This is a genomic window from Candidatus Hydrogenedentota bacterium, from assembly GCA_013359265.1.
Taxonomy (GTDB): Bacteria; Hydrogenedentota; Hydrogenedentia; order Hydrogenedentales; family SLHB01; genus JABWCD01.
In genome coordinates this window covers 1-57225 of record JABWCD010000011.1, presented here as the reverse complement: position 1 = coordinate 57225, position 57225 = coordinate 1, and the positions used below count along the sequence as shown (strand labels likewise).

Below are 57225 nucleotides of genomic sequence, written 5' to 3'. Positions count from 1 at the left end.
CCGACTCGAACTGCGCGACAGTTCTTGATGGAAGGGCATATGTCTTCTTAACAACAGACACTTGGAATTCCTCGAGGTTCAGGCCATTGTCTACCGAACATTATGCCATAACTTTGGTTGGTATCTCAGATCATCGAAATGGCAGTTCAATCACCCCCGCGATTAGCTTCCAGCAGGGCGGCGATTTGGTTTCCTTCCAGCCGGGAGGTACCCAGGGCATGCTGAGACTTGCTGTGAGCAAACATGGGCCGGAGGGGGGATGTCCGGAATTCAACCTCTCGTGGTAGACCGGGTCCGTGATGCGCGGATTGATGGTGTTGTCGCCGGACTTGAGGATGCCGCTCCAATAGTTCTTTTCGATGACTTGCATGCGCTTAGCCGCAAACGACTCGACGTGAATCAATTGCAGCGTGGCGCGATCCTTGAACGGTTTCCGTTGCATGTCCTCGATGGTCACGTACCGCAGTTCGTTGTGAAGGATGACGCGCGGCGTCTCGGCAAAAACCATCAGATCGGCGACTGTCGCGCGGCCCAACAGTCGCCACTTTCCCGGCAGGATGCTGCGGTTCTCGCGCTCGAAGCCGAAGTCCGGACCGTCGTCGGCCAGTGGCACTTCGATGACATCCAGCAACAGCGGGAAATAGCCGTCCAACTGCATCGAGTCTTTTGGAATTCGCCCATCGTTCAGGCCGGAAACGGGCCGCACCCACTTGCCGGTCTCGGGGTTGATGCCGGCGATGCAATAGTCGTGGTGCTTCCACGAGTTGGCGAGCACGATGAGTGGCGTCATCATTACAAGTGGACGATCTCCACGCCGCCCCAGTGGGCGTGCAGGTGTTCGGCGACGAGGCGGCGGTGGCAGTGCTCCGGCGTGTCTTCGCTGCACAGGAGGCAGCCGCCGTCGAGCAATTCGCGGGAAACGGTCTCCGAAATGCGGCGCTCCTCGATGAGGCGGTTGAAGTCGCGCTCGTAATCCGCCCAATCGCCCTTGTTCTTTTTGAACGCATCGAGAATGTCCTGAGTCGGGCATAACTCCGGGACGTGGACGTAATCGATGTTCGCGACGGCTTTGAGGAAGTACTTCAGATCGTCGGCCTTGGCGAACCCCGCAAGCTGCGACGTATTGTTGAGCCGGATATCGACAATACGGCGCACACCCGCGTGTTGGAGCCGCGAGAAGAATTCTTCGGCTGATTTCTTCGTGAAACCGATGGTGAAGAGCTTCATGTTTCCACCGGCTCGCGCGTGTACGCGATGCGCTCCGCCTGCAAGTCCTGCGCGCGCTCGATCAATCCGTCGTGCGAACTCAACTCGCCGAACAGTTCGGGTTCGAGCTTGTGCAGCGCGACGAGACGTTCCAATGCATCTTCGTGCGTTTCGCCCGAGGCATCGGGAAGGATGTGCGTGATGGGCAGGGACGGGTGCAACTTTCGCAATGCGCGGCACACGAGAATGGTGCGATGGCATGTGAGCGGATCGGCCTCGGAACACATCAATGCAATTGACCGGTCTTGCGACTCCTCGATGACGCGGTCGAGTCCCGCGCGGAAGATGGGCAGTTCGGCGATGCGATCGTAGCGCGCTTGATCGCCGACGTAGCATGTTTCTTCATCACGCCGCGCGCCGAGTTCGCGCCCGAGAAAGCCGTACCCGATATCCGCCTCGCGCAGCATGTGTTGCAGGTTTTCCTTCGAGTACTGGGGAACGAATTTGCTGTAGGGGCTCGAGCGAACGTCGGCGATCGCCGATACGCCGTGCGCGGCGAGCAGGGAAAGGAACTGCGCGGGTTCGTAGTTCGAGTGGCCGATGGTGTAGAGGGTATTCATATGGGCGCGGCGGTGCACGGCGTGAATGCCGCAACCCTTTCAGGGTTGGTGCGGTATATGGGTGCGGCGGAACCCGGGGTAGCGTCGCGAAGCGCGCCGCAACCCCGGGCTGCGCGCTGGAACCCCGTTGGGGTAATGCGGAGCGTGCGCAGATCAAGCGGGCAGGGTCGATACGCTGCGGGGTGGAACCCCGTTGGGGTAATGCGAAACACGATTGGCCAGCTCATATGATGGGGCCGCCTAGTGTCGTGAGTTTGAAATCCGCACCATTTGTCGTGCGCGTGCTCGTAATCGTAATCGTAATCGAGCATTCGAACTCCTGCACAACCTCTACGGGCGTTCGACTTTTCGAACGAATTTGGGGTTCAAGACACTAGAAGACGGCGGCGAAGCGGCTGAGAATGCCCCGGAGGCCGCGGCGGTGGGCGTTGGGGCAGGCGCTTTCGGAACAGTTGCGGCAGATGTCCGGCATCTTCGAGGTGTCTTCTTCCGCGAGAGCGTCGCGCACCTGCGTCACGGGCGCGGCGCGCCACACGTCCTGCACGCTCTGCGTGTATACATTGCCGAGGATGTAGGTGCGGTGCCAATCGACGCAGCACAACGGCACGTCGCCGTTGAACAGGATCATCATGTCGCGGGAGGGGCGGATGCAGTTGCCCATCGAGCGCATCTCGCCGACGTTGAGTTGTTCGGCGTCGGCGATGTTACCGCCGCGGTTCTCAAGCGCGGACGTGACGAGCCGCACGCCGTGCTTCGCCCAGAACTTCCGGGTCTTGGGAATTTCGTCGACGTTCTTGTTGGTGACGACCATCGACACGCGGAAGTCGATTTTTGACTTTTTCTTTTTGATGAGCTTTTGAAACGTAATGCAGTTCTCGATCACCTTGCGGCTGTCATAGCCCATGATCTCCCGGTTCGTTTCCGGGTCGAGCGACTGCAGACTGCATTTGAGTTGCTTGAGACCCGCATCGAGCAATGCCTCGCCGACCTTCTCGGACAGGTACGTGCCGTTCGTGATGACCTGGGTCTTGGCGCCGGGGATGCGCTCGGTCACGTACTTCGTCAATTCCGGCAGGCGCTTGTCGAGCAGCGGCTCGTTCTGCATGTACATGCCGACGCGGCGCGGGGGGGTCTTCGCCAGGTCGTCCACAATCTTCTGGAACATCTCGAGCGGCATGCGGCCGTGCTCGAGGTCAGATTTCAATACCTGCTCGTTCGGACAAAACACACAACGGCCGTTGCATCCGGCCTGCGTTTGTATTTGGACCCGGGGCGGACCCGGCGTCAGCGGATGGCGCACGAAATCGCTCCTACGTGAACCGCTGGTTGGCTATCACCACCAAGGAGACAGATTTTAGCAGATACCCGCGCGAAGGAAAAATCGAACGGGCATTGCCGTTTCCTTCCATCGGCGGCGGTCGAGCCGGCCACGTCTTCTATTTCCTAGCCCAGTGTGTTGCACTCCGGAGTCGAAGGGCCGGTTGGGAGACGAGGGTTATACTTTTGCCGATATCGGCCTGCCGTGTACTTCTTCGTGCTGCGATACGATCTCTGTTTAATTGACAAATTTCGATTAGCAATGCGAATTCTTCGCGTTGCCGCCGAGCGTCAGCGCTTTGTAGGGGGTGAAGCAGGATCAGGTGTTACGTGCGTTGAGTAGATCGAGAGAGGTCAAAGCAGAGCTTTGCAAGAGGGCATTGCGAAATGGAAATTTCGCAACGAGGGAACGAAGAGGGCATTGGGAAATGGAAATTTCGCAACGAGGGGATAGGTCTGGCCTCGTGGGGCAGGAGGTCGCGTTATTGCGGCAGGGCGTGCTTTTTGAAGAATTGCCAGATGACTTCTGTCGCGTCGATGTCTTGCGACGTTTTCCCGATGAGGCCAGCGGGCAGGTATTGGATCGGGGCGCCGGGCCAGGTGTGGCCGCCGCCCTGGACGGCGTAGAAGACGACTTCTGCGCCGGGCGCGCCCGGGGTGTAGATGCTGCGCTCGATGCGCGTGCCGTCGCTTGGGTCGGTGTCGGGAAGCAGCGTGACGGTGGGTGTTGTGGCGCAGCCGTTTTTCGCGACCCAGAAGTCTACGGTTTGCAGCGCGGTGACGATGCTGACGCGGGAACGGCCGGTGGATGATCCGCCGAAGGGAACGAGGGGATCGTCCGTGCCGTTGATGAGCAAGATGGACATTGCGGATGCGCTTCTACTCTGGCGCTGGACGAGGTAGGGGATGCCTGCGATGACGGGCGCAATCGCGGCGAAACGGTTGCCGATGTCGCACGCGAGCCGGTTTGCCATCATGCCGCCGTTCGATGCGCCGGTGACGTAGACGCGCGCGGGATCGATGGTGTGCGTGGACGCGATGTAGTCCAACAGCGCGGAGATGAAGCCGACGTCGTCGGTGGAACCGGCTTTGTAGGAGCGGTCGTTCCATTTGCGGTCAAGGCCGTCGGGATATACGACGATGAAGTTTTCCTTCGCGGCGAGCTTTGTGAACTGCGTGTAGCGTTCCATGCCCTTGCCGTCGCCGCGAAGTCCGTGCAACACGAAGACAACGGGAAATGGGCCGTTGCCGGAGGGCGTGTATATACGGTAGGTGCGTTCGACGCCGCCGTGAACAATCGACCCCGGCGAACTCGATTCACGCGCTGCCGGGTCAATGGAGTGGGCTGCAATGACAGGTAAAGAGGAAGCCAAGGTGAACAACAGGACGTGAATACGGGTTCGCATCTTGCCAACTCCTCTGCCGGAGGTGTTTGCAGATAGGTCGAACACGGCGCCCCGAATTTTGTTCCGGGTGAAGGGAAGAACATCCCCCTGAATCCCCCTTCAAAAGGGGGACTTAAGACCAACGTCAAAGACATCCTCCTGCAATTCTTGAGGTCCCCCTTTTGAAGGGGGATTCAGGGGGATGTGGCTTTGTTCACACGACCTCGGGAATCCGGTATGGTTCGCGGCCTTCGCGTTTGAGGAGTGCGTTGGCTTCGTCGTCGTTGACGAAGGTCTCGGTCGCGGCGTCGATCATGAGTTTGCGGCCGACGCGGTACGACGCGTTGGCGTAGTGGCACAGGCTTGTCGAGAGGTGGCATTCGGCGATATCGCCGTTCGGCATGTTGCGCGAGCGGATGCAATCGATGAAGTTGCCCATGTGCTCGGGGTTCGCGAATCCGCCTTGCGTCGTGACATTCGGTTTGCCATCCGAATCGAAAGTCTGCCAGCCGCCGCCGTGCCGCTCGAAGAACATGAACTCTTTGCTGCCATAAACCTCGAAGCGGGTTCCGCTCCACGCCCATTCGGGAATGATATCGAGGACACGCTGCTCGACGGGCATCTTGCGCATATACGGCGTCCATAGCGTCTGCTCGTAGACCATCGTCACGCCGTCGAAGTCCCAGATGACGGAATGCGTGTCCGGCGTTTCCTGGTCATCTTTGAAGTACTGGATTCCGCCGCTTGAATAGACCGATTTCGGACAGGTCAGCCCGCAAATCCACCGCGCGATATCGACCTGGTGGCAGCCGTCGTTCGTGATGTCGCCCGCGCCAAAATCCCAGAACCAGTTCCACGCGTAGTGGAATCGGTTTTCGTTGAATGGACGGTTTGGCGCGGGGCCGAGCCACAAATCGTAATCGACGCCCTCGGGCGGGTTCGTGTCTTCGCGGTGGCCGACGGTGCCGCGCGGTTTGCTGTTCAGCACGCGCACGAAATGCACTTCGCCGAGTTTGCCGGACTTGATGTAGTCTGCGGCCTGGAAGCAATACTCCGCGCTTCGGTTCTGCATGCCGCACATGACGACGCGGTTGTACTTGCGCGCCGCCTCGATCATCTTGCGGCCTTCCCAAATGTTGTGACACGTGGGTTTCTCGACGTATACGTCCTTGCCCGCCTGGCAGGCCCACACGGTGCTCAACGCGTGCCAGTGGTTCGGCGTAGCGCTGACGAGGCCGTGGACTTCCGGGTCATCGAGCGCCTTGCGGAAGTCCTGCACGCAGGTTGGAGTGCCGCCGCCCACGTCCTCGATCGATTTCATCATGCCGGGGAAGAGTCGGCTGTCCGGATCGGCGAGGTACTTGACGTGGACGTCTTTGCGTTTCGCGAACTCTGCCGCGAGCCAACTGCCCCGCCCATGAATCCCCGCGACGCATAACACGACGCGCTCGTTCGCGCCGAGTACGTTAATGGAAAACGTCGATGCCGCGGCGGTCGCCAGCGCCGTCTTCGTGGTTTTGCCGATGAATTCCCGCCGGTTGATTGTGCGCATTTGAAGCCCACCTCCGTTTTTTCGAAAACAGGAAACGTTACCAAAACCGGGAAACGCCGTACGCGTCAAGCGCGGCGTCGGCGCTGACGATTGACAAGCCCTCGACAAGGCATTGCGCAACCAGCATCCGATCGAATGGATCGCGATGATAGAACGGCAACGATGTTGCGCGCGCTATATGCGCGATTTCGAGTCGAAGTAGCGCAATTCCGTTCCGGTCAAGCTCCCCAGGGAAAACTTCCTCGAATGGACTCTTCAATTCCAGCTTGGACGCACTCAGCTTAATTCCAACTTCCCATAGACTTACGATACTCACAAACGAATTGTTGTTCGGATCGCCAATGAATTGTCGCGCGGTCGGTCTAAGCTTGTCGTTGCCCTCAAGAAACCAGACCGCCGCGTGCGTGTCGAGCAGCAAATTCAATCTGTATATTCCCGAAAATCGTCCAGGGGGTCTTCAAAATTGTCGAACGTTTTGATCAATCCCTTGGCGCTGCCAAAGACGGGTCGTGGCTTTGGCCGGGAAATCGGGACTAATTCAGCTACGGGTACATCATCCCGCGTGATGACTACGTGTTCCCCCAGCGCCACTTCGTCAATGAGTTCCGAGAGACTTTTTTGGGCCTGTTCCAAAGTGATGGTAGTCATGGGCGAACCTTTGTTCCTGCGAAGTCAAACTCCATGTTGAAGTCTAGCCCAAAGGTACCGGATGCGCAAACCCGGCCGCATTTTGGTGCGTTCCATCAGGCGGGAGCAAACATTTTTCCTCTACGAAATGTTTCGACGTGCGGCAATGTTTCCGAATCTAACCCCAATCCATTAAGGAGTCTTTCCATGCCAGCTATGCGCGTAGCCCAAATCACACGTCCGGGCGGACCATTCGAGATAGTCGAGCGGGAGATTCCGGCGCCGGGCCCGGGGCAGGTCCGGGTCAAGGTCCAAGCTTGCGGCATTTGCCACAGCGATGCGATGGCAAAGGAAGGCCACTGGCCAGGAATCCAGTATCCGCGCGTTCCGGGGCACGAGGTGGTGGGTGTTATCGATGCTGTTGGAGCGGGCGTGGAGCGGTGGACCGTTGGCCAGCGTGTCGGCGTGGGGTGGCATGGATGGCACTGCGGCGTGTGCGACTGGTGCCGCCGTGGCGATTTCTTCACGTGCGCGGCGGTACCCAAGGTGACCGGGATTTCGTTTGACGGCGGTTACGGCGAATACTTGATCGCGTACGCCAATGGTGTCGCATTGGTGCCCGACGCGCTGTCGCCCGTGGAAGCGGCGCCGCTGATGTGCGCGGGCCTGACGACGTTCAATGCATTGCGCAACTCCGGGGCACGGCCGGGCGACACGGTGGCGGTACTTGGCATCGGTGGGCTGGGGCACCTTGGCGTGCAGTACGCGGCGAAGATGGGGTTCCGCACGGTGGCGGTTGCGCGCGGCGCGGATAAGGAACCGCTTGCGCTGAAGTTGGGCGCGCACCATTACATAGACAGCCAGGCCGGTGACCCTGCGGAAGCGCTGCAGAAACTGGGCGGCGCTCGCATCGTGTTGGCCACTGTGACCAACGCGGATGCGATGTCCGCCATGATCGGCGGGCTTGCGCCGCACGGTTCGATGATGGTCGTCGGCGCGCCACCCGAGCCCCTTCCCGTTTCGGCGCTTGCGTTGATCATGGGCAAACGGTCCGTTCAGGGCTGGTACTCGGGCACATCGATTGATGCACAAGACACGCTCGAGTTCAGCGCCCTCACCGGTGTCCACTCGATGAACGAGACGTATCCTTTGGAGAAGGTGAACGAGGCGTACGAGCGCATGATGAGCGGAAAGGCCCGTTTCCGGGTCGTGCTCACGATCGGCTGAAGGCCTGCCGGGAGTGCCATGCGAGATGGCTGCGCGCTAAGTCGCGATGTGCCTATGGCCTATCCAAGCAAGTGCCCCTGGTCCGAGTTTCGGCGTTCAGACTTGTCAATTGGCGAAACCTGCGATTTCGGCGAAACTCGCTGCGAATGAGGAAGTTACGATAGGTTGACCTCCTAAATTTCACTGGCGTAATCGGGTATGCTTGTGGCATAATATCGCCGATTGATCTTTCGTCGGCGGCTTGGGATGGCCGACAGATCGGTGTAGGTGTTTGGGTGGTCGTGGGAAGTCCCCGAGGGGACTTCGGGGGTATTTCCCGGCGCGTATAGCTGGCGCGCAAACCACGCAGTACGGACGCGGTGTGCTCGTGTTGTTCGGTACCGGCAAGCTTCCCCCCGCGCAGCCCGCCGTCTCAAGGAGCCAGGTAGCATCATGTCGTTTTTTTGGGGACGGGTTGGGAAGCTGTTTTGTCAGGGAGTCTTCAACGCGGTTGCCGCGGCGCCGTTGGGGGCGATAGCGACGCGGGGGCACGCGGGTACTGGGGGTAACGCCAGCAGCCGCTTCGCGATGGTGGTCGCCGCGCGGCTTTTCCATCGGGGAAGGAATCAGAGTCGCCTGGCGATCGGAGTTCTAAGCGTACTGCTGACGCTGTCTGCGGCCGCGCAAAGCGGCGATTCAAAAGCCGACACGATCATTCAACTGTCGGAGACGCCTGTCATGTCCAATGTGCGCAGGCTCGGCGTGAATCTGGGTGGACCCGAAAGCTACGCGGCGTCCCAGTACATGAAGAACATCATTCCGAACCCCGGTTTCGAGTCGGGTGAGTACGGGATGGTTTTTCACACCATGGTCCCGGCGAATAGCACCCAGGTGTTGCAGGATTTCTGGGACACGGCATGGAACAACGATTCGCTCAACATTGGCCAGCCCATCGGGTTTTGGGACGGCGCGGATTACGAAATCGTGTACGGCTCGGCCAAGGGGCGGCGGGGCACTGTTACCTCGTTCGGCCACGCATTTGGCCGCTATCTATACAATTTCGACTCCGCGGGCGCCGTGCCCGACCAGTGGAGCGTGGTCTTTGTGCGCCAACAATTCTCGAATAGCTTCGGCACGAAGACGCCCGCGTCGAACGCGGATTCGTCCACGAAACGCCCCGGGAGCCCGGGTGTGCAGTCGCTGCACGCGACGTGGCCGGGCGCGGACTGGATGTCCGTATCGAGCACGTACTTCGACAGTTACTGGCGCGATAGTCAGTTCGAGGCCGGCAAGCTGATGATTATCGAAGGCAATTGGCGCATCGAGTTTTGGGCCAAAGGCAAGAACAACGGCGATCAGATGCGCGTCCGGTTCAACCGCGAGGGCGAGGGAAGCTTTATCAACCGGGTCGTCACGCTGTCGAACCAATGGCAGAAATACACGTACGATTTCAGCGTGGCGCCTGGGGCGGACAAATTAGGGCCGTATCTCGCGACCGACTATCACCCGATTTTGGTGTTGAACGTCAACATTCTGACGCCGAATGCGGAAATCTGGCTTGACGATATGGCGCTCTACAAGTCCGACCACGCGAACCCGACGGAGTTCACGGATCGGTTCGTAAACCTGCTGAAGGGACTCAAGCCCGGCGTGCTGCGCGACTGGCGCACCCAGTTCGGCGCGTCGCTCGATAACGAACTGGCCGACCAGTTCGCGCGCAAGGTGACGGGGTGGCGTCCCCACGAGCGCAAGGCGACTTACTGGGGATACTCGCTGCACGATTTCCTCGAGTTGTGCCAGGAAGTCGACGCCGAGCCCTGGTACGTAATTCCGCCGACGTTTAGTCCGGAGGAATTGCAGAACCTTTCCGCGTATTTGTGCGCGCCGGTGTCTTCGGGGCATCCGTATGCGCTCGAGCGCGCGGCGTTGGGCCAGAACGAACCATGGACAACGGTCTTCTCCAAAATCCATCTGGAGTACGGGAACGAGTTGTGGGGCGCCGCATCGGGTTCAGACCCGTTCTTCGGCGCGTCGCTTCTGGGTGGTAAACGGCTGGGACAAATCGCGCACGACCGCTTCACGATTCTCCGGTCCGGTCCCTTCTTCGATGACTCGAAGTTCGACCTGATCATCGGCGGCCAAAATGGAGCGCCGGCCCGTCAAGGCGAGATCATGGACGAAAGCACGGCGCATGATTCGATCGCCCTGGCGCCGTATTTCGGCGCCCTCGGGACGTGGAACACGCAGGAAGAGATTTACTATCCGCTGTTCGCACGCGCCCTGGCGACGCCGTTGAGCAAGGCGTACACGAGCAAACAGATCGTCGATGCGTATGGCACGGACACCGAGATGAGCATCTACGAAATCAATTACCACACGACGGGCGGCAACATTCCCAGTTCCATCCGCGATCCCTTCACGGCGGGGGCTTCCGGCGCGCTGGCGCTGCCGCTATATATGATGTGTTTCCAGCGCGACCTCGGAATGAATTTGCAGTGTGCGTTCACTGCATCAGGATTCAGTTTCCGCGACGAAAACGGCGACTATGTCCGCGTATGGGGCATGCTGCGCGACATCGAAGGCACGCGCCGAAAACGCCCGACGTGGCTTGGCGTCGAGATGGTGAACAAGGCCATGTTTGGGAACCTGGTCGAGACGACGCATTCCGGGGCGATTCCGACACGAACGATCGGGGCCATTAACGGACTGCCGGAAGCGCAAACGTTCCCGGTCGTCAATTCGTTTGCATATCACGACGGGTTCGACCATTCGGTCGTTCTATACAACCTCGATTTGACGTTGTCGCATTCGATCGTGTTGCAGCACGCGAGGACCCCGCAAAGCGTCGCGACGATGTACCAGTTTGCGCCCGGCGACATCAACGCGACCAACGAAGACGCACAGTTGCTCGATTACACGACCGCGGCGATTACGGACTTCGGCAATCCGTATGCGATGACGCTGCCGTCCAAGTCGCTGACCGTGCTCACGTGGAGCACGAAGTCGGGGATCACGGCCGCGCCTCCGACGCTTGTGTTTCCGGACACGGAAGTCTCGCTGACCACGACCAGCAACATGACGGTCACGAACGAGGCGACAACGAGCGGCCCGCGCGATATCACGGGAATTACCGCCGTTGCCGGCGATCCGAGCGTGTTCCAATTGCTCACCGCGCTGCCGATCAACGGCGTCGCGCCCGGGTCGAGCGTGCAGTTCCAGTGGCGGTTCTCGCCGACCGCAAACGGCTCGAAGTCCGCGACGTATGAGATTGCGACTACCGATCCCGATAACCCGATCGTTACCATTCAACTGGTCGGAAATGGCGTCGGTGACGACGATGGCGACGGTGTACCGGCGTCGCTCGACGCGTTTCCGAATAATCCATTCGATTGGAACGATACCGATGGCGACGGTATGGGCGACAATTTCGAGCAAATGATTATCGACGCTGCGCAAAACGACAGCGACCCCACGAACGATTGGATTCAAACCTTCGACGACGTGTTACCATTCGACGATTTCGATAACGACGGGCACGAGAACATACAGGAATTCATCTTCCGAACGGACCCGACGGATGGCGTGAGCCTGCCCGTGGGGGGCGCGGCGGCGTTGACGACGGTGTTGACGGCATTGGGCGCTGCGATCATCCGCAAACGGCGGAATACGCGACCGGCATAGAGCGCGGGCTTTGGCCACCGCGCGAAGGACTACGGAAACCGACGGGCGCGCCGAAGCGGCGCGCGACAATGCTCGTTCGCATCGTGTTTAGGCGGGGGTTGAATGAATTCGTTTGATCGTACGCGCTTGCTCGTACACGCGGCGGCCTTCGTATGAATGCCGTCATGCGGCGATTGTACCCCTACCTGCGCGGACCAATTCGCCATGTTGCGCGCGCGCTCCTGGGCCGCGAGGCCGTCGCCCGGCTAAAATCCGCGTGGTTGCCGCGGGACTTTACGTACGACGCCGACTACTTCGCGCGGGACATCGATGGACCCGCATTGGAGAGCGCACCGGACATCACCGCGAGTATCATGGGCGATCTCGCTCCGCGGTCCGTCATCGACGTCGGGTGCGGCACGGGCGCGCTTCTCGCAACGCTGCGCGACGCCGGTTGTGTCGTATCGGGTCTCGAATTCGCGGAGGCCGCGAGGGAGATTTGCCGGAAGCGCGGCCTCGATGTGCGGCGGTTCGACATCGCAAACGACTCGTTCGACGCGGGACAGCCGTTCGATGTGGCCGTCAGCATGGAAGTTGCCGAACACATTCCCGAGCCTGCCGCGGAGCGCTACGTGGATTTGCTCGTGCAGCTCGGCAGGACGATCGTGTTTACGGCCGCGCCTCCCGGGCAGGGCGGCACCGACCACGTCAACGAACAACCGCACGAGTATTGGATTGAGAAGTTTGGCGCGCGCGATCGCGTGTTGGATTGGCCGCTTACCGCACGATGGCGCGCCGCGTGGAAGGAATCCGGCCACGTGCAATCGTGGTACTACAACAACCTGCTCGTCTTTCGTACACCGCGATCCGCCGTGTTCCCGTCCGCGCCCGCCGCGCGCGAAACGGTGACGCAAACGAGTAGTAGCGGCCAGACTGCCGATTCGAGCCTATCGACTCCGTCCCTCCATTAGCCCTCTTGTATACTCACCAACATGTCGCCCCAGTCATACAAAATCCTCGGCATGGATTGCGCCGAGGAGATTGCGGCATTGCGCCAGACCGTTGGCCCCTTGGTAGACGATGCGGACAGACTTCGTTTCGATTTGCTCAGCGCGAAGATGACGATCTGCGAAGGGGCCCCTGCGGTTGACGCTGACCAGGTGATCCGCGCTGTATCTGCCGCGGGACTCACGGCGATACCGTGGGACGAAGCAATCGCCGCGCGGGCGCGGGAAGACCACGAGACCTGGTGGACGCGATATGGCCGCGGTGCGACGTGCGCGATCAGTGGCGCCGCCGCGATAGCCGGATTAGCGCTCCATGCGCGCAGCACGGGCCTGCTCCCCGCGCTTGCGGATGCATCGGATATCGCTCCCGGATTCGACTCGATTGCGTTGTACGCAATTTCGATCCTCGGCGGTGGATGGTTTGTTTTCCCGCGCGCCTTCAGCGCGGCGCGGCGCATGCGCGCGGACATGAACTTACTGATGACGGTCGCGGTGATCGGCGCGGTGTTGCTTGGCCAATGGTTTGAAGCGGCAAGCGTCGCGTTTCTGTTTTCGCTCGCGTTACTCATGGAATCGTGGAGCGTAGGCCGTGCGCGCAACGCGATCCGCGCGCTGATGGAGCTGGCGCCGCAGACGGCGCGCGTCCGCTGTCCTCACGACGGATGCGAAGAGGAAAAGTCCATCGACAGCGTAGCAGTTGGTGCGGAAGTTATTGTGCGCCCGGGCGAGCGTATCCCGCTCGACGGCACGGTTGAAGCGGGCAGCACGTCGGTGAACCAAGCGCCGATCACCGGTGAATCGATGCCGGTTGCGAAGACCGTCGGCGACACGGTGTACGCGGGCACGATTAACAACGAAGGCGCGATCGCGCTGCGTGTCACGCGCGCGGCAACGGACACAACGCTTGCGCGGACGATTCATATGGTCGAGGAGGCGCAATCCCGGCGTGCGAAAAGCGAGCAGTGGGTAGAGACGTTTGCCCGCTACTACACCCCGGCCATGATGGCGCTCGCCTTGGGCATTGCGGTTGTGCCTCCGTCATTGGACGGCGATTGGCAGCGGTGGTTCTACGAGGCGCTGGTCGTGCTGGTGATTGCGTGCCCGTGCGCGCTGGTCATTTCGACGCCGGTAAGCAATGTCGCGGGTTTGGCGGCGGCCGCCCGCGCGGGCGTGCTGATCAAGGGGGGCGTGTATCTTGAGCAGGCGGGATTGATTGATGCGGCCGCCATCGACAAGACGGGAACGCTGACGCGCGGTGAAGTGGGCGTTCAGCGCATCGTGCCGATCAACGGTCACACAGAACGCGACGTACTCGCATTCGCCGCGGCGCTCGAATCCAACAGTGACCACCCCATTGCCCGCGCAATTGTCGCTCGCGCGCACGTGGACGGCGTACGGGTGCCGCCCGCAGGCGAGGTGAGAATGCTTGCGGGGCGCGGCATACAGGCGCGCATAGATGGGGAACTCTGTTGGGCCGGAAGCCATCGCATGCTCCACGAAGTCAGCGCGGACGAGTGTGCGTTTCACGAGACCGCGGTATTGCTTGAAGACGCGGGCCATTCCGTGGTCGCCGTGGGAATTGGCGCAAAGGTGGTCGGATTTATCGGCCTTGCGGACACGCTGCGCGAGAACGCGCGAGACAGCGTCCTCGCGATGAAACGGTTAGGCGTCGCGCACATCCAGATGCTGACCGGCGACAATTTTCGTACCGCGCACGACGTGGCCGACGCCGTGGGGGCGGACGATTTCGGAGCGGAACTGTTACCGGAGGACAAGGTCAACGCAGTGGAGGAACTTGCCAAGCGATACCGCACCGTTGCGATGATCGGGGACGGCGTCAACGACGCCCCGGCATTGGCCGCGGCACACGTCGGCATCGCCATGGCGGCCATCGGCTCCGACGCGGCGATCGAGACGGCCGACATTGCGCTCATGTCCGACGACCTGTCGCGCGTGCCGTGGCTGATCGGCCACGCGCGCAGGGCACGCGCCACCATTCGACAGAATATCGTGTTCGCGTTGGGCGTGAAAGCGGCCTTCCTCGCGCTCGCGCTTGCGGGCGTCGCGACGTTGTGGATGGCAATCGCAGCGGACATGGGCGCGTCGCTCGTCGTCATATTCAATTCGCTACGGTTACTTCGCGGTACGCCCTCGTCGGTCTAGCGAACGTCGAGATCGGATAGCACGAGAAAACGGACATCATTCTCGCTTCGTTTCGCATCGAGATGATGCTCCGCCTCATCGTCACTCGTAATCGAGCACTCGAATTCCCTCAAAGTGACCACTACGAAGTCGCAAACGTATGGCGCGTTGCCGGTCCCTGCTTGAATCGAGCCGGCAACGCGCCATTTCACCGTCGAATGCCCGGCTAACGCATCACTTCCACGTGTGGCAGAAGCGGCAATCCATATTGTTCTCCGCGACGTGCTCTTCGTGTACCTCGAAGAAGTACTCGTCCTCGTCCCAATCGTTCGATTGGTCCTGGTGGCATACCACGCACAACGGTTCGCCGAGATACTCCGTCTTTGGCGCGTACCCCAATTTGTCGAAGTCCATCCGCGAGCCGCCCGAATGGCAGTCCGCGCACCCCAGCGCATTTTCGGCCGGCGCCACCTCGTGGAACAGTCCCATATACCGCTGCGTTTCCACGAACTCGTAGCCCTGCGGCAACGCGATCCCGGATTGTGCTGCGCCCGTTGTTATCGCGCCGTCGATATTTGTCGTCTGGAAGTAGATCCCCATCTTCAACGGTATGAACTTGTTGGTTACGGGGTCGATTGGCTGGTAGCCGTAGTGAACTTTGAACGCGTTCAGTTTCGCATGCCGGGTGTCGATGTTTGCCACGGGCCGCGCCATCGAAAGGAAGCCGGTCTCGGGGTCCACCTCGGCGGCCTGCCCGGCGGAATAGACATACGATAGCCCGTCGAAGAAGCGATACTCCGGCAACACGTTTTGTTGCCGCGTCAGCGCGGGCTCATACAGTTGCCGCACCGTGTTGACTTCCTGGACGCTGAAGTCGCGGTACATTTCGGTCGAACTCCCGCGTGAGAATTCCGGGATATGGCAGACCGTGCACTCGAGCCGGCCCGTGTGGCGGTCGATTTGGTCGTTATTGTGCGGTTTCTCGTCGTGGCACGACGTGCAGTGCAGCGCGATTTCCGAATCTGTCGCGCGCAGGTCGACGCCGCGTCCGCGCACTTTGTGCTCATCGAAGACGTGGCAATCGATGCACAACAGTCCCGCGCCGCCGTTTTCGACGGACGCCATGTGTACGTCGAACTCGCGCGTTGCGTTGTAGTGCGCCGCTTCAATGTCGCCGCGCTTGTTGTTTTGTCCGCCGCCGGCGAAGGCGTGGCACTTGATGCACGTATCGTTCGGGCGCGGCTGAATCGTCGTGATGGCCTGCAGCATCGGTACCGGCATTGCCGCTTCGTCCACGGCGAACTTGAACACGCCGTTTTCCGACACGACTTTCCGCCGGTAATCGCGCGAGTGGCAAATGAGACAGTCAACGTTGTCGAGTTGCGCCTGCGTTAGATCGAGCGTCGGCTTGGAACCCATGCCGACGTGGCATTGCGCGCAGCCGCCGCTCACCTGTTGGCCCTGCAGGTTCGTCAGCAGTCCGATGAAATTGATGCCTGGCGACGTGCAAAAATCGTTCATGCCGGTCATCTTCCCGCCGCTGTCCGAACCGACGACATCGGGTGATGGGCCGTTCCACTGGTAGTGGACCGACGCATGAACCTCGCTGGCCTTACCGGGATGGCACGGCGCGCACGTCTTCGCGCCCTCGTATGCGGTGTATCGGCCGGCGTGCGAGACGATTGCGGGGCCGGAGACCGCAAACTCGATCGACCCCGCCATTCCGCTGTGCGAACCGGTCGCCATCACAATCGCGCCGCCGCCGCCGACCGCGGTCAGCGTGACCGAATCGCCCGCCTCGAGTTTCTCCGCCGAAAGCGCGCACACCGACGTATTGCTCACGCACCACGTAAACACCGTGTCGTCCTTGTCCGTCGACACGGCGCGAATTGTGACGGTCTGGCCCGGGTCCAAGTCCGTGACATCCGCTTCGAGCGTCAGGCTCGGCGCGGGGTCGGGATCGGGATCCGGATCGGGGTCCGGGTCAGGCGGCGAGTTCGTCGGACACCCTGCGCCGAGAATCAACAGCAGTACAGCAATTGAAACGAAAAGGGCGGGCTTTGGAACGGTGTGCTTGCTCATACGGTATTCCCCCAAAAAGTTGCCCCGCGTGGCGGCTCGGGCCGCTCCGCGGCGCGTTCCGGCGGGCCCTCCCCCGAGAACCCGGCGGTCATTTGAATAGTGTAGATACCGGCTGTTTGCGGGCCAATAGAGGAAACTACGAACTTCTGGACATTTCTACGATTTTCGCCGCGAAAACGCGGTGCGGCGCGAACGCCACAGTTGAAGTCCTATCCAAAACTATGCTAGAAAAATGTGGGGGATAGACATGAATACCGTGGAATTCGACCGCCTCGCCGGGGCGGTCCAGCGCGATCCGGTCATGCGCAAACTCTCGCGCATGGCCCGTGAAATCACCGGCAGCACGCTACTCATTCTCGGCCAACGCAACGGCGAAATCGTTCGCATCGGCCTCGACGGCCACGAATCGGACTTGCCGCCGTTTTGCCAGGCGATGCGGGCGACGGAAGAAGGGGCGCGGCGGTGCTCGGCGTGCCGATCCCTCGTGGCGATGCGCGCCTGCTACCACGGCGTGAGCGATTATTGCTGCCATGGCGGGATTTCGATCGTCGCGGCCCCGGCGGTTAAACCCGCGGAAGCAGGGGGTCAGTTCGTCGTAGTCAGTTCCTGCGCGTATGCGGCGCCGGACCGCAGGAGGGGCTGGCAAGCGGCGCGAAGACACATAAAAGACGTGCCCATCGACAAGACGAAATTGCGCAAGGTCTACCAGAGTCTCCCCGAACTCGAGACCGAGAAACAGGCCGTCGTCAAGGCGATTGTCGATTTGGCCGCGAGCGCGCTGGCGGAGTTGGCGCGGTCGATCTGCGCGCCAAACCGAACGCCGGCTACGAACGTTCCCGCGGCGGCATACTCCACGCGCGCGTTAGACCGCGATCTGCGCGAAGTGTTTTCCCAGGCATGCGAAGGATCGGTTACATCGCGCACTGTCGCGAACGGCACATCGTTATCCGAGATCGTTACGGCAATCGTCGCGCAGAATCCCGCGGCGCCGTTTACGGTCGCCAATGTCGCGCGCGCGGCGCGCATGACGCCAAACCACTTTTCGAGCCTGTTCCATCGCCAGACGGGGACGAAGTTCACCGCCTTTCTCACGGAGCAACGCATCGCCCTCGCGTGCAAGCTTTTGCGCGACGTGACCCTCGATATCGGCGAAGTCGCCGCACGAAGCGGGTTCCCGGACGGCAACTATTTTTCGCGCCGTTTCAAGACCATCACGGGCCACACGCCGAGCGAGTTTCGCGCGCACTGCCGGTAGCGCGTATCGCGTATTGCGCGGTTGCTTGTCGTGGTCGTGCTGTTTCGCAAACAAGAACGCGGGCAACCCATCGTGCTCGTGCTACTGCTCGTCACTCGTAATCGTTATCCGATGATCGAGAAACGAGCTACGAGTACGATGACGACACACGAGCACGAGCACGAGTATGAACACAAAGAGATCCTGGCTCGATGTCGCGCGCACTCCCGGCACGTGATTCCCTGAACTCTACCACCCCCGCGCCGCGCACGCTCACCCATCTATCCCCTTCGGCTCCGGCAGCACTTCGAGCCGAATCTTGTTGATGCTGCTTGGCGTTCCGTCGAGCACGGTCGCGCGCAGGCGCCCGCTGGCGACGACTTCGCCCTGGACGGGAATGCGGCCGGCAACGCGCATGAGCCAGCCGCCTATCGTCTCGACCTCCGGGTCCGCGATTTCGTAGTTGATCGCTTCCGAGACGTCGTCGAGATACGTGCGCGCGTCGATGACGTAGGCGCCGGGTCCGACGAGATGAATCTGACTTTCTTCGCGGTCGTGTTCGTCCTGGATGTCCCCGAAGATTTCTTCGAGGATGTCCTCGATCGTAACCAATCCGTCCGTGCCGCCGTATTCGTCGGTGACGATCGCCATGTGCTGTTTCTGTCGCTTCATCTCTTGGAAGAGATCGTCGACCTTCATCGTGTCGGGCACGTGCATGACCGGCCGCACGAACCGCGCGATGTCCCGCACCTCAGGCGTGCCGTCGATGAGCACGTCGTGGGCATTGACCACACCGGTAACGGAGTCGACGCTGTCGTGATAGATCGGCACGCGCGTGCGCCCGGACTCCACCAGCAGCGCGAGCAACTCCGCGCGCGTCGCCGTGTCCGGCAACGCCTGCATGTCGATGCGCGGTACCATTATTTCCTTTGCCTGCGTCGCTTGCAGGTTGATGACGCCGTGAATCATACGCTGCTCTTCCGGCGCGATGTTTCCGTGGTGGGCGCTTTCGTCCACGAGCACGCGAACGTCCTCGCGCGTCGTCATGAGCGGGCTGATGTGATGTCCCTTGCCGCGAAACATGGCGCGGGTGATCCACGAGATGGGCGCCGCAATGGGGGCGAGAACGACGTACCAGGTTTCAATGAGCGGAAGAAACCACAACGACAGCCGATTCGGATGCGCGCGGAAGATACTTTTCGGGACGATTTCGGAGAAGACGAGGAAGAGCGGCGTAGCGATGAGCAGCGCGGCCACTTCGGAAAACACGCGGGCAAGGGCTATCGAGGCGACGACCGTGGCAATGTTGGTGCCGATCAGCAGCATCGCGAGCATCTGATCCGGTTTACTCGCGTAGCGGAGCAGGCGTTTGGCGCGGTCGCGACCCTCCTCCTCCGCCAGGAAGCGAATCCGCAGCGGGTTCAACGATACAAAGCCGGTTTCGTATCCGGCGAAAAGGGCCTGAAACACGACGCACGCGAACAGGATCGTAAGTGCGATGGATACCGTCATGGCGCGGGAGCGCCTTCTACCGCCGGCACCGGCGCATCAACGTTCTTCAGCATTTGAACCAAGACGCTCGAAACACGCTTGCCGTCGCACTCCGCGACGGTAAAGCGGACACCGTCGGTTTCGAGCGTGTCGCCGGTCTCCAAGACCTTCTCGGAGTGGTGCATCAGGAATCCGGCGATGGTCTCGTGCGCCGCATCACGCAAGCTTGTACCCAGAAGACTATTCAGATCGTCGAGGGAGAAATCTCCTTCCAACGCGTATACGCCGCCCTCCATTTGCTTGAAGCCCGGCTCATCCTGTTCGCTCTCGTCCATGATGTCGCCGACGACCTGCTCCATCGCGTCTTCGAGCGTCACGATACCCGCGGTGCCGCCGTATTCGTCGACAACGACGGCGAGATGCGTGCGGTGGCGCTGTGCATCGCGCACGAACTGCTGCACGGTCATTGTCGCGGGGACGAAATGCGGAGGTCGAATCAGGCCCTGAATTTTTCGGTCCTGTTCGCCGTGAGCAATGAATGGAAGCAGGTCTTTGACTACGAGCGTGCCCACGATCTGGTCCAGGCTCTCGCGGAACACGGGCATTCGCGAGTAGTGGTGCTCGCGGTACAGCGCGTGCGCGTGAGCGACGGTCGAATCCTCCGAAAGCGATACGGCGTCCTGCCGGGGCACGAGAATCTCGCGCAATTGCGCGTCGCTGAACTCGAGAATGCCCTGGATCATCTGGCGCTCGTCTTCCTCGATCGCGCCTTGCACCTCGCCATCGGTGAGCGCGGACTTGAATTCTTCGTCGGTGATGAACGGCGCGGCACGCAATTCGTGAAAGCGCGTTATTTTGAAGAGGAGGTTTGTAATCCCCAGTAGTCCGTCGCGCATCGGCGCGAGGACACGGTCCGCCGCGAGGATTGGAAAGACCACCACGCGCGCGACCTGTTCACCGGCCTGCACGGCGAATACCTTCGGCGATATCTCGCCGATGAAGACAAGCAGGCCCGTCACAATCGACACGGCGATGATGTATGAGGCGACCGGATGAAGAGTGGGCACGAGTTCGCGAACGAATTCTTCCGCACGGCTTCCCAGAATAATGCCGGTAAGGGTGTTGACGATCATGTTGCCGATCAGGATCGTCGTAAGGAGCCGGCCCGGATGCTCCATCGTTTGCGCGATGAGCGTCCCGGTCACGGTCCCTTCCTCTTTCAGACTTCGCATGCGCAGACGGTTGATGGAGAAGAACGCTGTTTCCGAGCCGCTGAAGAAAGCCGAGCACAGGAGGAGGGCGCCCACGCCCAAGAGGACCGGCAATGGGAAATGTCTTGAGAACAGCGGTTCGGCCGCATCGGGAATGATGGCGATCGCGGCGCCCACGTTGGCGGCGGTTTCGTCCAGCGTGTTTGCGGGCGCCGGCAACGGGTCATCGCCTGAAGGCAGCGCCCATACGGCAAACGCTATGGTCAAGCCGCAGCACGCCAGCAGAAGCATTCGACGCGACATACCGCTACGCCGCCCAATGTCCGTGTTCAATCGCTGCGTCCCCTGCACCGCGGAGTTAATGGCCGCGAAACCACGCGTCGCCGCGCGAGCATCCCAAGTACTTCGCCTGCCGATCGATCATCGCCTGCCGGCCGCGCGCGTCGTTGTGGTCGAACCCTATCAAGTGAAGCAGGCCATGACAAAAGAGCAGTTTCACTTCGTCCCGCATGGCCTTGGCCTTTCCGCCGCACCGCGCGTGGACGGTGTCCAGCGATATTACAATATCGCCCAACGGACGCGGGCCGTCCTCGGGATGTATGCCGGATTGTTCGAAGGCCAGGACGTCGGTGGCCTCGTCTTTGCCTCCGTACCGCACGTTCAAATTGCGAATCGATGCGTCGGTGCAGAACAGCACGCTGATTTCCACGTCGCCCGGGACGCCTTCGCCCGCGCAGACCTTTTCGGCAATCGCCTTCAATGCGGGTTTCTCGTAGCACTTGGCGCGCGAAGTCGCGTTCCGGACGGCGAGCGTAACGCCCACTACTCCTGGCCTCCGGACAGCGGGATGACGTTCGCCGCGGGCGCTTCGGGCTTTTGTTCCGGATACGCGATGCGGCGGTGTTGCGTCGATGCGACACGCTTGGTGAGCACTTCCGCAATGGTGTCGAGGTCCTTCAACGTAAGTTGGCATTCGTCGAACTGGCGGTCGCTGGCACGGCTTGCAATGATACGGTCCACCATTTCGCGGACGCGCTCTTCGTTGGGGTTCTTCAGCGTGCGCACGGCGGACTCGACCGCGTCGCAAATCATCAGGATGGCCGTTTCGCGGTAGCGCGGGCGCGGCCCGGGATAGCGGAAGTCGGCCTCCGTGACGCCGCCATGCTTCGCCTGCGCGACGGCCTCCTTGTAGAAGAAACTGATAAGGCACGTGCCGTGGTGTTCGAGAATGCCGTCGATGATCGGTTTTGGCAGGTGCAGTTCGCGCGCCATCTCCGCGCCTTCGGACACGTGCGACGCGATCGCCCGCGCGCTCAAGCGCGGCGACAGCTCGTCGTGGATGTTCGCGCCGGTCTGGTTCTCGACGAAGTATTCGGGGCGTTTCATCTTGCCGATGTCGTGGTAGTACGCGCAGACGCGCGCCATAAGGCCGTTCGCGCCGATCGCGTCCGCCGCGGCCTCCGCGAGTTGCCCGATCATCAGGCTGTGTGCGTAAGTTGCGGGCACTTCCATTGCGAGGCGGCTCAATACCGGGTTGTTCAAATCCGAGTATTCGAGCAGTTGGATGTCGGTCGTAATGTCGAAAAGCTTTTCCAGGGAAGGCAGCAGGGCCGGCACCAGGCCAAGACAGAGTACGCCGTTTACGGCGACCATCATGAGCGAGTACGAAACCGTGGACAGCGCCGAGCTGGAGAGAATGGAATCCTGCCCAAGCGAGATTGCGAGCGTGACGATGACTCCCGCGAATGTCGCTTTTACGGCGGCGTTACCCATGTCGCTGCGTTTGCGCACCTTGTAGATGCTCATCACGCCGGTGAGCGACATCACCGCGGAAACGACGAGCAATTGCCAACTGTAGCCGAACTGAATCGAGAGCAGCAGCGATGTGACGATCGCGGTGAAGCCCGCAAGCCGTGCGTTCGTAAGAATTGCGAGGAGAATGGCGCCCGCCGCCGCCGGGACGACGAGGCCTTTATCGGCGAAATACGACACGATGCGGCCGGTCGCGGCCGTTGCGCACATCACCAACAAAGCGAGGCAGAGCATCTGAAAGCGCTGGTCGGGATTCCGTTCAAGCCAAGGCATCGCGCGGACGAACGCGAACAAGGCCAATCCCACTAAGAGCGTGTGGGCCAAAATCGCGCCCGTAATGCCGGCCGTCTGCCGGTCGGTGCGCGACTTAATCTCCATGTAGGTTTTCGCGTCCATGCGCGACTGCGCCGTCCAGCGCTGGCCTTTTCGCTGTATCTCTTCCTGCGCCATGATCTCGCGCATGACGGGTTCGGTCTCGCGTCGCGCGGCCTCGCGCATCACGTTCGTTCGATCGCTGTCAAAGTGGAGGGTGTCGACCAAGTACTGGCGCGCCACCTCGAACGCCGCGTCCTGCAACCGCACGCGATCAACGGGAAGCACGCCAGTGCTTGTGGCATCGAGCGTTGACTTCGCAATGCGCGACTTCAGTTCCGCCTGCACCGTTTCGAGCGTATACGCCTGCGCAAGCGGAATCTCGTCTTCGCCGTATTGTCCGGCGGCGGGGACGTCGCGCGTGATGTAGATGCGGCGGTCGGGGTCCTTCGAAAAATCGCTGCCGCGCTCGCCGGGCTTGAGGACGCCGTAGGCGAGCACGTACTCGAGGCCCGACCTCGCCGCGGCCGCCAACGCTTGCGCGTGCGCGAGCTCGATCGGCGCCTGTTGGGATGCGCCCTGCGCGTCGGTTGCTGTCTTCGTCTCCGTGGCGGGGTCTGGCTTGGGTTCGGCGGGGGCCGGCATGCGCGGTGTCAGCCACACGGCCAAGTGCTCCGGCTTTGTAGCGCGCAGCAATTCGTCGTTCGTGACGGCCGCGTCGGCGATTTCGCGGACGGCCTTGCTTATCGCGGCCGTTTCCGACGCGCCGGATTCGCCGCGCGCGCGCACCGCGAGAACGGCCTTTTCGACTTCGGGTTTGAGCGCATTGACTTTCGCGACGAACGTATCGAATTGACCCAGTTGGCGCTTAACCGACTCGGCGTCCACATGAAACGAATCGGGAACGCGCGCCGCGGACGCTTCGCGGGCCTCGCGCGTCTTTTCGACGTCTTCGCTCTCGAACCCAAACTCGGCAATGAGCGATTCCTTCGCGGGAAAGCGGCCGTCGTAATCCAGTTTGTCCGCGCTCGTTCCAAAGTTGAGCTGTTTCGTTACCGCAATCACGAGGAACACCAGCGCAACCGCGAGCAGCACGCGCCGCAACCTGGTTTCGCGGCTGCGCGTGTCGTCCTGTTGCTGGCCCCGGTAGATGCCCGGGCTCAACTGATGCCGTTTGCGAAACTGCCCGATCATGACTGTTTACCGTGTTCCGCGTGGTGTTCGGCGGCCTCGTACGCGTCGATGATGTTCTGCACGAGCGGGTGGCGCACGACGTCGCTTCGGTGCAGGTGTACGATGGCGATGCCTTCCGTGTTTTTCAGAATGCGCTGCGCTTCGACCAAGCCCGACTTCGTGCCGCGCGGCAAGTCGATTTGCGTTACGTCTCCGGTAATCACCGCGCGCGACCCTTCGCCGAGGCGCGTGAGGAACATCTTCATCTGCTCGGGCGTCGTGTTCTGCGCTTCGTCGAGAATCGCGAAGGCGCTATTCAGGGTGCGGCCACGCATAAACGCGAGCGGCGCGACCTCGATGACCTCGCGCTCGACCATGCGGCGCGCGCGCTCGACGTCCACCATCGCGTACAGCGCGTCGTATAGGGGGCGCAGATAGGGGTTCACCTTTTGCTGCAAATCGCCCGGCAGGAAGCCGAGGCTCTCGCCAGCCTCGACCGCGGGGCGCGTCAGAATCAGGCGATTCACTTCTTTGTTGAGCAACGCGGAGACGGCCGCGGCCATGGCGAGATAGGTCTTGCCCGTTCCCGCCGGCCCGATCACCAGGGTTACGCCGTGGCCCTTGATCGCGTCGAGGTAGTGCGCCTGGCCGCGCGTGCGCGGTTTGATGGCAAGTTCGGTGCGCAAACCGCGCGGCGACGAGACTGCCGCAATGGGCGATGCCGCGCGTCCTTCGCGGGCCTCGGATAGGGCGAACGGCACGTCCTGCGCCGAAACGGTGTCGCCGTTGCGTATGGCGGCAAGCATGTTGGAAAACATTCGATGGACGGCCGACGCATCCGCGTCGTCATCTGCGTGGATTCGCACGACCGTGCCGCGATCCACGATGTGTACTCCCGGCGCGGATTCTTGAATACGCTTCCGGATTTCACCGTTCTTGCCAAGAAGTTTTATCGCTTCGTCTTGGCTATTTAAGACCAGTTCGTGCGACAGACAAGCCGCTCCCTACGGAGAGGAGGGGGCCGGACCGGGCTCGATGCGGAACACCCGCTCGCCCGGACGCGCCAACTGGCGTTGATGGCGGATGTTCTCCTCCATCTCGATCGGGTCTCGTTCCAGCCCATCGACCCGATCGACCAGCCGCTGCTCCTCGGCCACGCGCGCGTCGTATTCGACACGCATGTTGGCCGTGTAATCCTCCGTCTTCTCGTAAAACCGGTACTGGGCCGGCAAATCGCGTTGCAGGGCATAGGCCGCCGCGAACGCGGCTGAAAGCGCCAACGCGAGAACGTACCCTTTGCTCGGAAGTATGCGCATGGCGTCCTTCGCTACTTACCGCCCCGTCCTTTTCCCAGTATATTATAGAAGGCGTCGCCACCCAAGAATTCCGCCTGGCTGCCCAGTTCTTCCTCGATTCGCAGGAGCTGATTGTACTTCGCGATGCGGTCGCTGCGGGAGGCGGAACCCGTCTTAATTTGGCCAGCGTTCGTCGCCACCACGAGGTCGGCGATGGTCGCGTCCTCGGTTTCGCCGCTACGGTGGGATATGACGGCGGTGTACTTGGCCCGTTGCGCCATCTGGACGGCGTCGAGCGTCTCGGTTAAGGTGCCGATCTGATTGACCTTAACGAGAATCGAGTTTGCGACACCCTCGCGAATGCCCTTGCTCAGGTATTCCGTGTTCGTGACGAACAGGTCGTCGCCGACAAGCTGGACGGAATCGCCGACCTTGTCAGTCAACTCTTTCCAACCGGCCCAGTCATTTTCGGCCATGCCGTCTTCAATCGAGATAATGGGATACTTCTCAGCAAGATCGGCTAGAAACGCCGCGTTCTCGCTCGAGGTGCGTTCCGGCTTTTTCTCCGCAGCCATCACGTACTTTTTGTTTTTGTAGTACTCGGACGAGGCGCAATCGAGCGCAAGCATGATGTCCTTGCCAGCCTTGTAACCCGCGTTCTTGATGGCGACGAGAATGACCTCGAGCGCCTCGGCATTGGACGAGAGGTTCGGCGCGAAGCCGCCTTCGTCGCCCACGGCCGTATTCAGGCCTTTGCTTTTCAATACGGCCTTGAGCGCGTGGAACACTTCCGTGCCCATGCGCAGGGCCTCTTTGAAAGTCTTTGCGCCGGTGGGCATCACCATGAATTCCTGAATATCGACGTTGTTGTCCGCGTGCGCGCCGCCGTTGAGGATGTTCATCATCGGCACGGGCAACACGTGCGCGTTCGGGCCGCCAACGTACTTGTACAGCGGCAGGTCGACGGCTTGCGCGGCGGCCTTCGCCGTGGCGAGCGACACGCCGAGAATCGCGTTCGCGCCGAGCTTGCCCTTGGTCGCCGTGCCGTCGAGCGCGCAGAGCGTGCGGTCAATCTCGCGCTGGTTCAGCGCGTCCATACCGAGAAGCTCCTCGGCGATGGCGCCGTTCACGTTGTTCACGGCCTTCTCGACGCCCTTGCCAAGGTAGCGCTTGGGGTTCTTGTCGCGCAGTTCGACGGCCTCGTGCTCGCCGGTCGATGCGCCGGAGGGTACGGCGGCGCGGCCCACCACGCCGCTCGATAGAAACACATCTACTTCAACGGTCGGGTTGCCGCGAGAATCGAGAATCTCGCGGCCAACGATACCAGTAATGCGAGTCATGGGTCAGATCTCCTTCAATTCCAGATAGTTTACCGAACAATGGGATTTTGGTTCAAATAGTTTTTTATTGTCAAAGTTGTCGATTAAATGATAAATATACTAATTAGTCGTATTATGATTGCCGCTAAAGCCATGCTCTGCTATAATTATGTCGCGTACGTTGGGGGTAGCCCATGATTGAACCCCGTCCGGCGATCTCACCCACAACCTTCAGGCGGTGGCTTTCATTAGGCCTGCCGGGGACGGTTTTATGGGGAATTGGGGGAGTTGGTGCGCTCCGGCTTCTCAACGGTCTGGTCAGCGGTGCGGTGACCCCCGGGGTGGGATCCACCACAACGGGGTTGTCGATCATGTGGGGCGCTGTAGTCGTCTGCGCGGTTGCCGGAGTCGTTCTCGGTTCGAGTTCGCTGATTCTCCGCATAAAGCGCGAATTACTGGCGACAAACGTACTTGCCGGTTTTGGCTCGCTGTTCTTCAGCGTCCTCACTTCTTCGTAGCGTTCGCTACGATTTCCACGGGAAGAATAGATCCCGCAACCCGCGATTGAGGTAGTCGTCATTGGCGCCGGGTGTGCTGCCGTCGTTCGCGGCGTATTTTCTCGAAAGCAGTTCATAGGCCGCGGATTGTATGCACAGGATCGCCGAGCCAAAGCCCGCGAAGAAGAGTGGCAACAGGCACGCCGTAACGATGGCCAACATTAGGCATTGGATCGCCATGCCGACAGCGAGTAGCGGGTTTGCGAGCACGAGCAGCGCCGCAAGCTTCATCGTTGCGAACACACCGGTCTTCCGTTGGGCGAGCGCGGGGAGCGCGAAGAGCGCGGTCAATCCGAGCATCGCGAGACACCACAGTGCCAATGCGCTGATTCCATAGCCGAGAATTGGCGCCGTCGATTGCAGTTTCGAGGCATAGAACCACGTGCTCGTTCCCAGCGCAACCACCGCGACGGCGTAGCAAGACCCAAGCAACGCCGCGCGCAACCCGTAGCGGCGGATGCCGTCAAGAAAGTCGGCCAGAGATCCATCGCGCGTGTCGATGAAGACTTTGATGAGTTGCACGATGCCGACGCCGACAACGGGATTAAGCAGGAACAATGCGATATAGAAGGCGGGAGCGCCGATAACCAGGGCCAACTCGAAATCACCCGAGTAGATTGGCGGCAGGGCGATCGCAATGGGCGCCGCCACAGCAACGGCCCAGATTAGATTGACGAGCAGCAGCAGGCCGAGGTGGTCGTGGAAAATCCAGAACGCCATCTTCAGGCTGCGGCCCAACATGGCGCACGCGCAACCGGGCTAGATGAAGACTTGCACGCTGCTGCGTTTGCGCAAGTCTTCCATCCACTTCTTGAACTTTTCGGCGGCGGCGGCGCTGCGCAGTTGCGGTTCTATGTCCTTGCGCACGTCGTCGAGGGTGGCCTGGCCCGCTGCTTCCTTCTTCTCGACCTTCACGAGATGGAAACCTTGATCGGTTTCGATGACGCCGCTGACCTCGCCTTCGCCGAGGGCGAATGCCGCCTCGTCGAGCCGGCCCACGAGGTCGCCGCGCTGCACCCAACCGATGATGCCGCCGTCTTCCGCACCGGGGGCCTTCGAGTGCTCGATGGCCAGTTCGGCGAAGTCCGCGCCGTTGGCGATTTCGTCTTTGAGTTGTTCCATCTGCGCGCGGACCTTGTCGCGCTCGGCGAGATCGTTACCCGCCGGCAAAAAGATTTGCGAGCAACGCGCGCGCTCCGCGTGCTGGAAACTGTTCTTGTTGTCCTGATAGAACTGCGCGATTTCCGATTCGGTGATCGTGATTCCTTTTTCCAGTTCCGTGGTTTTTCGCGCGGCCATTGTACGCGCAATCATCTGCTTCTTGAGGCGCTCCTTGATGTCCGTGACGGTCTGCCCCGATTTTTCGATGTCCGCCATGAACTCGTCGTTTGACGGATACAGGCGCTTGAACTCCTCGAAGCGTTGATCGACGGTCGCATCGTCTATCACGACCCCCGCGAGTTGGCCCTCGCGCAGAAGAATGCGGTTTTCGATCGCCTGGTCGAGGGTATCGCGCATCTTCCGGGCGAGCAGTTGATCGAGGTCGGCCTGGCTGGTGGCCTGGGCGCGCAGGTCGCGAAGTTGCGGCCCGATTTCCGCCATCAGGTCGCTCATCAAGATCGCTTCCTTGTCGACCGTTGCGACAACCTGATCGACAATGTCCGCGCGGGCGGCGAGCCCGGCAAACGCGAGAAGCGAGGTTGCTGCCAATACGTTTATCGTGCGCATAGCGTAGGGTGTCCGTTGTTGGTACTGGAATTGGCTGGCGCAATCCCACCATGTCCGGGCGCCAGAGAGATAGAGCATAACAAAAGCGCGCGATTCCGGCAAACGAAGCGTGAGTTTACCAACGAATAACGGCGGAGCCCCACGTTAGACCGGCGCCGAACGCCGCCAGCAGTACGAGTGAACCTTCGCGGATGCGGCCCTGTGAACAGGCCTGGTCGAGCGCAATCGGGATCGACGCGGCGCTGGTATTGGCGACCTGGTCGAGGTTGAGGAATATCTTTTCCTCCGGAAGGCCGATGCGCTCGCAGGCCGCGGCGATGATGCGGCGATTGGCCTGGTGCGGCACGAAGATGTCGATATCGTCCACGCTGACGTGGGCGCGGCGCAGGGCCTGTTCGACGGCGTCGCCGAACGCGTGGATCGCGCGTTTATACAGTTCCCGGCCGTTCATGAGGATACCGCGATTCAGCGCGTTGATGTTTTCCGGCGTGATGACTTGCGCCGAGCCGCCCGCCGGCACCATGAGGATATCGTAGCCACCGCCGTCGGACGCGGTGTAGGTCGACAGCACGCCGGAGTCGCCTTCGCGCGCCTGCACGACAACCGCACCCGCGCCGTCGCCGAACAAGACCGCCGTGTCGCGTTTGGTCCAATCGAGCCGTGCGGTCATGATCTCGCTGCCGGCGACGAGGACCGTGCGATGCACGCCCGCGCGGATCAGCGCGTCCGCGTGCTGCAATGCGTAGATGAAGCCGGAGCACGCGGCGTTAATGTCGCACGCGCCGGCGCGTTTCGCGCCGAGCTTGTGCTGCATGAGGCACGCGGAGGACGGCATGAAATAGTCCGGCGTGAGGGTGGCGCAAAAGATAAAGTCGATCTCGTCCGCGGACACGCCCGCGGCCTCAAGCGCGCGCGCGCCGGCGTGCATGGCGAGGTCGCTTGCCGCCTCGTCGTCCGCGGCAATGTGGCGCTGCAAGATTCCCGTGCGCTGGCGAATCCACTCGTCCGTGGTGTCCATGAAATGCTCGAGGTCCGTGTTGGTGAGCACGCGCTCGGGCAGGTAATGTCCGGTGCCGACGATTCGTGCCTTCATGCGAAAGCACCGGGTTCTTTGGCATCTGGATACAATCGTTTCTCCATGAGCGCCTGACGAAACACCGCGCCCCGATATTCCTTCACCATCTCGCCGACCACGACGAAACCCATTCGCGCGAAGAATGGCCGGCCCGTGATGCTCGCTTCAAGATACAACTTTTCGATGCCGGTGCGCGCGGCCTCGTCCTCGATGCATTGCATCAGCCGCCGTCCCACGCCTTGTCCCTGGTGTTCGTGGTGTACATAGAACGTATCGACGTGACCATCGGCGTGATATTCGGAGAACCCAACGATCTTGGTCCCGATTTCCGCGATGAACACCCTGTGCGCGCGTTGAAAACGCTCGCGCCAAAACGAGTCCGGCCATACGTCCGGCGACCACGCTTTGATCTGCTCGGGCGTGTAGTCGCGCGCGTTGACGTGGATCACCGTGTCGTAATACAAGCGCGCGATGATGGGGACATCGTCGTCTCGGTATTTGCGGACTGCGATCATGACTGCACGGAATCGAATGTAAAGGCCGCGCAGTATATGCCGGCGGATGGTAACGGCGCTACGCGATAGGGTTCTGCCAGCGCAACCCGCGAAACCGCGCAAGGTCGCCGTCGGTGGAGCAGAGGGTTAATCCATGTTCGATCGCCAGCGCGGCAAGGTGCGCATCGGAGACAAGATTAGCGGTGACGGTCGTCTCTTGGATTAGCTTCGCGAACGTAGCCGTATGGTGCTCCGTAGGTTCCGGCGTCCACACAACATCGGACGCGAGCCAGCCGAGCACCTGCGCCCAAGCGTCAGCCATTCCAATTGCCCGCGTCATTACGCGGGGATTGGTCACGATCCGCAGATAGGCCATCACACTCGCCCACGGGATGCCCACTCGAACGGGGCCACTTAACTGGCGATCAATCCACTCTCGGGCGGGTTCGTGCTGCGGGAAGTAACTGTTCGATGCAAAGATGAGCAAGTTTGCATCGACGAGGATCACTTATAGTCTTCGCCTTCTGCAATGGCCAGCACTTCGCCGATATTGTCAAGATTGCCTACAAGCGAGGGCCCCATATCAAAGACCCTGGTGCGAAACGGTTTGTTCTCTTTCCTGGGCTGTGTCAGTTCGTATAGTCCGTCTCGCAGCGTTTCGTTCACGACAGTCTTGAAGGTCGAGTTGCGTGACTTCCGCAATTGCAGTAGCGCCGCGGCCACATCATCGTCCAAGGTCAGGGTGGTTCTCATACACCTAATCATAGAGTTTATGATGCATTGATGTCAACGGCAAGAGTTGAATGGTCGTTGCAAAATACAGAAATTTCAGATATAATTGAAATACAAAGGAGATGTTCGGATGGTCCTTACACCTGTGATGCAGAAATTTGTCCTGCACTGGGGCGAAATGGGCGCGGCCTGGGGCATTAGCCGCAGCATCGCGCAGATTCACGCACTTTTATACGTCTGCGGCAAGCCGTTGCCAGCGGATGAAATCGCGGAAACGCTTTCCATCGCCCGATCCAATGTCAGCATGAGCCTCAAGGAATTGAACGGGTGGGGCATCGTCAGAACGGTGCACATCCTCGGCGACCGCCGCGACCATTTCGAGACGATGAAAAGCGTCTGGGAAATGTTCATGGTTGTGCTAGACGAACGCAAGCGACGCGAGGTCGATCCCACGGTCGATATGCTGCGCGAATGCGTAGCCGCCGCGGAAAGCGAAGGCGGCACGCTCGAGCGCGAGCGCCTCAAGGAACTGCTCGAATTCTTCGACACAATGTCGCACTGGTACAACCAGGTTCGACGTGTGCCGCTGCCGCTGCTCGTTCGTTTGGCGCGGATGGGGGACCGTGTGGCCCAGTTCGCGGAGAAGGCGTCGTGATGACCGGCTCGGCACGATACGAGGGAAACCAGCACCCAATCCGGACCGGTTTTTTTGCGCTACTTGCTTTCAAGGATTTCTGAAATATTCGTTAGTTTCGTAAGGAGACCGGCTTATGCATCCTTCAAACTCGCCCAACCCGACTCCAAGTCGCCGCAGGCTCATTACTTTTCCACGTCTACTCGCTGTGGTCATGTTTGTCTTCGTTTCCGTGCTGTTCATCCGAGTAAACGCGGAATGGATAGGCGTATACGGGTTCGCCACGTTTGTGGGAATTCCGATCGCTTGCGGCCTACTCGCCGCCTATATCGTTGGAGAGTCGGGCACCTTAATGGAGAATGTAATCCTGTTCGTCATCTCCGCCGTGCTGGGCGTCATGTTACTTGCGACGGTGGGAGCGGCGCTCTTGGTCTCGCTCGCGGAAGGCATGTTATGCATCGCCATGGCCATACCGATTGCGCTCCCGTTTCTGGCGGCGGGACTCGCCGTGGGCTGGATCGTCAAGAAGACAGTGACGTGGACCGCGAACAAGTTTTTGACGCTCGCCACCATCCTGTCGATTGCGCCGCTGATGATGGGTGTCGAGCTTGCGATAGAGCCGATAGCACCGGTGTACGAAGTGAAGTCGTTCATCGATGTCGCGGCTCCGCCGGAGACGGTGTGGCAGAACGTGGTGACGTTTCCGCCGTTGGACGAGCCGACCGAGTTCATGTTTCGCGCGGGCATCGCGTATCCGATGCACGCGACGATCGACAGAGAAGGCGCCGGGGCGATTCGGCGGTGCATCTTCAATACGGGCGACTTCGTCGAACCGATTGAGATTTGGGAGCCGCCTTGCCTGCTGCGGTTCGCGGTGATCGAAAACGCGTCGCCCATGATCGAGCGCGGGCTCTTTGGTCCCATCGACACGCCGCACCTGCACGGGTACATGGAGTCGAAGCGCGGACAGTTCAGATTGGTCCCGTTGGCGGATGGCGGAACAAGGATTGAAGGCACCACGTGGTACAGCCACGGCTTGTATCCCGCGTGGTATTGGCGGCTGTGGTCTGACCACATCATCCACGGCATTCACATGCGCGTGTTGAACCACATCAAGGAAGTTTCGGAAGCGGCGACCCGTTAGGCGGCATCATCTCGACGTCAGCGAACGCCAGCGGAACGGCGGCCACCACACGCGGGTGGCCGGGCCGATGAGGAGGTCGTGGGCGATGAAGCCGAGGGCGCGGCTGTCGGGAGCGGCGTTTTCGCTGCTGCTGAGGAGGAGGTAGCGGCCCTGGGGAACGGTCGCGGTCTTCTTAAGTCTGATTGGGCCGCTCTTGTCCTGGTTGTCGAAGCGGACGCCGGTGGACTGGCCGTTGACGGCGATGACTCCGTTCTCGACCGTCATCGAATCGCCCGGCAACCCCGCGACCTTGCCGAGCAGCGCCTCGCCGGAGTAGTCGATTCCGTCGCCGCTGGGCACGAAATACGCCACGAGTTCGCCGCGATTGACGTGCCGGCCGGCGGTGATGCGTTTGTCGGAGAATGGCCTGCGCAATCCAAACGCCAGGCGGTTGATCAGGACGCGGTCGCCGCGCAGCAGCACGCCGGCCATGCCCGCGCCGCGCACGCGCAACGACACCGCGCAGAACGGGCGAATGACGAATTCGTAGGCGAGGAGAATGCCGGGAATCCCGAAGAGGAGAATGAGGCCCCACGTCGTATCGGTAAAGCCGCTTAGGTCTTTGCGGTGCTTGATCGGCCACCATACACAAAACGCGCGGCCAAACAGATAGTCTTCCGGAACCCAGCCCCAACACCGGCTGTCGGCGCTATTCTCGCTGTTGTCGCCGAGCACAAGGTAATGCCCTTGGGGTACGACGGAGTATTTCTCGTCCGGAAGACAGGCATACTTCGTTGTCTGCGGATTGGATGTGAAGTTCTCATAGGCTTGGCGCAGGTCGGTCACGTCCTTCTCGCTGCCACCTTGTTCGCGGACTTGACGCACGATCTCCTCAATCGGAAGAGTCAAATAATCGGGGACCCTGCTCGTGTACCTTACCGGAATCGCTTTCATTTCCTCGGGCAAATCGAGAGGCTGGCCGTTGATATGAATGCGCCCGCTGTCATTGTCGATGTGGACGTGTTCGCCGGGAAGGCCAATCACGCGTTTGATTAGAACTTTCGGCAAAAAGAAGTTCATTGCACGCTGAAATGTGGTGTCGTTCGGCGAATCGTCCGCGACCGCGCGGAACACGACGACGTCGAAGCGGCGCGGCTCGCCCCATTTCCACAAACGAGTCGTCGTGAACGGGACACGCGGGCCGAACGCCAGTTTGTTCACGAACACGCGATCGCCGACGAAGAACCGCGGATCGCCGTTCAACGTCGGGAACATGGACTGGGACGGTATGCGGAACGGCTGGATGAGCAGCCACCACACCGTCAATACGAAGAAAATGAGCTTGATCCAGCTCATGCCATTTTCGCGCGTCCACGGGCCGGTGATGACCTGGATGGCGGACGCGATGGGCCTCAACACGCCCGCGGCCGCCGATTCGTCCCCGGTGCGTTTGGCCGCCATTTACTTCTCTCCCTCGTCGCCGACGCGGAGCAGCGCCATGAACGCTTCCTGCGGCACTTCGACCGAGCCGACCTGTTTCATGCGCTTCTTGCCTTCCTTCTGCTTTTCGAGCAGTTTGCGCTTGCGCGTAATATCGCCACCATAGCATTTCGCGGTGACGTTTTTGCGCAGCGCGGAAACGGTCTCGCGCACGAGGATGCGGCTGCCGATCGCCGCCTGGATGGCGACTTCGTATTGTTGGCGCGGAATGAGCTTGCGCAGTTTTGACGCGAGCTGACGGCCCATCCACTCCGCGCGGTCACGGTGTACGATCGAGGAGAGGGCGTCCACCGCTTCGCCGTTGAGCAGGATGTCGAGTTTCACCAAGTCGCCCGGGCGGAACCCGATCAGTTGGTATTCGAGCGAGCCGTAGCCGCGCGTATAGGACTTCAGCTTGTCGTAGAAGTCGAGCACGATCTCCGACAGCGGCATCTGGTAAATCGCGAGGCAGCGCTTCGCGTCGAGGTAATCGACCTTCACGTGGATGCCGCGTTTCTTCTTGCACAGTTCGATCACCGCGCTGAGGTACTCCGTCGGCGTGATAATCTCGGCCTCGATGTAGGGCTCTTCGATCGTCTGAATGTCGTTGGGTATCGGCATCTTCGACGCGTTTTCGATGACGAGCACGGCGCCGTCGTTCTTCGTGACGCGGTACGCCACGTTGGGCACCGTAGTCACCAGCGTCAGGTTGAACTCGCGCTCGAGGCGCTCCTGGATGATTTCCATGTGCAACAGGCCAAGGAACCCAAGGCGGAACCCGAAGCCGAGCGCGTCGGACATGTCGGCCTGGTACTTGAACGAGGCATCGTTAAGCTGCAACTTTTCGAGCGCGCCGCGCAGTTCCTCGAAGTCGTTCGCGACGGCGGGATACATGCCGCAGAACACAACCGACTGCGGTTCCTTGTATCCGGGCAGCGGCTCTTTCGCGGGGTTCAGCGCGTCGGTGACGGTATCGCCGATTTTGGTGCTTTGCAGTGTCTTGATATTGCAGATGAGGTATCCGGTTTCGCCGGCTTCGAGGTTGTCGGACGGCGTGATTTCCGGCGTGAAGAAGCCGAGTTCGACCACTTCGTACTTGATGCCGCTAGACATCATCATCACTTTTGTGCCGGGCGTGATGCGGCCTTCCATCATTCGAATGTAGATTACAACGCCACGGTACGCGTCGTACTTCGCGTCGAAGATCAGCGCGCGCAATGGCGCCTTGCGGTCGCCCTTCGGCGCGGGGACCCGCTTGATGACCGCTTCGAGCGCCTCGATGGCGCCCGTGCCCTCTTTTCCGCTGGCGAGGATTGCCTCGCTCGCGTCCAGCCCGATCACGTCTTCAATCTGGCGCCGGCACGATTCGACGTCCGCGCTCGGCAGATCGATCTTGTTGATCACCGGAATGATTTCGAGGTTCTGGTCGATGGCCTTGTAAGCGTTCGCAAGCGTCTGCGCTTCGACGCCCTGGGCCGCGTCCACGAGCAGCAACGCGCCCTCGCACGCGGCCAGGCTGCGCGACACCTCGTACGAGAAGTCCACATGGCCCGGCGTGTCGATCAGGTTCAGCACGTACGGTTCGCCGCTCGTGGACGTGTAGTTGAGCCGGACCGCGACGGACTTGATCGTGATGCCGCGCTCGCGCTCGATGTCCATCGTATCGAGCGTTTGCTCTTTCATCTTCCGCTCTTCGACCGCTTTGGTGACTTCGAGGAAACGGTCGGCCAGCGTCGATTTGCCATGATCGACGTGCGCAATGATGCAGAAGTTGCGGATTTTTTCTATCGGTGCTGCCATACTAATCTGGGTCTTTTGCGGTGCACGCGATCACGCGCACCGCAAGTTCGTGCTACTCTGCAAATCTCCATTTTCACGACTGTTCGTGCTCGTCATTCGTAATCGATTATCGAGGATCGAGCTACGAGTACGATGACGACTCACGAGCACGAGCACGTTACCTTTCTAATGCGCGTCGACTGCGGGAGAAGCTCCGCTTCATGACGACTCGTAATCGAGAACTCGAATTCCCTTGCATCAGCCGCGATCATTTCTGAAACATCTGCCCGATCACGCGCAGGCTGCGAAATTCCGAATCGACGTGCCGAACAACGTACCGCGCAATCGCGTCGAACGCTTCCGGTCTATCGTCGTACACCGAACAGGCGCCGCCCGCCGCAATCTCGCGCAAAGCGTTTAACGCGCGCGCATCGACGGGCGCCTCGAACGCGGCGGCGCTGCTCAAGTCCGGCTCGAAGCCCGCGGCGGTCAGCAGCCGGAGCGTTTGCCACGCGGCGTGCGTCCGTGCCGCGCCGGACCACGACTCCATATTATGGAGACCGGCCACCAGCGTCGCATATAACTCGTGCGACGGCTCGTTTTCCTGCGCGACTTTGTACGCGAACTCGAGCGGAAACGCGGCGAACACGTTCTTGGCCAGGTCCGATTTCAGGCCCGGAAAACTGTGCTGAACGGCCGCTTCGGCCAGTTTCTGCACGCTGCGCCCGTCCTTCCAGTAATACACGATCTCGAGCCGGTTGAACGTATCGAGCGCGCCGGCCAGAGGGCTTTTCGCGCGTTTCACGCCCGCGGCCATGCACGCGAGCTTACCGCGCGCCGGTGTTAAAAACGTTACGATGCGGCTGGTCTCGCTGAAATCCACGCCGCGCACGACGATCGCCTCGCTGCGTTCCCGGGCCATGGCTTATCCTCGCGGCGCGCGCAACGCACGCCTGACCGCGTTGATTTTACGCGGGGAAACGAGTTCAAACCACGGCGGGTACACAGGCTGAAAGCATACCAATGGGCCCGCGGGCAACGCAAACGGACGCGGCCCGCCGTGGTATAGTGGCGCGGGTTTTCCAACGTGGAGTATCGCGATGAATCGGGGATGTCTCATAGCGCTGGTCGTGTTCGCGGTGTGCATGGTGCTCTTGGTCGTGCTTGTCGTGGTGGTACCGCTGTATGTCTTTGACATTATCGACAGCGCCCCGCGGGTGCCTGTCGCGACGTTTCTGACCGAAGACTCGGTCGCCGCCATGGTAATCGACCCCAACCACCAGGAACTCATCAATCTCATCGATCAACAGGGGCAGCGGTGGAGCTGGTTTTTGCCGCACGAGCTGGGCGCCGTCGTGGACCTCGATGCCGCACGGAAAAAGCGCACAGTTACGTTTGCGGGCAGTCCGAAACATCTGGGCCCAGCCTTCATGCTCATGTTCGGCAATAAAGACGCACTGCCGCTTCAGGAACTCGAGCGGGAGGGCGGCATGAGGGGAATCGACACATTGCTTACGCCGGCGTTCACACGCGAGAAGGGCGCGATTATTCTGCGCGGGGAAGGCGCCGTCGAACCGGAGACGGAATCGATTGCGGCGGAACATTGGCCGGAGGCGGCGCCGCGGGTGCCGCCGAAGCTGACCGGCGGCCACGTGCTCGAGGTAGTGATTCGCAACGACGGCGGTGAAGCAATCCTCGCGCTTGAACCCTTTATCCGGGTCGAACCCGGAACGGCGGCAGAGAGTTCGACCGCCGCGGCCAACGCCGATGCTCAACCGGCAGCCGAAGCTGCCCCGGAAGCCGCTTCCGAGGGCGAAACAACCCAGGGCGAAGGTGAAGCGGAATCGACGGAACAGGCCGGGAACAATGACGCGTCCGCGTTGGGGCTGCTCCTGTACGCATCGGAGATAACCGCGCACGGAGATTTCACCGAGGGAGGCGATTTCAAAATCACGATCGTTGCGCGCGTGAAGGATGAGGCAAGTATCGAAGCCGCGACGGCGATCGTCGATGGCCTGCGCGATATCGCGAAATCGGAGAGCGAGAAGGACGAGATCACGGTGACCGGCGCCACGACGGCCGCGGACGGGGTTGTCACCGGGGAAATCGTCTACAGCGGGTACGAAGAGCAGTTCACAAAGTGGCTTGACCAGAAGCAACAATCGCGCTATTAGCAGCCGCTCGATGCCACACCCCGAGACCGACACCACGCCACAAATCCACGCCTCCGGTTTGATTGCCAAGCTGGGCCTGTTCACCGCGTGCATGATCATCATGGGAAACATGATCGGCTCGGGCGTATTCAAGAAGGCCGCGCCGATGGCCTCCGAAGTGCAATCGCCGGGACTGCTGATTGCGTGTTGGATCATCGCGGGCATCGTGACGTTGTTCGGTGCGTTGAGCAACGCGGAAGTCGCGGGAATCATCGCGGAGCCGGGTGGGTTCTATCAGTTCTTCAAAAAGATGTACGGGCGCGGCTTCGCGTTTTTGTACGGGTGGTCGTCGTTCACGATTATTCAGACCGCTTCGATCGCGTCGATTGCATATGTGTTCGGCGAATCCGCGAATTCGCTGTTCGCGTTTCCGCGCCTGCCGGAAACGTACGAGCAGTGGTCCGTGTTCGGACTGTTCCAACCGCTCGATAACATGGGCGTGAAGGCGTTCACCATTGTCACGATCGTCGCACTGACCGCGGCGAACTACATGGGAGTTGTGTTCGGCGGCATCATCGCCAATATTTCGACGTGCCTGAAACTTGCAGGGATCGCCTTGGTCGTTCTCCTCGGGTTCACGATGGGCAACGGAGGCGCGGCCAACCTCTCGCCGCTCGGGCCGAGCGACGCGGCGCAGTACAAGACCTCGCTCGGCCTGTTCGGCGCGATGTTCGCCGCGTTTCTCGGCGCGTTCTGGGCGTACGACGGATGGAACAACATCACGTCGCTGGGCGCAGAGGTGCGCGACGCGAAGCGCAACATCCCGCTCGCGTTGACGATTGCCACCGCGAGCGTGATGCTTGTGTATTGCCTGGTGAACGCCGCATATATCTGGGCTATTCCGGTCGACACGATGGCTGCGCTCGCGCAACAGCAAAACAGCATTGTCGCCGTCGAGGCTATGCGTTCGTTCATGGGCGATCGTGGGGCGACGTTTATCGCCGTGCTGATCCTGTTGTCGACCTTCGGCGCAACGAATTGCCAGCTCATGCCGCACTCGCGCGTGTACTTCGCGATGGCGCGCGACGGCCTGTTCTTTCGCACCGCTTCGAAGTGCCATCCGGCCCATCGCACACCGTCCAACTCGCTCATCATCCAAGGCGTGTGGGCGTCGCTGCTCGTGATCAGCGGCACCTTCGATCAACTCACCGACATGGTGATCTTCGCATCGTTCATCTTTTACGGCGCGACTGCGCTCGGCGTGTTCGTGCTGCGCCGCACGATGGCCGATGCCCCGCGGCCGTACAAAGTTCCGTTGTATCCGTTCGTGCCCGCGTTTTTCGTATTGTTCTGCGTCGCGCTCGTTGTCGTGACGATCATCCAAGCGCCGAGAAACGCGGGCATTGGCCTGGTGTTAATGCTATCGGCCGCGCCGTTTTATTGGATGTGGAAGAACCGCGCGGATTGACGGACTGAACACGTCGTGTTAGCCTGAAGCTGGAGGCTTTGTGGCGCAAATGAATTATCCTATCGAACGTCCGCCCGATAACTTGGGCGGGATTCCCGTATTCGCGGGAACGCGGGCGCCAGTCAAGAACCTCATTGACTACTTGGAGGGCGGAGACGGCCTAGATGAGTTCCTGGACGATTTCCCAACAGTGAGTGCGGAGCAGGCGCGAATGATAATGGAGTATGCACGATGACAACACTTTCGACAGACAAATTGCCACAGGATGTGCAAGAGGCCATTTCACTCGTGACTGAGGAACATGAACGGGTCATGATCACCGAAGGCGGGCATGAGATCGCGGCGATCGTCTCGGTCGAGGACCTTGAGTTAATCAGAAAGCTCGAAGACGAAGCCGATATCCGTGCAGTTCAAGAGGCTAGAGCAGAGGGTCTAGATCCTGTGCCTTACGAGGAATTCCGCAAAGAACTTGGACTGTAGTGTTGACGTATACAGTCCAAACCTCCAAAAGCGCGAGGCGTGACATGCGCAAATTGCCTCGTGATGTCGCGGCTAGACTCGATCCACATATACTGGCGCTTGCCAAGAACCCTCGTCCAGCAGGCAGCCAAAAGTTAACGGATATCGATGCGTACCGCATCCGGGTTGGGGACTATCGAATTATCTACGAAATCCATGACAACATTCTGACGGTACTTGTTGTTCAGGTAGGACATCGCCGGGAAGCTTACCGGCGTATATAAGTCTTCCCAATAACAGAGGGTTCGCTATGTTGTATCCGGCTCAGGAAGCTACACGCCGCACGTTTCTAAAAGTTGCCTCCTTGGGCGCAGCAACAACGATTGCCCCCTCCTCCGCGTTCGGCGCGAACGAGCGCATCAACTTCGGCGTCATCGGCTGCGGCGGCATGGGCACAGGGCACGTGGGCAGCCTGGTGAAGAAAAGCGAGCCGGACAACATCAAGGTTGCCGCCGTGTGCGACGTGTATACGCGGCGCATCAATCGCGCGAAGGACATCTGCCAGGGCGAGGGCTACAGCGATTACCGGAAGCTGCTCGAGCGAAACGACGTCGATGCCGTGCTCATCGCCACGCCCGATCATTGGCACGCAAAGATTGCGATGGACGCCATCGCCGCGGGCAAGCACGTGTACTGCGAAAAACCGATGACGCACACCGTCGAACAGGCCATCGAACTGCGCAACGTCGTGCGGAATTCCGATCGCGTGTTTCAGGTCGGCCCGCAGGGAACCGGCAACGACTCGTTCTGGAAGGGCGGCGACGCGATCCGCGCGGGGCGCATCGGCAAGGTGACGTGGGCGCACGGCAGCTACAATCGCAACGCGCGCATCTGCCTGTTCAATGAACACCAGAAGATTGACCCGACGGCGGGCCCCGACAAGTCCGGCGACGATTACATTGATTGGGACATGTGGCTCGGCTGGAAGTGGGGTCTCGCGCCGCGCATCCCGTGGACGCCCGAGCATTTCTTCCGCTTCCGCAAGTATTGGCCGTACAACGGCGGCGTCGCCACCGACCTGCTGTATCACAAACTCGCGCCGTTCCTGCTCGCCATCGCCGGTCCCAACGGCGAATACCCGAAACGCGTGAGCGCTACGGGCGGCCTGTATATCGAGAAAGACGGGCGCGACATTCCCGACACCTTCCTGATGACGGCCGACTATCCGAGCGAATGGTCCATGTTCCTCGTCAGTACGCTCACAAACGACGCAGGCATTTCCGATCGTGTCTACGGCAAGTTCGGCACAATGGAACTCGGCGGCGAACCGTTCCTCCAGGGCAACGGCGATTTCAAAGAAGAGTTCCGCGCGGCGAACGAAGGCAAGGACGAAGCGCGCATTCCCCTCGAAGAGCGCCGCGACATGGAAGGCAATTTCATCGACGCCATCCGCGGCCTCGGCCCGACCTTCTGCAACGCCGAACTCGGCGCGGCGACCATGGTCGCCATCAAAATGGCCGTGGAATCCTACCGACAAAGCAAGACCATGCTCTGGAACGCCGAGGAGGAGCGGGTTTACAGCGCGTAGACCCGCCCGGTCACGAACTGCACAGTTGGACTACGCTGTCATACATTATCCTCGCCGACTTCATCGGCGGCATATTCCACAGTTCCTGATCGAACATTTCTATCGAAAAATATCCTCTGTATCCGTGTTGCTCGATGCGTCCAAATAGCTCGCGCAATGGCAGGCACCCCTTTCCCGGTAATGCGCGATCGGCGTTGCAGTCAGACAACTCACCGGGCTTGTTGCGCATGTCGTTTACGTGTACGTATCTGATGAACGGAACACTTGCGCCGTCGATGTGCTCCATCTTCGTCGGTGTGCAGTGGTAGTGGGCGGGGTCGAAGAGCACGCCCACGTTTTTGCGGCGCGACAAGCGCGCGATTTCACAGGCGGTGCGTAGCGATTTCACGTACGGCGACCAGTTGAATTCGATGCACAGCGTAACGCCCGTCCGCTCGATAGACCGCGCGACATCGTTGAACGCCTGTGCCATTGCCTTGATGGGATCGCCCGCTTTACGTTGTGCCGGGTTCGGGCCGTCGGTGCCGACGACGAGAATCGAGCCGCCCAGTTCCTTCAACAGTTCCGCGTTCTGCCGCACCGTCGCGTGGTTCTTGCGCCGCACGTCATCGGGTGCAAAGCATTTGACGATGGTCTCGAATCCTCCGATGCACTTCAGTCCGCGCGCGTCGAGCATCGCGCGGACGTCTTTGGGCGAATGGCCCTTCTTGATGTAATCCCATACGTGCTTGAGATAGAACTCGACGTTCTTGAATCCCGCCGCCGCGTAGGCATCGAGGTTTGCTTCAAGTCCATGCGGCAGGTTTGACACGCTGTTAATCGCCAACTGCTCAATTTTCATTGTCCCCCCAACTTCTGAATGTAGTCTTCCGCGATGCGGAGGTCTTCGATAGCCTCCGTGGCCTCGCACAGCCGCGTTTGCGCTCCACGAATGTACTGCACGAAGAATTCCGCCTGTTGTCGCATAGCATGGACCCACGGCAACTGCGGCGTGATCGACACAGGCGTGCTGCCGCCGGGATCGCGAAAGACCGTCACTGCGCCGGGCCGGTTGCGCGCGAGCGGCGCGGGCAACCGCAGCGTAATCGTGCCGCGCTCGAAAGCAACCAACGCCTCTTCATGCCAATCCACGGTGGTTCGGTACGGGGTCATCTCCAGAGTAACTGTCACGCCGGACGCGCTGTGTCCGACCATGAGAATTCCGGCTGGGTCGGCGTAATCAACGCTGAAGGTTTCGCCGAGCAGATGCCGAATGAGATTGATCTGGTGGATGTAGTAGTTGATGAACAGGTCGAACCGTTCCTGCGTCGCTTCATCCATATGCGCGGGCGGCGGATCGACGGGCATATCTGCGGCGGTTTGGCCGCTGGCAAGCATGTGGCTAAACCCGCCCGCAATCCAATCGCCCTCCGGCATCAACACGCGAACGTATCGAAGCGGCCCGAGTTCCCCACTCGCTTTCAACGACGAAATCTGGTCTATCGCATACAGTGTTGCGGGATCGCTGCGCTTGTGATATCCGACAACGTGCTTGGCACGGGAACGGCGCAATGATTCGAGCAGCTTTTCGCCGACGGCAACGGACCTGGCGAGAGGCTTCTCGGTAAAGACGGGGACGCCATAGTCGTACAATTCCGGCACCACCTGGCCGTGACATTCGAACGGCAAGGTTACAACGATACCATCGAGCGCCGCCGCCGCGAGCATCTCGCGTCCCGTTCGAAACACGTGAGGTACGCCGTATCGTGTTGCGACCTTCTGGGCCAAATCGCCCCGAATATCCGCAATTGCCGCGATCTCGCACCCCGGAATTGTCGCGTAGTTGTCGAGGTGGGCGCACTGTCCCATCGCGCCGACGCCCACAAATCCCAGTCGAATCGGTTTCATCGTTGGTATCGCGTCCCGCGCGTCATTCAATCACGTGAATCGCCGGAAGTTCGCGGTGGCGCTCGTCGTGATCGAGGCCGTAGCCGACGACGAAATGATCGTCTATCGCGAAACCGACATAGTCGGCCTGGATCGGCGTCGTGCGGTGCGACGGCTTATCGAGCAGCACGCAAAGGGCGACGCTTGCTGCGCCGCCTCGGCGGGCGACATCGAGTACGGCGGCCGTCGTGCGGCCGGTATCGAGGATGTCCTCGACAACGAGCACGTGCTTGCCGTCGAGCGGTTGTTCCGGCAGCACTTTCAATTCGACGTATCCCGTCGAATGGTCGCCGTTGTAACTCTTCGCGCGGATGTATTCGAGCGAAAGCGGCACGTGAATCGCTCGTAACAGGTCGGCGGCGAACAGCAAGCCGCCTTTGAGCACAACGATCACCATTAATTCCTTGCCCGCGTAATCGGCGGTGATGCGATTGCCCAATTCGCGCACGCGCGCTTGGATCGCGTCCGCGGAAATCAATGGCTCGTTACTCAATCGCATCTTCGACCTCGATTAGCAGAAAGCGCGACGTCGCGTCGGTAACCGCGACATTCGCGTCGATGGTATGCCCCACGACCCACGCGATCCGCTCCCCGGCGCAGACCAGCGGGACGGCGTCCCGCAACGGTTGGTCTACTTTGCAGTCCACGAAGTAATCCTGCAACTTTTTCGGGTGTTCCATGCCGAAAGGGACAAACCGGTCGCCGTCGCGGCGCGCGCGTACGGTCACGCGTTCGCCAACCCGTTCGGCGTCGAACACTTGGCGCGCCGCGTTGCAGAGTTCCTTCACGGGGACCGCGGGTGGCAATTCGAGCAGGCGGCAATGGAATACCTTTCCCAACGCAAGCGTCGATCCGGGTACTTCGAGCTCCGTCTCGCTGCCATCCGGACCCGGTTGCCGTCGAAGAATATAGGTCGTGCCGCGTTCGTTCCGCAGCAGGATGCCGCCGCCAAAATCGAAGCAGCGATGTTGGGGTCCTTCGAGAATGAACCGGCGCGCGCGCTCGATGCGATCGAATTCGACCTCGATCCCGTTGCGTTCCGCGCAATCCGCGAGCAGTTCGCGCTGGCACGCGACGGGTCCGCGCGCGAACTCGACGAGATCGATCGCGTCATTGTGAAAGCATGCGAGCGTCAGTTCGCCCGTCCGTTGGCGAATGACCTCGCTCGCGTCATGCTGCATTTCCGCGAGCCGGCACAGCGCGTCGCGCAGTCGAGGGTTGTAAGCTTCGGCGAGCCGCGGCAGCAGTTCGTTGCGCACGCGGTTCCGCGTGTAGTCCGTGCCGTTATTTGTTTCATCGATGCGAAACGCGATGTGCCGTTCCGTAAGATACCCGGTAATTTCATCGCGCGAACAGTCAATGAGCGGACGCACGACCCGGCGGCCGTCGCCATTGTCGCGCACGGGCGGAATCGCACCGAGCCCGCCGGGCCACGTGCCGCGCAACAATCGCATCATTACAGTCTCGGCGCGATCGTCGGCGTGATGCCCCGTGGCGGTCGCCGTGCAGCCAATCGCGTCCGCGACGCGCCGGAAAAACGAGTACCGCGCCGCCCGCGCGTACGCCTCAAACGAGGCTCCGGCGTCCTTCGCCTCCTTTTCGATGTGGCGGCTTTCGAGATGAAATGGGACCCCGAACGAGATGGCAACGTCCCGGGCGAATTCCGCGTCCTCCGCGCTGCGCCGCCCCCGGGTTTGGTGGTCGAAATGGGCGACGTGGACGCGGTAGCCTAGTTCCACAAGGACGTGCAGCAGACACATGGAATCCGGCCCGCCCGACACGGCTGCGAGCACAGTCTCGCCGGGCGCAAGCATGTGGTGTTTCGCGATGGTCGCCCGGACCCGATCGAGCACCTGCTGTGCGGCGTCGCCCACGGCGCGGCCTCCAGGAAGGAAGATGGAAATGGTGCCGGTGCACGGACTCGAACCGCGGACACGTGGATTATGATTCCACTGCTCTAACCAACTGAGCTACACCGGCACAGCGATAAATCTTAACAAATGGCGGAGGGGGGAGTCTACTTCGGAGTCGGGCGACGCGATTGGCGCGCCGGCTTGGGGCGGAAAATTTTGGATTTTGGATTTTGAATTCTGGATCATTGCCGCTCCACCCGGGAGCTTCCTCGTGATTGCAGGATTGCAGACAGCCGATTTCGTGGTACTCATGGTCTACCTCATAGGCACGACGGCTCTCGGCATTTGGGCGGGGCGCGGCGCGAAGAGCATCGCCGAATTCTTCATGCCGCGCCGGTTCGGCATTACGATGATGATCATGAGCGCGTTCGGCGCGGGCACTGCGTCGGACCAGGCGGTGACAGTCGCGTCCGGCACATTTCGCAACGGCATTTCCGGCATCTGGTACCAGTGGTCGTGGCTCGTGGCGACGCCGTTCTACTGGCTCATTGCGCCAATCTTCCGCAGGCTCCGGGCGGTGACCACCGCCGACGTCTACGAACTCCGGTTCGATCGAAGTGTCGCCATACTGTTTTCGATCGTCGGCATCGTGAACATGACCATTAAGATCGGGCTCATGCTAAAGGGCACCGGCGCATTGGTCGAATCCGGCACGGGCACCCAAGTGAACGAAGACCTCGCAATCGCCGTCACCGCCGGACTGTTCGTGCTGTACGGCGTTGCGGGCGGGCTTGCGGCGGCGATCGTCACGGATTTTGTCCAGGGTATCTTGACCGTTGTCTTCTCCGTGATTCTTCTGCCTTTCGTGTTGACGGCAGTCGGTGGCATTGATGGCATTAAAGAAACCATCACCGATCCCAAGATGCTCTCGCTTGTGGCGCCCGGAGAGATTAGTCTGTTCTTCATTATCATGTTCGGCACGCAAGCGCTGGTCGGCATTGTCGCGCAACCGTACATCATGGGCGTCTGCGCGGCGGGAAAGACCGAATTCGAAGGCCGCGTCGGGTTCATGTGCGGCAATTTTATCAAGCGATTCTGCACGATCGCGTGGTCGCTCACGGCAATCGCCGCCGTTGCGTGGTACATTCAGCAGGGCCGCGACCTCAGCACGATCAAGCCCGACAATGTTTATGGCGACATGGCGCAGGCCTTTCTGCCCAACGCGATGCCGGGCCTCCTGGGACTGTTTATGGCATCGATGCTTGCGGGCGTCATGAGTTCCTGCGACTGCTTTATGATTTCCGCCGCGGGCCTGTTTACGCAGAACGTGTACAAGCACATGGTCACTGGGCGGCCCGAATCGCACTACCTGTGGGTCGGCCGTCTCGTCTCGGTCCTCGTGGTTGCGGGCGGGATTGGGTTCGCGCTGTGGGTGCCAACCGTAATCGAGGCGCTCGAGATATGGTTTAAGGTTGCCCCGATGATCGGCATCGCATTTTGGCTGGCGCTGTTCTGGCGGCCGATGAACGTTGCCGGCGCATGGGCCAGCGCGATGGTCGTGCTGGGGATGTGGGCGCTCACGGAATGGCCGCCGTTTATCGAGTGGGTTGCGTCGCTTCCAAATGCCGATGCGTGGCGGCTCGTTTGGGTCAAAAAAGGCGTGAAAGAAATCTACGAGCCTTGGGCGATTGTGTCGTACATGGGGGCGGCGGCGATTACCGGCATCGTTGTGAGTCTGTTCACAAAGCCCGTGGCCCGCGAGAAATTGGATTTGTTCTACGCGCTTACGCGCACACCCATCTATCCCGGCGAAAAAGTGCTCGCGCCGTGCACACTGCCGATCGGCGTCACCCCGCCGGATCGCCCCATGCTCGTTACGGCGTTCGGACTTGAAGTCCCGATGCCGTCGCGCATATCCGTCATCGGTTTTACGGCCGGTTGGGCTCTTACGACTGCGCTCGTTGCCGGTTTCGTGTTGCTTTTCAGATAGTAAGGAAGCGATACCTGCCTGACAGCGAAATCACAGTTGCAGTCTATGCGACCGCGTAATCCGGCGCATCGCGAAGTGTAATCAGGTTGTCGCTCCGTAGCGAAGCGATCGCGAATGCGCGCCCATCACGATCGGAAAACTCGACCTCAACCATGCCGTCTGGGTATATCATCACAACGGTCCCGATTTGGCCACGGCGAAGTATCAGCGGGCGCCCGCTCTCAAAATGCTTCGTTGGAATATCCTCGAGCAACGCGACCGTATCGTGATTATGCATGCCAACATCCATGCCTAAAGTATATAACAAGTTACCAGCCGTGGAAAATCCTCGCGGTAGAGCACAATCCACGCCGTAAGTACGCTTGCGCTGCCACGGTCGGTCTTTAACAAAAACCGCAACACATATACGTCGCCATGGCCGTTGTCCCCTCGATGTTCGACGTCTTCATTGGTCCTGGCGGCGGTCAGGATGGCATCCTGAAGTACCTGACGATTGTCGAGAGTAATTTCAAGAACTGATTCAAAGACCCGCGCTTTGTGCTTGCCATCCCTGTGCATTGGGTTCAACACATAGGATTCGAGCTTGTCGCCAATCTCCGCACGCTCGAAATTCGGAAGCCTCATTGGTCGCCTGCTCCGCCCGCCGGAACACACGCGCTCGATGGCAAGCGCGCTATGGTAGACTGAATTGTGGAACAGTTCGGAATTCCGGAGCAAGCACAATGAATTGGAAAGACGACCCCTGGAAAGGCGTATTCGCCGCGACGTTGTGCGCGTTCAACGCCGATGAATCGATCGACGAAGAGGGCTTGCGCGACTACTTCGCGGAAATAGCCTCAGTAGACGGTATCAAGGGCCTGACGTGCAACGGACACACCGGCGAAATCATGTCGCTGCGGCCGGAAGAGCGCGCGCGGGTGACGCGCATCGCGGCAGAGACCGTGCGCGACGCGTTTCCCGACGTGAAAGTAATCAGCGGCGTATCCGCGGAGGGTAGCCTCGAGGCGATCGATCACGCGCTTGCCGCGAAGGAAGCCGGCGCCGACGCAATCCTCCTCATGCCGCCGCACCACTGGCTGCGCTTCGGGCGAACATCCACCACCGCTATCGGCTTCATGCAGGACGTCGCCGAGGGCGCGAACGTCCCCATCGTGATTCACCAATATCCCGCGTGGACAAAAGCGGGTTATTCGCTCGCCGAAATGCTCGAAATGGTGAAACTGCCGCAGATCGTTACCATCAAGATGGGCACGCGCGACATGGCCCGTTGGCTATACGACTACGAAAAACTGAAAGCCGCCGCGCCGCACGTGTCCATCGTCACATGCCACGACGAATTCCTGTTGCCGACCCTGCTCGAGGGCGCGGATGGCGCGCTCATCGGCTTTGCGGGATTTGCGCCGGAGTTGATGGTCGAGGTCGTGCACGCTGCGCTCGAAGGCGATCTGGCCCGCGCGAAGATCGCGCAGCAAACCGTCGCGCCGCTCGCGCGCATCATTTACAATTTCGGCGAACCGGGCTGCGGCGCGCACCAGCGCATGAAGGTTGCGCGCTGGCTCATGGGCCGGTTCCCGAGCCCGCACTTTCGCCGCCCGGTGCGGCCGCTCGCGCCCGAACAGATCGATCAAATCCGCAAGGACCTTGAAGCGATCGGGTTCGAGTGTCCTCGCGCGGCGGCGTTGGGCGCGCGCAATTAGTCGCGAATGGATACGGCGGCAATAGACGTCTTCTGCCATGTATTGCCACCGGCGTATTGCGAGGCGGTGCGTGGCGCGTGCGCCAAAGTCCCATTTATGTTAGATCGCGCGGCGAGCATTCCGACGATGGTCGATCTCGAAGCGCGCTTCAAGTTGATGGATCGATTTCCCGGCTATCGTCAGATTATCAGTCTTGGCTCGCCGCCCGTCGAGTCGCTGGGCCACGCCGCGCGCGTGGCCCGTCTCGCCAAGATCGCGAACGACACCATGGCGGAATGGGTCGCAAAGCATCCCGATCGGTTCGCGGGCTTTGTCGCCTCGCTGCCGTGGTGCGACGCCGGCGAATCGGCGCAAGAAGCGGAACGCGCGTGCGCGCAACTTGGCGCGTTGGGCGCGCAGATTTTTTCGAGCATCAACTCGCACCCGATCGATTCGCCGGAGACCATCGCACTCGTCGAGCGTATCCATCACATGAAGCGCGCGATCTGGCTGCACCCCGTGCGTCCGATGGCCCGTCCCGACTATCCGGTCGAAAGTGTGTCGATGTTCGACAGTTGGTGGGCCTTCGGTTGGCCGTATGAAACAAGTCTTGCCATGGCGCGGCTCGTTTTTGCGGGCGTGTTTGACAGGCACCCGGACCTCGTCGTCGTCACGCATCACGCCGGCGGAATCGTTCCCATGCTCGAGGGCCGCCTTGCCGCGGGCCTAGACCAACTCGGCTCGCGGACACCTCCCGGACTCGAAGCCGCAACGGCGACGAAACTCCGCGAGCGGCCCGTCGACGCATTTCGCCGATTTCACGCGGACACCGCGTCGTTCGGTTCGAAGTTGACGATTGCTTGCGGCATCGAATTCTTCGGCCCGTCGCGGATGATGTTCGCGAGCGACCTTCCGTTCGGGCCAGAGCAGGGCGGCGCCATTCTGCGGGAAACGCTTGCAGCGGTGAATGACTTGGACATATCGAGCGACACGCGCCGCGCCATTCTTCGCGAAAACGCGGAGCGGGTGTTCCGTCTGAAGAGCGCCCTCGCATGAAAGGCGCGCGCTTCGCCTCCGAGTCGACATGGTGCGCCGACGACCGCACCGGGGCGCGCGTGCGCCAGATTACGTCGCATCCCTCCATTCATCATCATCCGTTCTACTACATTCCCGCGTACGACGATGCGATGGACCGGCTTTATTTCGTGTCCCACCGCGTGGGCGCACCGCAGGTGTTCTTCGAGGACCGCGCCACCGGCGCGCTCGTGCAAATGACCGACCGCGACGACGTAAACGAATGGTCGATTCATCCCTCCGGCGACGGTCGTTACGTCTACTTCACCGCCGGCGCGAGCGCGTGGCGCATCGATTGCGAATCGCTGAAGGAGGAGTGCCTTGCCGACTTTGGCAACGTGCCCATGCGCGAACAGGGCATGGTCGGCGCGGCAATGGGCACGACTACGTTAAGCCGCGACGGCCGCTGGTGGGCGGTGCCAGTGAAGATCGGGAACGTTTCGCAATTCCATATCATTGACACCAGTTCGGGCAAAGACGACGTCATTCTCGAACGCGACACAATCGGTCATCCCGAATTCCATCCGGACAATCCCAACATTATCCGCTATGCAGGCCCCTACAACCGGCGAATCTGGGTGATAAACCGCGACGGCACGAACAATCGCCTGGTCTACAAACGCGATGAAGCAAAAAAAGAATGGATCGTCCATGAGACATGGCGGCCGGGCACGATGGAAATCCTCACGACAAACTGGCCGCACGGCGTGATGGGTATCGACATCGAATCCGGCGTGACTCGATGGGCAACGCGCTTCAATGCGTGGCACCCGATGCTCAATCGCGACGGCACGTTGATGGTCGCCGACACCAAGAATCCGGATATCGGCCTGCAACTGTTCGATCCGAACGACGGTATCGGCAGGCCCCGTACGTTGTGTTTTCCACATTCGTCAAACGCGGGTGACCATTGGAATACCGACCATTGCCCGTACGACGATGGTCCCGTAAAGGTATACGCGCCGCAGCACACGCACCCGCACCCGAATTTTTCGCCGGACTCGAAGCGCGTTGTCTTCACATCCGACCGGACGGGACATAGTCAGGTGTACGAAGTTGAAGTGCATGCGTTGTAATAGACAGTCTGGACGTGGGTTCTTGGTTTTCAAATTTCAAATCTCAGATTTGAGATTCTATGTAGCGCGTCGGGAATACGAGACGATCGGAAGAATTTCTCTTGCCGCCTGATGCGCGTCAAACCGGGGGTAACGGTGTTGAAAACAGCATTCGTCATTTCGGCTGCGCTGAGTGTTCTGGCGGCAGCCGCGTATGCGGACTCCGCACTGCGCGTATGGCCCGTCGATCCGCTCGAAAAAGTGTTTCGCGACGCCAAACCGGGACGCGCACGAAATGCCTCGATGGACGCGGCGCGCGGTGAATACGCGTCGTTTCAGATCGTCGTGCGATCGGACGTGCCGCTACAAGACCTCCGCGCGTCGGTTACGCCGTTCGCGTTCGGCGATCACTCGTTCTCTGCAAAACTCCCGCGTTTTGTCGGATATGTACCAGTCGATCGGCCCACCCAAAAACCCGCAAGCGACCAATTGCGTCCTGTTCCCGCGGACTATCCCGATCCCCTGCTTGAGGTGGGCAGGATTGATGTCGCGGCGGGGCAGGCCCAGCCGGTTTGGATCACCGTCAAAGTTCCGGAGGACACAGCGCCGGGCACTTACCGGGCGACCGCCGGACTCATCGCCGAGATGAACGGCAAGCCGGTGAAGGCCACGCAATCGCTGTCGCTGCGTGTGTACGGCGCGACTATCGCCAATACGCGGCTATGGGTCACCGAGTGGTTCGGAATGAACACAAAACATATGAAAATCCAGCCGGAGAAGAATTCCGACGCCTACTACGAACTCCTGCGCAAGTTCGCGCGCAACATGGCCGAGCACCGGCACAACGTGGCGATCATCTCGCCAATGGGCCATGCGGAATTCGCCGCCGATGCGAACGGCGAATTGACCGTCGATTTCAGCGAGTTCGACAAATGGGTACATGTCTTCACTGAAGAGGGCGTCATCGGTTTGATCGAAGGCGGTCACATCGGCTGGAGGTCTGGCGGATGGACGTCGCCGTTTCACGTCGAAATCTATCGAGCCAAAGATGGGAAAGCCGTTTCGTCCATGGCCGATCCCGCGAGCGCGGAAGCGGACGCCTTCTACAAATGGTATTTCCCAAAGTTGATCGAGCACCTGCGCGAGAAGGGCTGGCTCGATCGCTACGTGCAACATCTCGGCGACGAACCGATCCCCACAAACATCGAATCGTACAAGGCGATGGCCGCGCTGGTGCGCAAGCATGCGCCGGGCCTGCGCATCGTCGAGGCGTGCCACGCGAAGGACCTTGTGGGCTCGATGGATATTTGGGTCCCGCAACTGAACTATCTGCAAACCGATCTCGCGCACTATCAGGAGCGCCAAAAAGCGGGGGAGGAGGTGTGGTTTTACACCTGTGTGTATCCCCAGGGCGAATACGCGAACCGGTTCATCGAATTGCCGTTGGTGAAAACGCGCCTCCTCCACTGGATCAACTTCAAATACGGAATCACCGGATATCTGCACTGGGGCTACAACCAATGGACGAACGACAGCCCGTTCACCCACACGACAAGGCCGCACGGCGGCCCGCCCTATCTTCCCGCGGGCGATCCGTGGATTGTGTATCCCGGCGACGATGGCCCGCTCGATTCGATTCGGTTCGAGGCCATGCGCGACGGAATCGACGATCACGAATTGTTATGTCAACTCGCGGAACATGACGCGGACGCGGCACAACAGATCGCGGAAAAACATATCGTCGATCTTGAAACATGCAAGACCGATCTGCGCGCATTTCGCAAGTCCCGCAGCGAATTGTTGCGCAGGCTCAGTCAAATAGCACAGCCGAAATAGCGCAATCGCTTTCGTAACGAATCTCCATTCGCCCGGTAACATCCCCGGGGCCGATACAGCGGCGGCGTTCCCACGCCGCTACAGGATGGGGAAGATGGAAAAGTTGCGAATACTTGCGGTCCTGCTCGTGTGCCTCGTTGCGTCTCCGTTTGCGCTTGCGAAAATCGAATACATGGACGACGCCATCGCGAAATATCCAAACATAAGTGACACGGTCCTGGACAGTTGCTCCTTGTGCCATACGATCGTGCCCGAACTAAATCTGTACGGCGACGCGTTCAAGGATGCCAACCGCAGTTTCACCGCTATCGAAAACGACGACTCCGACCACGACGGAACAAAAAACATCGATGAGATTAATGCATTGACATTCCCCGGCGACGATTCGAGCTTTCCTGTTCCCCAGGCATCGATCAAGGTTAAGAAGCCCAACGGCGGCGAAACATGGACAATCGGCACGAAGGTGCAGGTGACGTGGAACTCGACCGGCGACGTTGGACCCGATGTGTCCATCGAACTGTGGCAAAACGGACAAAAGGTCAAGACGCTCAAGGGATCGACCCCGAACGATGGAAAGCAGCGGGTTATGCTTAAAGAAACCTTGCCCACGGGCGCCGGCTTCTCGGTGCGAGTGAAGTCGGTTTCCAATCCGTCCATTTCAGACCATTGCGACGCGACTTTTGACATTGTTGCGCCGACACCGTAAGTCCGTCATTCCGGCAAATATTTGCCCGCCACACGCCGATTCTGCCGCCCCGGTGGTTGTCGTTTGGCCCGCAACTCCACAGACTGACCTTGGTAAGGGCTTGTGCTGGCCGCTACTTGCGCCTGCCGCGAACCAGGCAGCGCGCACGCGGGCGCTTGGCATTGCTCGTGCTTGGGCAATTGCGGATCGATCTGCCGGAGATACGAATGCCTCATGTCCGCACATGGTTGCTGGTTGCCCTTGCGCTGTGCTTGGCATCGTCTGCATTGGCAAAGAACCAGTATCTCTTTGCGGCGGGCCTCAACTATCCCGAGATAACGACCACGAGACTCTACGACTGCTCCCTGTGCCACGCCTCCGGCGACAACCGCAACCCATACGGGATGGCGTTCGAAGCAAGCGGCCACAATTTTCAGGCCATCGAAGACGACGATTCGGACAGCGACGGATTCTCCAACATCACCGAAATCGAGGCCATCACATTTCCCGGGAACCCGCTGAGTTTTCCATTCTTCTTCGGTTCGGTAAAGGTGTTAAAACCCAAGGGCGGCGAGACCTGGGTCCACGGGACAAAAGCGACCGTGACGTGGACCTCCACCGGCGACGTGGGAGACGAGGTCTCCATCGAACTGTGGCGTGACGGCGAGAAAGTCGCGACGTTGAAGAACGCGGTGATCAACGACGGCAAGCAAAAAGTGAAAGTCAAACCGTCGCTGCCGGCGGGCTCCGGCTATACGGTCAAGGTCCGATCCAAGCTCGATCTGTCAATTGTCGGCGAATGCGATTCCGAGTTCTCGATCGTCGCGCCCGGGTAGCCCAGGCTACGTTCCGCTCAATTCCTCGGCCTGACGTTCCCACTCCGCGTACATCTCGCCGAGGTCCTTCTTCAAACCCTCGTACTCTTCGCCCAATTGCCTCGTCTTCTCAAAGTCGGACGAATCGACGGACGCAAACTTGCCCTCAATCTGCGCAATCATTTCCTCCATCTCGGCGATATCGCGTTCGAGGCCTTCGAGTTGGTTGCGCCGCTTGCGCTGGACCTTTTGTTCCTCCTTCGATTTGGGCGCCTTCTTGTCGCGCCGAATCTTCAGCACATCCGCCGTAGACTTCGGCGCGGCCTCCATCGCCACGTCCGCCACCTTCCAGCGATAGTGCGTATAGTTGCCGAGGTGGACCGTCGCGCGCCCGCGCTCGATGATAATGAGCTTTTCCACGAGCTTGTCGATAAGCGTCCGGTCGTGCGAAACCATGACAATGCTGCCCGGGAACGACGACAGCGCGTCTTCGAGCGCTTCGCGCGACGCGATATCGAGATGGTTCGTCGGCTCGTCGAGCAGAATAAGGTTCGCCCCCGCGAGAATGAGTTTGGCCAGCGCCACGCGGCTGAGTTCCCCGCCGCTCAGCGATGCGATCGGCTTGAACACGTCTTCGCCGGTGAACAGAAAGCGTCCCATAAACGTGCGCACCTGCTCGGGGCGCATGTCCGGCCGGCTCCGGCTGATCTCGGTGAAGATGTCGCTGCCGGGATTGACCCCTTCATGATGCTGATCGTAGTACCCAAGCGAGACCTTATGCCCCAGCGACACCGACCCGCTCCCGCCGTTCAAACGCCCCGCGATATGGCGCAAGAGCGTCGTCTTTCCCGTGCCGTTTGGGCCTATGATTCCGATGCGCTCGCCCCGTTCCACCGTAAAGCTGAGGTCGTCGTAGAGTTGCAGGTCGCCATAGGCCATCGACAGCGACTTCGCCTCGAGCACCAATGCGCCGCTTCGCACGACCTCGCCGAGATTAAACTTCGCCGTTGCCTGGTCGGATACCGGCGCGTCGATTCGTTCGAGTTTATCGAGCCGCTTGATCCGGCTTTGCACCGCGGCGGCCTTGGTGGCTTTGTAGCGGAAGCGATCGATCCAGGCTTCCTCCTTGGCGATCTGTTCCTGCTGCCGCTCGAATGCCGCCTGCTGTTGTTCCTTTTCGACCGCCTTGTTCTTCGCGAACGTCTCGTAGTTCCCGCTGTGCGACCGCACCCCGCCGCGCTCGACCTCGATGATGCGGTTCGTCACCGCGGTCAGCATGCGCCGGTCGTGCGAAATGATTACGAAGGCGTGTTTACAGTCTTTCAGGAATTGTTCGAGCCACTCGCGCGCTTCGAGATCGAGATGGTTCTCCGGTTCGTCGAGCAGGAGCAGGTCCGCGTCCTGTAACAGGACCAGCGCAAGCATCAGGCGCGTGCGCTGGCCGCCGCTCAGTGCGCCAACGTGCAGGTTGAAGTCGTCCAGCGAAAAGCCAAGCCCGTGCAGCACTTTCTTCGCGTGCACGCGGAACTCGTAACCGCCGCGGCGCTGGAACTCTTCCTGCACGGCGCTGTATTCGCTCAACGCCGATTCGTCGCCCCCGCCCATGCGGTCCTCGAGTTCCGCCAGACGCCTCTCGAGATCGAGGAGGTCGGCAAACGAATGCATGACGACATCGAACAACGTGTCTGTCTTTCTCAAATCCGGCAGTTGCGCGAGGCATGCCACTCGCGCGCGCCGCATGCGCTCGATCGCGCCGGAGTCCGGCTCGAGGTCCCCCAGCATCAACTTGAACAAGGTGCTCTTGCCCGCGCCGTTGCGTCCAATCAGGCCCACCTTGTCCCCCTCTTCGATGCGAAGGTTTACACCCTGCACGATGGGACGTCCGGCAAACCGCTTCTCAACGTTGTCCAGTCGAATGTAACTCATAAGGGCCCTGTACGAAGCGCACAAATCAACAATAGGCGACGAAACGAAACGTAATAGTGTATCAAATTGAGAAGCGGATATCCGGCAGTGCTGACGTTATCGGCAGGGCAATCGCACTTAAATTGCCAATGATTTGGGGTTTTTGAGAATTCTCGTCGAATTTTAGGTGCGCATTTGTCGCATTATGGACACTATCTCCAGAAATAAAGGCCTTTTTGCGGGGAACTTTAATGCGATTGCCCTGGCGTTATCGGCGCTCCAACGATGACGGCTGCACAATTCGTGGCGGTAGGTTGGACAATGGAGGAGTTATGAGTAAGAACTTCTAACAATAATGACGTCTTTGCGTTTACCCCGAAGGGGTTTCGGCGTGGGCGGCCCCCGTTTTGTAGACCAAGTGAAATGTTAGGGAACCGGGGTTGGTTGATTGCATGTTAGCCGATTCCTGGTGCGTGTGCTACTGTAGGTT

54 protein-coding genes and 1 tRNA gene (1 of these 55 only partly in view) are annotated in these 57225 nt (G+C 60.4%); 21 read left to right on the top strand and 34 right to left on the bottom strand.

From position 1 onward, the window contains the following. The 9 genes from HUU46_11610 to HUU46_11570 all read right to left on the bottom strand — a co-directional run. Positions 1–61 carry the 5' end (the start) of a hypothetical protein gene (locus HUU46_11610; protein ID NUM54282.1) on the bottom strand. It extends 275 nt beyond the left edge of the window, so 61 of the gene's 336 nt are visible here — the first part of the coding sequence; it begins with the start codon at positions 59–61; its stop codon lies beyond the left edge, outside the window. Between the two features lie 69 nt (positions 62–130). Beyond that, a complete protein-coding gene (locus HUU46_11605) occupies positions 131–793 on the bottom strand; it encodes a hypothetical protein (protein ID NUM54281.1) in 663 nt (220 codons plus the stop codon). Beyond that, positions 793–1227: a DUF488 domain-containing protein gene (locus tag HUU46_11600; GenBank protein ID NUM54280.1), complete on the bottom strand. Its 435-nt coding sequence runs from the start codon at positions 1225–1227 to the stop codon at positions 793–795. Before HUU46_11600 ends, HUU46_11605 begins: the two co-directional genes overlap by 1 nt. Then, positions 1224–1826 (bottom strand): DUF488 domain-containing protein, encoded by a 603-nt coding sequence (locus HUU46_11595; protein ID NUM54279.1) that lies wholly within the window; start codon positions 1824–1826, stop codon positions 1224–1226. Before HUU46_11595 ends, HUU46_11600 begins: the two co-directional genes overlap by 4 nt. 373 nt (positions 1827–2199) lie before the next feature. Next, positions 2200–3126 (bottom strand): radical SAM protein, encoded by a 927-nt coding sequence (locus tag HUU46_11590; protein ID NUM54278.1) that lies wholly within the window; start codon positions 3124–3126, stop codon positions 2200–2202. Between the two features lie 499 nt (positions 3127–3625). Then, the gene (locus tag HUU46_11585; GenBank protein NUM54277.1) at positions 3626–4549 is read right to left on the bottom strand and encodes a prolyl oligopeptidase family serine peptidase; all 924 of its coding nucleotides are present in this window, start codon (positions 4547–4549) and stop codon (positions 3626–3628) included. A gap of 193 nt (positions 4550–4742) precedes the next feature. Beyond that, positions 4743–6080: a Gfo/Idh/MocA family oxidoreductase gene (locus HUU46_11580; protein ID NUM54276.1), complete on the bottom strand. Its 1338-nt coding sequence runs from the start codon at positions 6078–6080 to the stop codon at positions 4743–4745. Between the two features lie 37 nt (positions 6081–6117). Next, positions 6118–6504, bottom strand: a complete 387-nt coding sequence (locus HUU46_11575) for a type II toxin-antitoxin system VapC family toxin (GenBank protein ID NUM54275.1) — start codon at positions 6502–6504, stop codon at positions 6118–6120. Next, positions 6501–6728 (bottom strand): type II toxin-antitoxin system Phd/YefM family antitoxin, encoded by a 228-nt coding sequence (locus HUU46_11570; GenBank protein NUM54274.1) that lies wholly within the window; start codon positions 6726–6728, stop codon positions 6501–6503. The genes HUU46_11575 and HUU46_11570 overlap by 4 nt, the downstream gene beginning before the upstream one ends. Positions 6729–6914: 186 nt before the next feature. Between HUU46_11570 and HUU46_11565 the strand changes: the two genes are divergently transcribed. From HUU46_11565 to HUU46_11550, 4 genes are all read left to right on the top strand, one after another. Beyond that, complete coding sequence (locus tag HUU46_11565) at positions 6915–7934, top strand: alcohol dehydrogenase catalytic domain-containing protein (GenBank protein NUM54273.1); 1020 nt, start codon at positions 6915–6917, stop codon at positions 7932–7934. A gap of 432 nt (positions 7935–8366) precedes the next feature. Beyond that, positions 8367–11594, top strand: a complete 3228-nt coding sequence (locus HUU46_11560) for a choice-of-anchor D domain-containing protein (protein ID NUM54272.1) — start codon at positions 8367–8369, stop codon at positions 11592–11594. A gap of 164 nt (positions 11595–11758) precedes the next feature. After that, positions 11759–12544, top strand: a complete 786-nt coding sequence (locus tag HUU46_11555) for a methyltransferase domain-containing protein (GenBank protein NUM54271.1) — start codon at positions 11759–11761, stop codon at positions 12542–12544. A gap of 21 nt (positions 12545–12565) precedes the next feature. Continuing rightward, the gene (locus HUU46_11550) at positions 12566–14743 is read left to right on the top strand and encodes a heavy metal translocating P-type ATPase (protein NUM54270.1); all 2178 of its coding nucleotides are present in this window, start codon (positions 12566–12568) and stop codon (positions 14741–14743) included. Between the two features lie 213 nt (positions 14744–14956). Here HUU46_11550 and HUU46_11545 read toward each other — a convergent pair whose 3' ends face one another. Then, entirely contained in the window at positions 14957–16804 is a 1848-nt protein-coding gene (locus tag HUU46_11545; GenBank protein ID NUM54269.1) for a hypothetical protein, read from the bottom strand. A gap of 247 nt (positions 16805–17051) precedes the next feature. On the opposite strand from HUU46_11545, the gene HUU46_11540 reads away from it, so the two are divergent. Further along, a complete protein-coding gene (locus HUU46_11540; protein NUM54268.1) occupies positions 17052–18059 on the top strand; it encodes a helix-turn-helix domain-containing protein in 1008 nt (335 codons plus the stop codon). 252 nt (positions 18060–18311) lie between these two features. Here the strand turns inward: HUU46_11540 and HUU46_11535 are convergent, their stop codons facing one another. From HUU46_11535 to eno, 7 genes are read right to left on the bottom strand one after another with little or no spacing between them, the layout of a single operon-like run. Beyond that, entirely contained in the window at positions 18312–19550 is a 1239-nt protein-coding gene (locus HUU46_11535) for an HlyC/CorC family transporter (GenBank protein NUM54267.1), read from the bottom strand. Then, the gene (locus HUU46_11530) at positions 19547–21043 is read right to left on the bottom strand and encodes an HlyC/CorC family transporter (protein ID NUM54266.1); all 1497 of its coding nucleotides are present in this window, start codon (positions 21041–21043) and stop codon (positions 19547–19549) included. The genes HUU46_11535 and HUU46_11530 overlap by 4 nt, the downstream gene beginning before the upstream one ends. Before the next feature lie 55 nt (positions 21044–21098). Next, positions 21099–21563, bottom strand: a complete 465-nt coding sequence (gene ybeY, locus HUU46_11525) for an rRNA maturation RNase YbeY (GenBank protein ID NUM54265.1) — start codon at positions 21561–21563, stop codon at positions 21099–21101. After that, positions 21563–24058 carry an HDIG domain-containing protein gene (locus HUU46_11520; protein NUM54264.1) on the bottom strand — a complete coding sequence of 832 codons (2496 nt, stop codon included), beginning with the start codon at positions 24056–24058 and terminating at the stop codon, positions 21563–21565. The genes ybeY and HUU46_11520 overlap by 1 nt, the downstream gene beginning before the upstream one ends. Further along, on the bottom strand, positions 24055–25029 hold the full coding sequence (locus HUU46_11515; GenBank protein ID NUM54263.1) for a PhoH family protein: 975 nt from the start codon (positions 25027–25029) through the stop codon (positions 24055–24057). Before HUU46_11515 ends, HUU46_11520 begins: the two co-directional genes overlap by 4 nt. Positions 25030–25041: 12 nt before the next feature. Then, positions 25042–25353, bottom strand: a complete 312-nt coding sequence (locus tag HUU46_11510; protein ID NUM54262.1) for a hypothetical protein — start codon at positions 25351–25353, stop codon at positions 25042–25044. 11 nt (positions 25354–25364) lie between these two features. Next, complete coding sequence (gene eno / locus HUU46_11505; GenBank protein NUM54261.1) at positions 25365–26672, bottom strand: phosphopyruvate hydratase; 1308 nt, start codon at positions 26670–26672, stop codon at positions 25365–25367. A 350-nt stretch (positions 26673–27022) separates the two neighbouring features. On the opposite strand from eno, the gene HUU46_11500 reads away from it, so the two are divergent. Next, positions 27023–27169 carry a hypothetical protein gene (locus HUU46_11500; GenBank protein ID NUM54260.1) on the top strand — a complete coding sequence of 49 codons (147 nt, stop codon included), beginning with the start codon at positions 27023–27025 and terminating at the stop codon, positions 27167–27169. A 6-nt stretch (positions 27170–27175) separates the two neighbouring features. Here the strand turns inward: HUU46_11500 and HUU46_11495 are convergent, their stop codons facing one another. From HUU46_11495 to HUU46_11470, 6 genes are all read right to left on the bottom strand, one after another. After that, positions 27176–27949 (bottom strand): hypothetical protein, encoded by a 774-nt coding sequence (locus HUU46_11495; GenBank protein ID NUM54259.1) that lies wholly within the window; start codon positions 27947–27949, stop codon positions 27176–27178. Positions 27950–27967: 18 nt separating this feature from the next. Then, positions 27968–28936 (bottom strand): peptidyl-prolyl cis-trans isomerase, encoded by a 969-nt coding sequence (locus HUU46_11490; protein ID NUM54258.1) that lies wholly within the window; start codon positions 28934–28936, stop codon positions 27968–27970. Between the two features lie 115 nt (positions 28937–29051). Then, positions 29052–30029 (bottom strand): ketoacyl-ACP synthase III, encoded by a 978-nt coding sequence (locus HUU46_11485; protein NUM54257.1) that lies wholly within the window; start codon positions 30027–30029, stop codon positions 29052–29054. After that, the gene (locus tag HUU46_11480) at positions 30026–30526 is read right to left on the bottom strand and encodes a GNAT family N-acetyltransferase (protein ID NUM54256.1); all 501 of its coding nucleotides are present in this window, start codon (positions 30524–30526) and stop codon (positions 30026–30028) included. Before HUU46_11480 ends, HUU46_11485 begins: the two co-directional genes overlap by 4 nt. Positions 30527–30584: 58 nt before the next feature. Then, positions 30585–31013, bottom strand: coding sequence for a PIN domain-containing protein (locus HUU46_11475; GenBank protein ID NUM54255.1), 429 nt, complete (start codon positions 31011–31013; stop codon positions 30585–30587). Further along, positions 31010–31258 carry a DUF2191 domain-containing protein gene (locus tag HUU46_11470; protein ID NUM54254.1) on the bottom strand — a complete coding sequence of 83 codons (249 nt, stop codon included), beginning with the start codon at positions 31256–31258 and terminating at the stop codon, positions 31010–31012. The genes HUU46_11475 and HUU46_11470 overlap by 4 nt, the downstream gene beginning before the upstream one ends. A 109-nt stretch (positions 31259–31367) precedes the next feature. On the opposite strand from HUU46_11470, the gene HUU46_11465 reads away from it, so the two are divergent. Then, positions 31368–31892: a MarR family transcriptional regulator gene (locus tag HUU46_11465; protein ID NUM54253.1), complete on the top strand. Its 525-nt coding sequence runs from the start codon at positions 31368–31370 to the stop codon at positions 31890–31892. A gap of 115 nt (positions 31893–32007) precedes the next feature. After that, entirely contained in the window at positions 32008–33015 is a 1008-nt protein-coding gene (locus HUU46_11460; protein ID NUM54252.1) for a hypothetical protein, read from the top strand. A 6-nt stretch (positions 33016–33021) separates the two neighbouring features. Here HUU46_11460 and lepB read toward each other — a convergent pair whose 3' ends face one another. From lepB to recO, 3 genes are all read right to left on the bottom strand, one after another. After that, positions 33022–34455: a signal peptidase I gene (gene lepB / locus HUU46_11455; protein NUM54251.1), complete on the bottom strand. Its 1434-nt coding sequence runs from the start codon at positions 34453–34455 to the stop codon at positions 33022–33024. Beyond that, a complete protein-coding gene (gene lepA / locus HUU46_11450; protein ID NUM54250.1) occupies positions 34456–36273 on the bottom strand; it encodes an elongation factor 4 in 1818 nt (605 codons plus the stop codon). A 247-nt stretch (positions 36274–36520) separates the two neighbouring features. Continuing rightward, the gene (gene recO / locus HUU46_11445) at positions 36521–37174 is read right to left on the bottom strand and encodes a DNA repair protein RecO (GenBank protein NUM54249.1); all 654 of its coding nucleotides are present in this window, start codon (positions 37172–37174) and stop codon (positions 36521–36523) included. Between the two features lie 178 nt (positions 37175–37352). Here recO and HUU46_11440 point away from each other — a divergent pair, with 178 nt between their 5' ends. The 6 genes from HUU46_11440 to HUU46_11415 are packed head-to-tail and all read left to right on the top strand — an operon-like array spanning position 37353 to position 41920. Next, positions 37353–38426 (top strand): hypothetical protein, encoded by a 1074-nt coding sequence (locus HUU46_11440; GenBank protein ID NUM54248.1) that lies wholly within the window; start codon positions 37353–37355, stop codon positions 38424–38426. Positions 38427–38436: 10 nt separating this feature from the next. Further along, positions 38437–39873, top strand: coding sequence for an amino acid permease (locus HUU46_11435; protein NUM54247.1), 1437 nt, complete (start codon positions 38437–38439; stop codon positions 39871–39873). Positions 39874–39922: 49 nt separating this feature from the next. Then, complete coding sequence (locus HUU46_11430; GenBank protein NUM54246.1) at positions 39923–40108, top strand: DUF433 domain-containing protein; 186 nt, start codon at positions 39923–39925, stop codon at positions 40106–40108. Further along, the gene (locus tag HUU46_11425) at positions 40105–40353 is read left to right on the top strand and encodes a type II toxin-antitoxin system Phd/YefM family antitoxin (GenBank protein NUM54245.1); all 249 of its coding nucleotides are present in this window, start codon (positions 40105–40107) and stop codon (positions 40351–40353) included. Before HUU46_11430 ends, HUU46_11425 begins: the two co-directional genes overlap by 4 nt. A gap of 2 nt (positions 40354–40355) precedes the next feature. Next, positions 40356–40616 (top strand): type II toxin-antitoxin system RelE/ParE family toxin, encoded by a 261-nt coding sequence (locus HUU46_11420; protein NUM54244.1) that lies wholly within the window; start codon positions 40356–40358, stop codon positions 40614–40616. Positions 40617–40642: 26 nt separating this feature from the next. Continuing rightward, on the top strand, positions 40643–41920 hold the full coding sequence (locus tag HUU46_11415) for a Gfo/Idh/MocA family oxidoreductase (protein ID NUM54243.1): 1278 nt from the start codon (positions 40643–40645) through the stop codon (positions 41918–41920). 10 nt (positions 41921–41930) lie between these two features. Here the strand turns inward: HUU46_11415 and HUU46_11410 are convergent, their stop codons facing one another. The 5 genes from HUU46_11410 to HUU46_11390 form a co-directional block, all read right to left on the bottom strand. Continuing rightward, a complete protein-coding gene (locus HUU46_11410) occupies positions 41931–42761 on the bottom strand; it encodes a sugar phosphate isomerase/epimerase (protein ID NUM54242.1) in 831 nt (276 codons plus the stop codon). Further along, on the bottom strand, positions 42758–43807 hold the full coding sequence (locus HUU46_11405) for a Gfo/Idh/MocA family oxidoreductase (protein ID NUM54241.1): 1050 nt from the start codon (positions 43805–43807) through the stop codon (positions 42758–42760). Before HUU46_11405 ends, HUU46_11410 begins: the two co-directional genes overlap by 4 nt. 22 nt (positions 43808–43829) lie before the next feature. Continuing rightward, positions 43830–44345, bottom strand: a complete 516-nt coding sequence (gene hpt, locus HUU46_11400; protein NUM54240.1) for a hypoxanthine phosphoribosyltransferase — start codon at positions 44343–44345, stop codon at positions 43830–43832. Continuing rightward, a complete protein-coding gene (gene tilS, locus HUU46_11395) occupies positions 44332–45720 on the bottom strand; it encodes a tRNA lysidine(34) synthetase TilS (GenBank protein ID NUM54239.1) in 1389 nt (462 codons plus the stop codon). Before tilS ends, hpt begins: the two co-directional genes overlap by 14 nt. A 29-nt stretch (positions 45721–45749) precedes the next feature. After that, a tRNA-Met gene (locus HUU46_11390) sits at positions 45750–45826 on the bottom strand. Positions 45827–46009: 183 nt separating this feature from the next. Here HUU46_11390 and HUU46_11385 point away from each other — a divergent pair. Beyond that, on the top strand, positions 46010–47689 hold the full coding sequence (locus HUU46_11385) for a sodium:solute symporter family protein (protein NUM54238.1): 1680 nt from the start codon (positions 46010–46012) through the stop codon (positions 47687–47689). 43 nt (positions 47690–47732) lie between these two features. Here the strand turns inward: HUU46_11385 and HUU46_11380 are convergent, their stop codons facing one another. Together HUU46_11380 and HUU46_11375 are read right to left on the bottom strand one after the other, a co-directional pair. Further along, complete coding sequence (locus HUU46_11380) at positions 47733–47966, bottom strand: DUF4926 domain-containing protein (GenBank protein ID NUM54237.1); 234 nt, start codon at positions 47964–47966, stop codon at positions 47733–47735. A 14-nt stretch (positions 47967–47980) separates the two neighbouring features. After that, positions 47981–48313 (bottom strand): hypothetical protein, encoded by a 333-nt coding sequence (locus tag HUU46_11375; GenBank protein ID NUM54236.1) that lies wholly within the window; start codon positions 48311–48313, stop codon positions 47981–47983. Between the two features lie 98 nt (positions 48314–48411). Between HUU46_11375 and HUU46_11370 the strand changes: the two genes are divergently transcribed. The 6 genes from HUU46_11370 to HUU46_11345 all read left to right on the top strand — a co-directional run bounded on the left by HUU46_11370 (position 48412) and on the right by HUU46_11345 (position 54851). Further along, complete coding sequence (locus HUU46_11370) at positions 48412–49386, top strand: dihydrodipicolinate synthase family protein (GenBank protein ID NUM54235.1); 975 nt, start codon at positions 48412–48414, stop codon at positions 49384–49386. 6 nt (positions 49387–49392) lie between these two features. Then, complete coding sequence (locus HUU46_11365) at positions 49393–50421, top strand: amidohydrolase family protein (protein NUM54234.1); 1029 nt, start codon at positions 49393–49395, stop codon at positions 50419–50421. Further along, a complete protein-coding gene (locus tag HUU46_11360; protein NUM54233.1) occupies positions 50418–51515 on the top strand; it encodes a PD40 domain-containing protein in 1098 nt (365 codons plus the stop codon). Before HUU46_11365 ends, HUU46_11360 begins: the two co-directional genes overlap by 4 nt. 138 nt (positions 51516–51653) lie before the next feature. Next, positions 51654–53330: a DUF4091 domain-containing protein gene (locus HUU46_11355; protein ID NUM54232.1), complete on the top strand. Its 1677-nt coding sequence runs from the start codon at positions 51654–51656 to the stop codon at positions 53328–53330. 94 nt (positions 53331–53424) lie between these two features. After that, on the top strand, positions 53425–54036 hold the full coding sequence (locus HUU46_11350) for a hypothetical protein (protein NUM54231.1): 612 nt from the start codon (positions 53425–53427) through the stop codon (positions 54034–54036). Between the two features lie 206 nt (positions 54037–54242). Next, positions 54243–54851: a hypothetical protein gene (locus HUU46_11345; GenBank protein ID NUM54230.1), complete on the top strand. Its 609-nt coding sequence runs from the start codon at positions 54243–54245 to the stop codon at positions 54849–54851. Between the two features lie 6 nt (positions 54852–54857). Here the strand turns inward: HUU46_11345 and HUU46_11340 are convergent, their stop codons facing one another. Next, on the bottom strand, positions 54858–56756 hold the full coding sequence (locus tag HUU46_11340; protein NUM54229.1) for an ABC-F family ATP-binding cassette domain-containing protein: 1899 nt from the start codon (positions 56754–56756) through the stop codon (positions 54858–54860). Between the last annotated feature and the right edge of the window lie 469 nt (positions 56757–57225).

Excerpts from the sequence above, each read along its gene's own strand:
- HUU46_11605 (NUM54281.1), bottom strand. The coding sequence starts at position 793 with ATGATGACGCCACTCATCGTGCTCGCCAACTCGTGGAAGCACCACGAC.
- HUU46_11600 (NUM54280.1), bottom strand. The coding sequence starts at position 1,227 with ATGAAGCTCTTCACCATCGGTTTCACGAAGAAATCAGCCGAAGAATTC.
- HUU46_11595 (NUM54279.1), bottom strand. The coding sequence starts at position 1,826 with ATGAATACCCTCTACACCATCGGCCACTCGAACTACGAACCCGCGCAG.
- HUU46_11585 (NUM54277.1), bottom strand. The coding sequence starts at position 4,549 with ATGCGAACCCGTATTCACGTCCTGTTGTTCACCTTGGCTTCCTCTTTA.
- HUU46_11580 (NUM54276.1), bottom strand. The coding sequence starts at position 6,080 with ATGCGCACAATCAACCGGCGGGAATTCATCGGCAAAACCACGAAGACG.
- HUU46_11570 (NUM54274.1), bottom strand. The coding sequence starts at position 6,728 with ATGACTACCATCACTTTGGAACAGGCCCAAAAAAGTCTCTCGGAACTC.
- HUU46_11565 (NUM54273.1), top strand. The coding sequence starts at position 6,915 with ATGCCAGCTATGCGCGTAGCCCAAATCACACGTCCGGGCGGACCATTC.
- HUU46_11560 (NUM54272.1), top strand. The coding sequence starts at position 8,367 with ATGTCGTTTTTTTGGGGACGGGTTGGGAAGCTGTTTTGTCAGGGAGTC.
- HUU46_11555 (NUM54271.1), top strand. The coding sequence starts at position 11,759 with ATGCGGCGATTGTACCCCTACCTGCGCGGACCAATTCGCCATGTTGCG.
- HUU46_11550 (NUM54270.1), top strand. The coding sequence starts at position 12,566 with ATGTCGCCCCAGTCATACAAAATCCTCGGCATGGATTGCGCCGAGGAG.
- HUU46_11545 (NUM54269.1), bottom strand. The coding sequence starts at position 16,804 with ATGAGCAAGCACACCGTTCCAAAGCCCGCCCTTTTCGTTTCAATTGCT.
- HUU46_11540 (NUM54268.1), top strand. The coding sequence starts at position 17,052 with ATGAATACCGTGGAATTCGACCGCCTCGCCGGGGCGGTCCAGCGCGAT.
- HUU46_11535 (NUM54267.1), bottom strand. The coding sequence starts at position 19,550 with ATGACGGTATCCATCGCACTTACGATCCTGTTCGCGTGCGTCGTGTTT.
- HUU46_11530 (NUM54266.1), bottom strand. The coding sequence starts at position 21,043 with ATGTCGCGTCGAATGCTTCTGCTGGCGTGCTGCGGCTTGACCATAGCG.
- HUU46_11520 (NUM54264.1), bottom strand. The coding sequence starts at position 24,058 with ATGATCGGGCAGTTTCGCAAACGGCATCAGTTGAGCCCGGGCATCTAC.
- HUU46_11510 (NUM54262.1), bottom strand. The coding sequence starts at position 25,353 with ATGCGCATACTTCCGAGCAAAGGGTACGTTCTCGCGTTGGCGCTTTCA.
- eno (NUM54261.1), bottom strand. The coding sequence starts at position 26,672 with ATGACTCGCATTACTGGTATCGTTGGCCGCGAGATTCTCGATTCTCGC.
- HUU46_11500 (NUM54260.1), top strand. The coding sequence starts at position 27,023 with ATGTGGGGCGCTGTAGTCGTCTGCGCGGTTGCCGGAGTCGTTCTCGGT.
- HUU46_11495 (NUM54259.1), bottom strand. The coding sequence starts at position 27,949 with ATGTTGGGCCGCAGCCTGAAGATGGCGTTCTGGATTTTCCACGACCAC.
- HUU46_11490 (NUM54258.1), bottom strand. The coding sequence starts at position 28,936 with ATGCGCACGATAAACGTATTGGCAGCAACCTCGCTTCTCGCGTTTGCC.
- HUU46_11485 (NUM54257.1), bottom strand. The coding sequence starts at position 30,029 with ATGAAGGCACGAATCGTCGGCACCGGACATTACCTGCCCGAGCGCGTG.
- HUU46_11480 (NUM54256.1), bottom strand. The coding sequence starts at position 30,526 with ATGATCGCAGTCCGCAAATACCGAGACGACGATGTCCCCATCATCGCG.
- HUU46_11470 (NUM54254.1), bottom strand. The coding sequence starts at position 31,258 with ATGAGAACCACCCTGACCTTGGACGATGATGTGGCCGCGGCGCTACTG.
- HUU46_11465 (NUM54253.1), top strand. The coding sequence starts at position 31,368 with ATGGTCCTTACACCTGTGATGCAGAAATTTGTCCTGCACTGGGGCGAA.
- HUU46_11460 (NUM54252.1), top strand. The coding sequence starts at position 32,008 with ATGCATCCTTCAAACTCGCCCAACCCGACTCCAAGTCGCCGCAGGCTC.
- lepB (NUM54251.1), bottom strand. The coding sequence starts at position 34,455 with ATGGCGGCCAAACGCACCGGGGACGAATCGGCGGCCGCGGGCGTGTTG.
- lepA (NUM54250.1), bottom strand. The coding sequence starts at position 36,273 with ATGGCAGCACCGATAGAAAAAATCCGCAACTTCTGCATCATTGCGCAC.
- recO (NUM54249.1), bottom strand. The coding sequence starts at position 37,174 with ATGGCCCGGGAACGCAGCGAGGCGATCGTCGTGCGCGGCGTGGATTTC.
- HUU46_11440 (NUM54248.1), top strand. The coding sequence starts at position 37,353 with ATGAATCGGGGATGTCTCATAGCGCTGGTCGTGTTCGCGGTGTGCATG.
- HUU46_11435 (NUM54247.1), top strand. The coding sequence starts at position 38,437 with ATGCCACACCCCGAGACCGACACCACGCCACAAATCCACGCCTCCGGT.
- HUU46_11430 (NUM54246.1), top strand. The coding sequence starts at position 39,923 with ATGAATTATCCTATCGAACGTCCGCCCGATAACTTGGGCGGGATTCCC.
- HUU46_11425 (NUM54245.1), top strand. The coding sequence starts at position 40,105 with ATGACAACACTTTCGACAGACAAATTGCCACAGGATGTGCAAGAGGCC.
- HUU46_11415 (NUM54243.1), top strand. The coding sequence starts at position 40,643 with ATGTTGTATCCGGCTCAGGAAGCTACACGCCGCACGTTTCTAAAAGTT.
- HUU46_11410 (NUM54242.1), bottom strand. The coding sequence starts at position 42,761 with ATGAAAATTGAGCAGTTGGCGATTAACAGCGTGTCAAACCTGCCGCAT.
- HUU46_11405 (NUM54241.1), bottom strand. The coding sequence starts at position 43,807 with ATGAAACCGATTCGACTGGGATTTGTGGGCGTCGGCGCGATGGGACAG.
- hpt (NUM54240.1), bottom strand. The coding sequence starts at position 44,345 with ATGCGATTGAGTAACGAGCCATTGATTTCCGCGGACGCGATCCAAGCG.
- HUU46_11385 (NUM54238.1), top strand. The coding sequence starts at position 46,010 with ATGGTCTACCTCATAGGCACGACGGCTCTCGGCATTTGGGCGGGGCGC.
- HUU46_11380 (NUM54237.1), bottom strand. The coding sequence starts at position 47,966 with ATGCATAATCACGATACGGTCGCGTTGCTCGAGGATATTCCAACGAAG.
- HUU46_11375 (NUM54236.1), bottom strand. The coding sequence starts at position 48,313 with ATGAGGCTTCCGAATTTCGAGCGTGCGGAGATTGGCGACAAGCTCGAA.
- HUU46_11370 (NUM54235.1), top strand. The coding sequence starts at position 48,412 with ATGAATTGGAAAGACGACCCCTGGAAAGGCGTATTCGCCGCGACGTTG.
- HUU46_11365 (NUM54234.1), top strand. The coding sequence starts at position 49,393 with ATGGATACGGCGGCAATAGACGTCTTCTGCCATGTATTGCCACCGGCG.
- HUU46_11360 (NUM54233.1), top strand. The coding sequence starts at position 50,418 with ATGAAAGGCGCGCGCTTCGCCTCCGAGTCGACATGGTGCGCCGACGAC.
- HUU46_11350 (NUM54231.1), top strand. The coding sequence starts at position 53,425 with ATGGAAAAGTTGCGAATACTTGCGGTCCTGCTCGTGTGCCTCGTTGCG.
- HUU46_11345 (NUM54230.1), top strand. The coding sequence starts at position 54,243 with ATGCCTCATGTCCGCACATGGTTGCTGGTTGCCCTTGCGCTGTGCTTG.
- HUU46_11340 (NUM54229.1), bottom strand. The coding sequence starts at position 56,756 with ATGAGTTACATTCGACTGGACAACGTTGAGAAGCGGTTTGCCGGACGT.